Source organism: Sphingomonas sp. BAUL-RG-20F-R05-02, from assembly GCF_022662305.1.
Lineage (GTDB): Bacteria > Pseudomonadota > Alphaproteobacteria > Sphingomonadales > Sphingomonadaceae > Sphingomonas.
Genome location: NZ_JAKNQH010000006.1, coordinates 57,672 through 115,342 on the forward strand (window position 1 = coordinate 57,672; position 57,671 = coordinate 115,342).

The window sequence follows — 57,671 nt, forward strand, 5'->3', positions numbered from 1 at the left end:
GGACGGCAAGCCCGGCCTGCTCGCGCGCTATTATAACCCGGTCGAGACCCCGCCCAAGCAGTTCGCACCAGGCACGTTCCGCGACGTCACCAAGGCGATGCGGTTCTCGACCAAGCCGATCGTCACGCGGCGCGAAGCGGACGTGTCCGGCGGCAATCTCGACCTCGCCAAAGTTTCCGACCACCATCGCACCGTTTGGACCGGGTTCCTCGTGCCGCCCGCAAGCGGTGCGTACCGGCTGGGCATGAATGGCTCGGGCAGCCTGATGTTCGACGGCAAGCCGCTTGTCGAAGCCGCGGGCTCGTATGGCAGTCTCGCCACCTTCAAGGATGTGACGCTGGAAGCGGGCCGACGCTACCCGATCACCGTCACCACCGACGCGCATATCGGCGGCGGGGCGAACCTGGTGTGGAAGCGTATTTCTGCCAATCCTGACGCGGACCTGCGCGCCGCCGCCGCCGATGCCGACGTGCTGGTGGCCGCGGTCGGCCTTACCTCCGATCTCGAGGCGGAGGAAACGCCGGTGAAGGTGCCGGGCTTCGAAGGTGGCGACAAGACCACGCTCGATCTGCCGCCCGACCAGCAGGCGATGCTCGAAGCCGCGAAGGCGACCGGCAAGCCGCTGGTGGTGGTGGCGATGAACGGCAGCCCGATCAATCTGTCGTGGGCGAAGGACAATGCCGCCGCGATCGTGGAGGCGTGGTATCCGGGCGAAGCCGGCGGTCTCGCGATCGGCAACGTCCTGTCGGGCAAGGTCAATCCGGGCGGGCGCCTGCCGCTGACCTTCTACAAGAGCCTCGCCGATCTGCCGCCGTTCGGGGATTACGACATGACCGGGCGGACCTACCGCTACTTCACCGGAACCCCGGTTTATCCGTTCGGCTATGGTCTCAGCTACACCAGCTTCGCGTATGCGCCGCTCGCGCTGACGCCGGCGGCGGGCGGTGCCGAACAGGGCCTCGCCGTCGCCACCGAGGTGACCAACACCGGCAAGCGCGCAGGCGACGAAGTGGTGCAACTGTACCTCAGCTTCCCGGATGTGCCGGGTGCGCCCAAGGTCGCGCTGCGCGGGTACCAGCGCGTCACGCTGGCCCCTGGCGAGAAGCGGCAGGTGACGTTCACCCTCTCCCCGCGCGATCTCAGCGCGGTGAGCACGGATGGCACCCGCATGGTAATGGCCGGGCAATACCGCGTGCATATCGGCGGCGGCCAGCCGGGCACGGACGTGCCGGTACGCTCCGCGACGTTCAAGGCGGCGCAGTCCGCGCCACTGCCGCTGTAAGGGACTGTCGATGCTGCGCACCATCCTCGCTGGCGTAAGCCTGCTCGCCCTCGCCGGTCCGGCGTTCGCCGCACCAAGCCCGAGCGGGCTGATCGGCGATCATGCCGTGCTCCAGCGCGGCAAGCCGATCGTGGTGCGCGGCACCGCCACACCGGACGAGACGGTGACGGTGGTGCTCGCCGGCCGGTCCGCACAAGCGCGCGCCGGGCGGGACGGCAGCTTTACCGCCACCCTGCCCGCGCTACCGGCGGGCGGCCCATACGACCTGTCGCTGATCGCGCCGAGCGGCACGACGCAGGTGCACGACGTGCTGGTCGGGGACGTGTTCCTGTGTTCGGGACAGAGCAACATGGAGTTGCCGGTCGAACGTGCGCAGGACGCCGGCAGCGCGATCCACGGCCCGGCCGATGACCAGCTTCGCCTCGTCACCATCGCCAAGGTGACCGCACCGGTCGCGCAGGACCATTTCGCGCAGGCGCCGGCCTGGGCGGTGGCGGGGCCGCAGAACATCGGCGGCTTCTCGGCGGCGTGTTTCTACATGGTTCGCGAACTGCGCGGGACGGCGAAGGTGCCGATCGGCGCGATCCATTCGAACTGGGGCGGCTCGTCGATTTCGGCGTGGATGGGCGATGATGCGCAGCGCGCCGCCGGGCGCGGCGCGCAGGCCGATCTGCTCAAGCTCTACGCGCGCGATCCCGCCGCCGCGATGCGGACCGCCGCCGCGACGTGGGAAACGTGGTGGCGCACGCAAAGCGGCGATGCGCCCGGCCACGAACCATGGCAGCCGGATGCCGCGCTCGACTGGCAGGCGGTGCCGCGCACCGATTTCTACGAGAATTGGGGCGTGCCCGCGCTGCAAAGCTACCTCGGCATGTTGTGGTATCAGAAGACGGTTGATCTCACGCCCGAACAGGCGCGACAGGTCGCCACCATCGCGATCGGCCCGGCCGACGATGCCGACCGGGTGTGGATCAACGGCAAGCCGGTCGGTGGGCGTGGCGGCTGGGACGCGCGGGTCTATACCGTGCCGGCGGGAACGCTGGTGGCGGGTCGTAACGTCATCACCATCAACATCGAGAATGCGTATGCGACTGGCGGGCTGCCCGGCCCGGCCGAGGTGATGAAGCTGGGCTTCGGCGACGGCAGCAGCGTACCGATTGGCGACGGCTGGCGCTATGCGATCGCCAAGAAGGCCAGTGGCACCTCCCCGCGCGTGCCGTGGGATGACATCACCGGCGCGGGCACGATCTACAACGCGATGATCGCGCCACTTGGCAGCATCGGGCTGGCGGGCGTGGCTTGGTATCAGGGCGAGTCCGACACCGACATCCCCGGTTACGACACGCGGCTTAAGGCGATGATGGCGGAGTGGCGTCGCCAGTTCGCCGCCCCCGACCTGCCGTTCGCGATCGTATCGCTGGCCGGGTTCGGCAAGCCTGCCATCGCACCCGGCGAAAGCGGCTGGGCACGCGTCCGCGACGATCAGCGGCGGGTCGCGGAGGGCGACGGCCATGCCGCGCTCGCTATGGCGATCGACCTTGGCGATCCGCTCGACATCCATCCCGGCGAGAAGCACGAGATCGGCCGCCGCCTTGCCCGTGCGATGGCCAGCATCGCCTATGGAGCGACGCCGCCGCCTTCCGGCCCGCAGGCGGTGAGCGTCACGCGCGACGCCGCCGGGGGCGCGACTGTGACGTTCACGGGCGTGACAGGTGCGCTCCACACCCGCAGCGCCGCGCAGGCGACCGGGTTCGAACTCTGCGGCGACGCGGTGGGCACGTGCCGCTATGCCGCCGCCACCGCGAACGGCGCGCGCGTGACGCTGGCGGACGACGGCAAACCCGTGACGCGCGTGCGCTACGCCTGGGCGGATTTCCCGGTCGTCAACCTCGTCGATGATGCCGCGCTGCCGGCCGGGCCGTTCGAGATGGCGGCGCGGTAACGCAGCGGTTAGGACTCCTGCCGCCATAGCTGCTCATGCAGCCGCGTCAGGGCATCCGCATCCGCGCTACTGGTGAACGCGGCGCAGGCGCGCGACAATGCATCCTGCGCCTCTGTCCGGCACCGGGCGGTGGATTGCGGCTCGATCGCGCTGAGCGTGGCGAGCGCTTTCTGAAGCCGAATGCCGACCTCGATCAGCGCGGCGCCATCGCGCGCGATCGGCCGGAACAGGTCCTCGATTAGATCAGGAAAGGCGATGCGCGGCACGATCACGCCCGCCGTGTCGGCGGTCTTCTCTTTCGGTTCGTGTCGTAACATGGTGGCCAGAACGCGCGTGCCCGCCTCGATCACTGCGATCGCGGTGCCGGGATCGTTCACCGCCGGCGACAATGCGCGCGATGCGATCTCCCCCAGGACCACAAGCGCGAAGCGTGGATCATGGTCGAATGCACGGTCATGCTGGATCGTGAACGCCTCCCGCACCTGCTCCACCTGTTGATCGTCCAGCGACGCCTTTGTCCACACGAGCGGATGCGCGGGATCGGCGAGCATCCCCGGCAAGCTCAGCACATGAACGCTCGCCCCTGCCGCGTCGGCGACGTCGGAAAGCTCGGCGAGGTCGACATGGGTGATGCGCCCGATTTCCGTGTGGTGGACCAACACCGCATCGTCTGGCCGGGCGGTGTCGAATGCGGCGAAACTCAGCCGCTGCGTCATACCGCGCACGGACTGCGCCGCCGCCTTCTCGACACGCGCGATCGTGTCCGCCATCCGGCCGAAGCGGGTGACATGCTCGATCCAGCGCAAAAAGGTGATGACGATCAGGCCGATGACGAAGATCGTGCCGCCGAACAGGATCACGCGCCCGGTCTCACCGTAGATCCCGGTCGACAGTGCGATGATGCCGACGATAGCAAACAGGAAACTGCCCAGGAATGTCGCCAATGCGTTCTGCGACGTGCTGTCATCGACGAGCAACTGCACCGCGCGCGGCGTGATCGTACTGGTCGCACCCGAATACGCCTGCACCATCGCGGTGAGCGAAAAGGTCGTCACCGCCAGCATGCTGGAGGCGAGCAGGTTGAGGATTGAATCGACGGATTTCGAGCCGATCTTCGCCGCGAGATCATAAGAGATCAGATGCCCGGCGAACGCGCTGGCGAGCGCAAGCGCGACCGCGAAGACGCAGAACAGGCCCGCGCGGAACCACATCCGCCGGGTCAGCAGCTGAAGTGCCCATTGCCAACGCCTCATCGATGAGCCTCCCTGACCGCGGGTGAACCGGCGGCAATAGCCGCTCTCCCTGAACAAAAACGGCGGTGGCTGCTACCCCCTGAAGGCGTGCCGAGCGGAAAAGGCCGCACGCAGGAGAGGTGGACCGCGCGTTACGGCGCGGGTCGGTCGATGATCCGAAACTGGCCGCTGCAATGAAGCATGCTCATCAGGTACAACATGCCATCGAAGTAGCGCTGCTCACCGGTGGGCAGCTTCATGTCCCACAAAGCACGCAAGAACGCCTTCGAGTTCGCTCCCGGTGTCGCGGCAAAACCGCCGACGGCAGCCGCCGCCAGCATACCCGGCGAATGCCGCGTCGACAGCGGCTCGCCATCGAGCGTGTAGCGATCGGCGAAGCGGTCGAGCCCCTGCCCGACCAGGAACGCCTGTACGCGGTCGCTCAGGATGCGTTCGCGGGCATCCTTGCCCCACCAGGCGTAATCGACCGACCAGTTGCCGACCGTGCGCCAACTGTCATAGCCGAACGGGTCCGGCTTGCCGTCGCGCGTCAGCATAGTCGATCCGTCGAAATGGCTGCGATCGGGGGCAAGCCCGGTCCTCGGCCCGGTCACTACCGAGAACAGGTTGCGGCTGGCATCCGCCGCGCGCGCCCAGAAGGCACGATCCTCCACTGGCCCCCAACGCGCCCACAATTCGTAGAAGGCCGGCAGGTGATAGGACGCGTCGGTACCATCGACGTTGGTTTCCGCGACGAAGCGCACCATCGCATGGGGCTCGTCCACCATCGGCCCGACCGTGACGGTGCGCGGGCGATGACTGGGGTGATAAGGCGGCCACGGCGTGCCGGCCTTCGCGGCGTCGGCGGCGCCGGCGCGGTTGTTGAGGCTCGGCCACGGCGCATCGGGTTCGACGAACGGCGCATCGCCGGGGTGGATGCGGAACGGCGACGTACCCGTCAGCACCGGATGATGCCGCATCCCGCGCAGGATCGTGTCGGCCTGCGCCTGATAATCGTAGATGCCGTGCCCGCCCGGCCAACGCCGCGCCGCGAACAGCAGCGCCATCGCATAATATTCCTCACCATCGGGCGCAGCACCGGTCGAGCGCGGCGAGCCGTCCGTCGCCATCGACCAGGCGAAATAGCCGACCGACGGGTTCTTCGGATCGGTGATGAGCATGTACGTCTTCGACCAGTTCCACAGCGCGTCGAACTCGCGTTTGTGGCCGAGCTGCACGGCAATCATCATGCCGTAGCTCATGCCCTCGGTGCGCGCGTCGTTGTTCGCCCAGTCGGTGATGTAGGCGAGCGGGCCGTTCGCGTTCGCGCCGGTTTCGAAATAGACACGCTCCTCCTGCCCATCGCCGTGGAAGAACTGCTGGAACGCCGCCTCGACCTTGGCTTCGGCTTCGCCCGGCCGCGTGCCGAGTTGTTCGGCGAACAGGTCGCGATAGCGGCGGGTCTGGAACGCGCCGGTGCCGTTTCCGGGGAAGTGCGCGATCTGGCCCGGCGCCTGCTCGCGGTAGCCGCTATCGGCTGTACCCGGCGGCGGCGCGGAGGCGGCAAGTTGCGACGCCGCTGCGGGACCGGCGGCGATCAGCGCGAGCGCTGCGGTTAGAATCGGGCGAAATTTGGCCATTGTTCATCCGCTCGGACGCCCCCGGTCTGCCGGGCGGCTTTCATGATACCGCAACCATAGCGGATCGATGCGTCTGGGGAAGCCCAGAGGTTGTCTGCGAAATCGGCTATCCTCTTGCCTGCTAACGTATATGATAGCGGTAACGGCCCGGAGATGGTCGCCCCTAGGAGAAGCCTGTGCGCCTGACCTTGCTCGCCCTGTTCGCCTGTACCGCGCTGATCGCGAATGCCCCCGCACCGCAAGATCCGGAGCCGGTTGTCGAACCCGCGCCGGTTTCGATACCGCTGTGGGCGAAGGGACCGCCGGGTCACGACACCCGCCCGATCACCCCGGAAATCGGCCGTGATTACTGGGTGCGCAACATCCGCAATCCGTCGCTGCTCGCGTTTCCGGCGCTACCGGCGCACAATACCGGCACCGCGATTGTGATCTTCCCCGGCGGCGGCCACAAGCTGCTGGTCTGGACGAACGAGGGCACCAAGGCCGCGGTCGCGCTCAACCGCATGGGCATTTCGGCGTTCGTCCTGAAATACCGGCTCGCTCGCGAACCCGGCTCGCCCTACACGATCGAGGGCGATGCCGCCGACGATGCGCGCCGTGCCGTCCGCTGGGTGCGTGCCCATGCCGCCGACTACGGGATCGACCCCGCGCGGGTCGGCGTAATGGGGTTCTCGGCCGGCGGCGAGCTTGTCTCGCTGATCGCCGACAATCCCGAACCCGCCGGTCGGCCGAAGACCGACGCGATCGACGCACTGTCGGCGCGGCCCGATTTCCAGGTGCTGGTGTTCCCCGGCCCGCTCGGCATTCCGGCCAAGAACGCGGCCGGCGCACCACCCGCGTTCATCACCGCCGGCAGCCTGGATCCATGCTGCGCCGCTCCGGCGGTCGCGCTGTACGAACAGCTTCGCAAGGCGGGCACGCCGGCGGAGTTGCACATGTACGCGGACAGTACACACGCCTTCAATCTGGACGAATCCAACCGGATCTCGATCCTGCACTGGCCCGACCGGCTGAACGACTGGCTCGCCGATAGCGGCCTGCTGGAGCCGCATCACACGGCGCCAAAGCAATAGGAGGAACGTCAGCCCTCTTCGTCCGCCTCTGCCGCGATCCGCACCAGCGCACTGCGCAACGCGGCGACCTTGCTGGGTGGGAACAGCGCCTCGAAGCGGCGCTCGTGCGCGCGAATGATCGCCTCCGCGGCATCGCGTTGGACCAGACCCTGCGGCGTCAACGAAAGGGCTTGCGAACGACCATCGACCGGGCGTTTCTCGATCAGACCCTTGGCAAGCAGGTCGGCGATCAGCGGCACCATGTTGGCACGCTTGATCGCCAGCACGCGACCGATCTCACTTTGCGTGCAGCCCGTATTCTCGCCGATGAGGATCAGGATCGTCGCCTCGACCGGACGAAGCGGAATCGCCGCCAGCGCGGTGCCAAGCGCACTCATCATCACACCCGACGCACGGCGCAGCACATAGCCGAGCCGATCGGCGATCACATCGCGAAACCCGGTCTCGATCTGGTCTTCTTTCATCCCATGCGCGTATCGCTATCGCGTTCAAAAAGCTATTGCTATGGTACATAGCGGTGTCACGATCAGCGATACCGACTCATAATCAAAAGGAGAGGATGCATGAAGATCGCGACGTTGACCGCCGCCGCTTTGACACTCGCCGCCGGCGTGGCCTGGGGGCAGGCCGCACCCGCGCCGGAGGCGATGCACGCGGCGCAGGCCGCCTATGATGCCAAACCCGATACGCACGGCACCGGCCCGTACCCGGCCGTGAAGCTGACTGATCCCGGCCTGCCCGATCATGTGCTGTACCGCCCCGCCGATCCCGCCGCGATGGGCGCGCAGAAACTCGGCGTGCTGGTGTGGGGCAACGGCGGGTGCAGCGACGATGGCGCCAGCGCACGGTTGCACCTCGCGGAGATCGCCTCGCACGGGTATCTCGTGATCGCACCCGGCACCGTCTTGTCCGGCCCCGGCGCGCCGCCGCATGTCGATACGCCCCCGCCGCCCGGCCCACTTGGCGTGAAGGCCACGTCGGCGCAGGTTTCCGCCGGTCTCGACTGGGCGCTCGCCGAAAACGCGCGCAAGGGCAGCCCGCTCTACCAGCGGATCGATCCGAAGCTGCTCGCCGTGTCCGGGCATAGCTGCGGCGGGTTGCAGGCGCTTCAGGTTGCCGCCGATCCCCGCATCCGCGCGGTCATCATCCACAACAGCGGCGTTTTCAAGGACAACACCAACCCGATCCGCGGCATCACCATCGCCAAGTCGGAACTGAAGAAACTGCACACGCCGGTGCTCTACATCATGGGCGGGCCGACCGACATCGCCTGGCCGAACGGCAACGACGACTTCGACAAGATCGACACCGTTCCCGTCGCGCTCGCCAGCCTGAACGTCGGGCATGGCGGCACCTTCCACGATGATAACGGCGGCCGCGTCACGCAGGTCGATGTTGCATGGCTGGCGTGGCAACTCCGCCACGATGCCGCTGCCGCGCGCTGGTTCAAGGGCAAGGATTGCCGGCTGTGCACCGACAGCCAGTGGACGCTGCGCAAGAAGCGGATCGACTGAGGTAACGCTTCGGGTCGCTCAGCCGGCGACCCGGACCCAGTCGCCGGCCCAGCTTCGGGTCAGCGGAGGGAGGCCGGCGCGTTGGCCGGCGCCGTCGATATAGTCGGCGATCGCCTGCGCCTGCGTGCCCGTCGCCGGCTCCGGCCGGCCGGGCGGTGCGAACCAGATCGGCCGGAACGCCGTCTCCACCACTGTACCGGCATCGAAGCGGCATCGCCCGATCATGCCGTTCACCGCCTCCGGATGGAATGGCGCCAGCGTGTAGGCCGGGTCCGGTTGGAAGCCGAACATCCGTTTGCGCCGCTCCGCCCATTCGGCGCGGGCGGGATGGTCCTGCGCCGGGCTAAGCGCATTGGTGACGACAACGCCGTTGCCAAGTCCGTGGAAGATCGGCCGGCCCCGATACATCTCAATCCCCCGCACGATGTGCGCGTGATGCCCGAGAACGATATCCGCGCCCGCGTCGATCGCGGCATGGGATACCGGTCGCTCGTAGGGCGCAAGCGCGGCGGGGCGGTGCGTGATCCCCTTGTGCAGCGCCACCACCACCACGTCGGCGCTGCGCCGTGCATCGGCAATCTGCCGCGCCATCTTGTCGAGCGAGGCCGGGTCCGCCTCGATCAGATCCGCCTGCGGGCGGGTCGGTCCGCCATCGGCGGCGCGGACGACGAACGGGTTGGAGCCCGCGCGCATATCGCTCGCCCAACTGATCTCCGGCCCGACGCAATTGTAGCTGAGCAGCGTTACGCTCACGCCATCCGGCGCCAGCACCGCCGGCCGCCCTGCCTGCGCGAGGTCGACGCCAGCGCCGGCATGAGCGATGCCCAGCCGGTCAAGTTCGGCGATCGTGTCGACGATGCCCTCGCGCCCGCAATCCGCGATGTGGTTGCCGGCGAGCGACACCATGCAGATCCCCGCCCGCGCCAGCGCGGCAAGGTGCGCCGGGTCGGCACCGGGCGCGGGCACGTCGCCGACCATCTCCTGCCCGCGCGTGGTATGCGGCACTTCGAGATGCCCGATCGCAAGATCGGCGGCACGGGTGATCGGCGCCACGCCCGCGAGCCAATGGTCGGGCTCCGGCACGTCGAGGATCAGGTCGCCGAGAAAGACGATCTCGATCATGCGACCACCCCGTCCCGACGCAATGCCGCGATCGCCGCCGGATCGAGGCCGAGTGCGGCGAGCACCGCATCGCCATGCTCCCCGAGCAGCGGCACCCGCGCGCCGACACGCGCCGCGTTGGCGAACCCGGCGACCACGTCGAGCGGGCGTTCGTCCCCCGGCACCTCGACCTGTTCGAGCGTTCCACGCTGGCGAATGTGCGGATCACCCGCGATCTCGCCGACATCCCGCAATCGGACCGCCGCGACGCCGGCCGCAACGAGATCGCGCTCCAGCGTCGCCGCGTCGAAGCCGGCCAGCGTTTCGATCAGCCATGCCCGTAAGTCCGCGTAGTGCGCGGTGCGCGCCGAATGCGTGGCGAAGCGTGGATCGTCGATCATCGCCGCATGGCCGAGCACCCGGAACAGCGCGGCGACCTGCGTCTGTTCGTTGGCGCCCAGCGCGATCCAGCCGTTGCCGGTCGGGTAGAACTCCGACGTCGCGACGAGACGGAAGCCGCGGTTTCCCGTCCCCATCGGCACCGTTCCCGTCGCCGAATGCACCGCCACCGACGTGTTGACGAGCTTCAACGCCGCATCAAGCATCGCGATATCGAGGTGCGCGCCCCCGCCACCCACATCGCGCGTACGGAGCGCCGCCAGCAGCGCGATGACGGCGATGTAACCGGTGAAGGAATCGATAATCGGGATGCCGATCTTGAGCGGTCCGTCCGCGGTCGCGTTCATCGCCGCGATACCCGAAGCAGCCTGCGCGATGTGATCGTACGCGCCATAGTGCGCCATCGGCCCATCCTGCCCGAAGCCGCTGATCGACACGACGATCAGGTCCGGGTCGGCGGCGCGCAGATCGTCGGGCGCGAGGCCAAGCCGGGCCATCACGCCGGGCCGGAAGTTCTCCACCACCACATCGGCGGTGGCGATGAGATCGCGCGCGATGCGCTGCCCGGCGGCACTCTTGAGATCGAGTGCGAGCGACTGCTTGCCCGCGTTGATCGCGGCGAACGGGATGCTGAGCAACGGCGCACCGCCATGTTCGGTATAATGGCGAAAGCCGTCGCCACGCCCCGGCGGCTCGATCTTCACGATCTCCGCGCCGAGCTGCGCCAGCATGTTGGTGCAGGTCGGCCCGGAAATGGCGTGCGTGAAGTCGATCACTTTCAGGCCGAGTAGCGCGCTCATGCGCCAGCACCTTGCGTGCTGGAGAACACACCGCTTGCCGTCAGGCTGTCGATCTCGTCTTGCGCGAAACCGATCTCCGCCAGGATGGCGTCACGATCGTGGCCGGGCAGCGGCGCCGCGCGGTGTGGGCCGGGCGTCACCCCGCTAATCGTGAACGGCGTTCCGATCTGCTCCACCATGCCGCCGCCGGCGACGTCGAGTTCCACATGCATCCCGCGTGCGGCAGCGTTGGGGTGGCGCAGCGCTTCGCCCGGCGCGAGGACCGGCATCGCCTGCGTGTCCGCCCGTTCGAACAGCGCCAGCCAGTCGGCGCGCGGTCGGCTTGCGAACAGCGTGACGAGGTCGGCATGGATCGCCGGATATGCCGCAGCGTCAAACTGGCGCGCGGTAAGATCGGGCCTTCCGATCGCCTCACAGAAGCGCGCCCAATAGCGTGGTTCCATGTCGGTGGTGCACAGATAGGCTGCGTCGGCGCAGCGCCACACCCCGCCCTTCGGATGCCATGCGCCGTCGGGCGCACCGACATCGCCGGGATCATCGGCACGGCCGAGGCCGACCATCAGCAAGGGCATCGCCGCGTCGATCATCGCCACGTCGACATGCGACCCGCACCCGCTCGCCGCGCGCGCCGCCAGGGCAAGCAGGATCGCGATCGTCGCGTGCGCGCCCGCCATCAAATCGGCGACCTGAACCCCGGGCAGCGTCGGCACCGGCTGACCGTTCAGCCGCGACAACACCCCCGCCGCCGCCAGCGCGGCAGGATCATGCCCCGCGCGGTGCGCGAGCGGGCCATGCTGCCCGGCGAAACTGACCGAGGCATAGACCAGCCGCGGGTTGATCGCCGCCACCGCGTCGTAGCCGAGCCCGAGCCGCGCCATCGTACCGGGCCGGAAATCCTCCACCAGCACGTCCGCCGACGCGATCAACGGGTCGAGCACGCGTCGCGCGTCCGGGTGGCCGGGGTTGAGCGTGATGCTGCGCTTGTTGCGCGTATAGGTCGGCCGGGCGCGATCGCGCCGCATCGCCGCCGCGTCGGCGCTCGCGCCGAACATCGCCTCGGCCTTGGCAAGTTCACGGGGATGTTCGATGCGGATCACATCGGCCCCCATGTCACCCGCGATCCAGCCGAAATAGGTGCCCGGCAGATAGCGCGAGAACTCCAGCACACGCATCCCGGTGAGCGGACCGCTCACGCCGCTCCGCCCAGCCGCGCCGCCGCACGCGCGCGCGCCGGCCCCTCGATGAATGCCACGACACGCGTGTTCAGCCGCTCGAGATCGTCCGGCCCGAGCGCGAAATTGTCGACGCCGAGTTCCAGCACCGGGATCCCGGCATCAACCAGTGCGCGCACGGTGAACGGATCGGCATCGGACAGCGCGACGGCACCGTCGATCTGGTGCGACTGCGCCTCGTGCACATGCCACGGCCCCGACCAGCTCGGCATCCGCAGTTCATCCCCCATCGTCAGAAACCGCGCGGCGAGCGCCCGCATGGGATCGCGTCCGCCATCAAAGTTGCGGATATACCCGTCCGCCGCGAGCGCGAGGTACATCGACCACACGAACACCGCGCCATGGCTCTCCTCCCAGCGCTGGTAGAACGCGGTATCGCTCCACAGGCCACGACCGACCCACATCAGGCGAACGCGCTCCTCGTTCGTCGCGCCCTGCCCGGCAGCGACGCGTGCCGCCACCTCGTCGTGAAACGCGCGCGCCGCATCGCGCGCCCACACGCTGCCACGGTGCCACTGCGGCACCATCGTGGCGGGCATGCTGTCGACAATGCTGATCGGCGCCGGCACCGCCCGCGCGATCAGGTCGCGGGTCGCGCGGTAATAACTCTCCTGTTCGTTCACCAGCGTCATCACCTCGCGGAAGCGCGCTTCGTCAAAGCTGCGACCGGTCGCCTGCTCGATCTCGGCGACGACGGCGCGTAGTTCCGCGACGAGCAGGTCGAGCCGCTCCGGTTCGAGTGCAACCTCCCAATCATCGTGCATCACCTCCCACCAGCGCGTCTCGATCTCCGGTCGCGGATCGACGGTGCGTTCGTAGACGAAGCGGGCGGCGGCATGCTCGACCGCCATCGCTTCGAAAATGGCGGGTGTCGGATCGGACGAGGCGATGGCGTGAACGAAATCGGGTGATGGCAAGCCGCCCCAGGGCGCTTGCTCCGCATCGTCATCGAACGCCGCCGCCAGCGCCTGCGTGCTGTACGCCTCCACGTCAGCGGGATAGCCGTGATCGGCAAGCAGGCCACGATAGCGCCTGGACTGTCGCTTCGCCGCGACGATCGACGCCCACCACTGGTTGACCACGAACGGCAGGTCGAATGCGCGGAGAATCTCCTGCGGGGCGTTGGCGTTTACCACCGCGAACGGCGCACCGTCCGCCACCGCGGCGCGGATGCCCGCAAACCACTCGCGTTGATAGGTGCCGAAATCCGCCGCGACGTTCAGCGCCTTGCGACTGCGCTCCGGTGCGGTGCGTGGCGCTGTGGATGTGGATCGTTCGGGAGCCGCTTCGGGCGGGGCCGGACGCACGAACGGCGCGATCTGCAATCCGCCCGCCTGCGCGCGCAGCGGCTTGACCAGCCATGGTGCCACTTCATCGCCGTCTAGCGCGAGGTTGATGATCGTGTCGGCGCCGACAACCCGCGCATCGGCGATAGCCTCTCCCGCCAGCGTTGCGATCCCGCGTGCCGTCAGGGGAGCAAGTCGGTCAGGCTGGCTGAAATCTTCCAGCGTTCGGGCGGGTGGTACGCGGAACCGCGCCAAGCCCCAATCATGGCTTTCGCCGACGATCACCGCGCCGTCCCGCTCGATCTCGGCGTAGGCGCGGTCGTCTTCGGGTGCGCTGCCCGTTACCCAGATCCTGCGGGCGGCTACCATCGGCGCGGCGGGCGCGGCGAGGATCGCGTCCAGGTGCGCGATCAGGACGTCCGGCGGCAGCACCGCCGATGCGCCGACGATGCGGAGGAAGTCGGTTCCGCCCAGGGTCGGCGACGCGGCGCTGCGCTGCGCGTGGACCATAAGAGCGCACTCCCGCAACTGCGCTTCGACGACATGCCCGGCAGCGATCGTGTCGTCGGTCGGTGTCGCCCCGCCCTGTTCGGCCAGCCATGCGCCAAGCTGCGCTAGCCGACCGCGATTATACGCCCGGGAACTCTCGCGCGGCTGATGCAGCAGATCCAGCATCGCGAACCGCTTCGGCCCCGCCGCGCCGAGCCGCCGGAGTTCCCGCAAGGCGGCGAACAGTTGCGGCTGTTCGCTGTCAGCGCGGGTGATGAGAATGGGTGTTTCGGCCTGAGCGGGATCGAGCAGCCATTCGAGCAGCCGGTGCATGCGTCTGCGGGCCGTCGCAGGCCCGATCAGCGCGTCAGCACGCGGGGTCGCCACATCCGGCGGCGCCACCCGCACCGGTGCGAACCCCGCCGCGCGCAGGAATGCATCGGGCGCATCGCTGCCGATCGTGCGGATCACCCGCTGGCCGTCCGCCGCGAGTGCGCGCGCGACCGCATCGGGATCACGATAGGCCGCCGCGATCGCGGCCAGTGCGTTCGCGGCACCCGCCATCAGATCGCCCCGTCGAGCGCCAGCGCGGCGATACGCGCGTCGTCATAGCCGAGCAGATCGCGGAACACCTCGGCATTATGCTCGCCGATATGAACCGGCAGCACCTCGTCGAAGCCCGTCCGCGCCGACGAAAAGGTGATCGGCACGCCGACGCTGCGCAGGTCGACCGTGGAAGGGTAAGACGGGTGCGCGAGCGGCATCGTCTCGCCGCGTTCGACCACGCGCGGGTCGATCAGCGCCTCCTCGGGGTGGCGGACCGGCGCGACCGGCACGCCTTCCGCTTGCAACGCCGCCACGACATGCGCCACCGTATGCTGCGAGGACCAACCGGTGATCTCCGCCTCCAGCACGGTCGCGTTGGCGACGCGCAGGTCACGCCCGGCGAAGCGCGGGTCCTTGCCCAGTTCCGGCCGCTCCATCGCGCGGAACAGCCCCTGCGCGAGCTTCTCGTGTACGCCGACGATGGCGACATAGCCGTCGGCGCAGGCAAACACGCCGAACGGCGACAGCCGCTGCACGGTAAGCCCGGTCCGCGCCGGCATGCCGGCGGCGGCCAGCGCCGACCAGTTCTCGATCGCGACGAACGAGGTGAGCGCACCCAGCATCGACACGTCGATATGCTGCCCCTCGCCGGTGCGGTGGCGCTGCTCCAGCGCAGACAGGATGCCGATCACCGCAAACACCGGCGCGAGCATGTCGGCGACCGGGATGCCCATCCGCACCGGCGGCGCATCGGGATCGCCGCTGGTATACATCGCGCCCGACAGCGCCTGGATGATGACATCCATCGCCTTGCCGTCCGGACGATCCGCCCCGAAACCCGACAGCGAACAATAGATGATGTCGGGCTTGGCTGCCTTGGCGACATCGTAGCCCACGCCGAGCCTGTCGGCGGTGCCGGCGGCGAAGTTCTCCACCACGATATCGGCGTGGGCGCACAGGTCGGCGAATACGCCGCGCGCAGCCTCGGACTTCAGGTTGAGCGACACGCCGCGTTTGCCGCGTGCGCGGGCGAGGTGCGAAATCGAAATATCGTCGTCATGCGTGCGCTCGACGGTGATGCCGTCGCGCCCGACATAGGGGCTGTTGTCCCGCGCGAGATCGCCGCCGTGCGGGTCTTCGACTTTGATGACTTCGGCGCCGAGCCCGGCCAGCAGCAACGTCGCATAAGGCCCGGCGAGCGCACGGGTCAGGTCGATCACGCGCAGGCCTTCGAGCGGGCGGGATTGGGTGTTGGTCATTTCGGTTCCTGTCGCGTGTTGGGTGCGGCCGGTGGGCAAACGGGTTCGCTGCCGTACGGCGATGATCGGATAAGCCGCTGGGCTTCCTGGAAGATTGGTGTGCCATCGACACCGAAGCCGATGAGCGATGCGGCGGTGGCGGCGGAGTCGCGGTCGTACAGCGCGTCGAAGCGCGCCTGATCGGCGGCTGACACGGCCACGAACGCGACATGGTGCTGCTCGCCATAGGCGCGGCCGATCTGCTCGGCGCTGGTGATCTGTTGGTTGAGCGCGTCCTCCCACACCGTTTCGCTGCGGGCGAGGATCTGCTGGAGATCACGCGGCAGCGCGTTCCAGCGCGCGGCGTTCATCGCACGTGCCGGATAGGCGCCACGGCTGACCCGCAGCGTCGCGAAATGCGACGCGACCTCGGCGAAGTTCAGGCTTTTCAAGGTATCCGCCGGTGCGATCACGCCGTCGATCACGCCCTTGGCAAGCGCGGGATAGACCGACCCCATCGGCATATCCACCGGATCGGCACCGAGCGCGCGCAGCACAGCCGTGTTCTCGGCGGGCGAGCGGATGCGCAGGCCGCCCAGATCGGCAAGGCTGTGGATCGCGCGCGTGCGGGTGAGGATACCGGGCAGATTGCCGCCCTGCACCGCCAGCACGTGCAGGCCCTTCAGTTCGTCGCGCAGCACCGGGAAGGTCGCGAGCAGGCACTTATACACGCCGACCTGCTGCGCGATCGAGCCGACATGCCCGTAGAAGCCGACCTGTGCGCGTTGCGCGTGTGCGTTGCCGAGCGTGTAGATCGGCGTGATCAGCCCGACATCAGCAACGCCGTGGCGGATCTCCTCCATGCTCTGGTCGCTCGACAGCAGCGCGCCGCTCCACAGCGGGTGGATCTTGATACGACCATGCGACGCCGCCTCCACCCACTTCATCCACGTGATATCCGCTTTGCTGAACGGATGGCTCGGCGGGTACGGGCTGGCATAGGTGAGCGTCGTCACGTTGGGGTCCGGCCGCGTGCAGCCGGCGAGCAGCATCGCCGCTGCCATGCACAGGAGCGTGAGGTACTTCATCCCATCCTCCCCGGCAGCCACAGCGCCAGCATCGGCACCGCGATCAGCAGCGCGAGGTGGAGGAAATCGACAAGCAGGAACGGCACGATGCCGCGGAAGATCGTTGCCAAGGGAATGTCCTTGGCGATGCCCTGAATGACATAGACGTTGAGGCCGAGCGGGGGGTGGACGAAACCGATCTCCATGGTCCGCACGAGGAATATGCCGAACCAGATCGGGCTCATGTGCAGTTCGTGGATGATCGGCAGGAAGATTGGCGTGGTCAGCAGCATCAACGCGATGCCATCGAGGAACGATCCCAGCACCAGCAGCGCCACCGCCATCGCCACGATCGTGAGCACCGGAGAGGCATGGAAGCTGCCGACCGCGCCCGCCAGCGCACCCGCCACCCCGGTTACGCTGACGAACGTCGCGAACAGCAGCGCACCGATAATGACGAGGTAGATCATGCCGGTCGTGCGCAAGGTCGCGTCGAGCGCGCCCGTCACCGCCGCGCGGGTGAGCTTGCCACGCCACCAGCACAGCAGCAGCGCCGCGACCGAGCCGACCGAAGCCGCCTCGGTGGGCGTGAACCAGCCGATGAACAACCCGCCGATCACGAACAGGATCAGCGCGGCGATGTCGATCACCCGCACCAGTCCGGCCATCCGCACGCTCCAAGGCACGCGCGCGGTGCGCGGGCCGAGCGCGGGATTGATCCGACACATTACCGAAATCGCGATGACGTAGAACAGCGCCTGCGTCAGCCCGGGGATGATCGAGGCTGCGAACAGTTTGCCGATCGATTGTTCCGCGACGATGCCAAACACGATCAGCGCGCCCGAGGGCGGCACCAGCGAGCCGAGCGTACCGCCCGCCGCCAGCGCACCCGTTGCGAACGATGGCGCGTAATTCGCCTTGCGCATCTCCGGCAGCGCCACCGACGTGACCGTGGCGACGGTCGCAAGGCTTGACCCGCTGATCGCGCCGAACCCGGCGCACCCGCCGATCGAGGCGATAGCGAGGCCGCCGCGTCGATGCCCGACGAACCGTGCGGCGGTATCAAAGAAGTCGCGACTGGCGCCGGCCGCGAAGCACAGATGCGCCATCAACACGAACAACGGCAGCACGCCCAATTCATAGCGGCTGATTGTCGAGAAACTGACCACGCCCGCCTTGATAAGCGCCGCCTCCGGCGAGATCAGGAGCGACAGCCCACCCACCGCGATCACGATCAGGCTCACCCCGATCGGCAGGCCCAGCGCGAGAACGCCCAGCAGGCAGACGATGCCGATCACGCCGGCGACTTCGGGGATCATCGTCATGTCCGCCGCCGCACGGCCTGGCCGGTGAAGATCGCCGCCGCCAGCACCGCGCCCGCGATCCAGATCGCGCGCAGCCAGCGCACCGGCAGGTTCAGCACTTCGGTAACCTCATGCCCGTTCCAAAGATCGCTCGCCAGCCACACCGAGCCGGCGATCAGCACCACGAAAACCACCGCACTGATCAGATCGGCCGCGCGATCGAGCGCGCCCGCCACGCCCACGCCGACCTGCTCCAGCAGGATACGAACGCGCGCATGGCCGCGGTCGATCGTGGCGATGACGATCGCAGAGGTCGCGGCGATCACCACGCAAGCCTCGAAAATCTCGATCGCGCCGAGAAAGGTGAAGCCAAGGTGCCGTCCCGCGACCGCAAGCGCGTCCGTCGCCATCGCCAGCAACAACGCGACCGCGCCGACGCCGAGCGCGCCCCGCCGTATGTGGGCGGTGGCGGATCGCGCGTTCGGCACAGGCTCAGGGCCGATCGGCGTCGTCGCATCCGTCAGGATCTGATCGGTATCGTTCATAACCGCGTGTAACGCTCCGCCATGCGCCAGTCGCGCGCCAATCGCGGCGTGTCATAAACACGCTTTGTTTGACCAACTTGATTGACTAAGGCCGGTATATGCCTGCTCCAACCCCACCCAAAGCCGTCAACGAAGAACATCTCGAACTTGGCCGGCTCGGCAATTTCATCGGTTTTCGGCTGCGGCGTATCCAAAACCAGTTGTCCGGCGCATTCAGTACGCAAAGCGTCGCGATCGGGCTGCGCCCGGGTGAGTTCTCCGCGCTCGCCATCATTTCCGCCAATCCCGGTCTCTCGCAGGCAAAACTTTCGCGTGAGGTCGGGCTCGACAAATCGGCGGCGGTCGCCGTCGTCGACGATCTCGAACGGCTCGGCATGGCGGAACGCCGTCGCTCGCCCGACGACCGGCGGCGCCATGCGCTGTACACCACCGACGTCGGTGAGGCTGCGCTGGTCAAACTGTTCGCCCGGCTGGCCGATGTCGAACAGGACGTGCTCAACGTGCTCGGCCCGCACGATCTTCAGGTGCTGAGCGGCCTGCTCGACCGGGTCTACGATTCCGTCTTCCGCAAGTGATCGCCGCCGCAGGGCGGGGGCACGCGCCGCGCCCCCGCCTTTCAGACATACAGACCGCCGTACCGTCATAGCGAGACGGTTGCCGAGATCGAGATGATCCGCCCGATCGGATTGGACACGGTCGGGTCGAACCCACCGCCGCCGTTCGGGCTTTCCGGGATATTGACGAACGGCGGATCGACATTGAACAGGTTCGATACGTCCACCGCCAGCGTCAGCTTGTTCTTGTCGCTGAGCGTGCCGTCGAAGCGGTGCGCGACGTGCAGGTCGAAGGTGGAGTAATCCTTCACCGTCTGCGTCGGCGTGACGCGGTTGTTCTTGTACGAATTGGTGTAGTTCCAGAACACCACCGCGCTGGTGCCGTTGTTGTCATACCCGACCGAGCTGCGCGAGCGGAAGCGCGGCGGGTTGAAAATCGTGTTCACGCTGTCGAGGAACGGCGCGACGGTCGACACAGCGGTACGGTAGCGCGTGAAATACGTGCCGTTGGTGGCGATGTTGAAGTGGCTGAGCCGATATGACAGCTGGAAGTCCAGCCCTTCCGCCAGCGTCTTGCCGGCGTTGACGTTCTGCCCGTACACGAACAGCGTCGGGTTGTTGGGCAGCACGCCGAACACAGGGTAGCCCTGCTGCACGAATTGCTGGATCAAAGCCGCCGCCGGCGCGCCTTGGACGATACGATCGGCATATTGCGATGCCGATGCGCCGCCCTGCAGGATCGACAGGTCGGACAGGATGGCGTTGATCTGGCCGGTATAGTCGATGTTGAAATAGTTCACGCTCGCCCGGAAGTTCGGCAGCGCCGGCAGAACGAGATCGGCTCCGAGCGACCAGGTGCGCGCGTGTTCGGGCGTCAGCGGGTTGCCGTTGGCGAAGCCGGACAGCGTCGCGCCCGTCACCACACCGTTCGGTGTGTTGTAGTTCTGGATGAACAACGCATCGACCGCACCCTTGATCTGCGTGAGGATCGGTGCACGGAACGACGTGCCGTAGCTGCCGTGCAGCTTCAGCCCGCGTACCGGCTCCCAGTTGATGCCGATCTTCGGGTTGCTGGTGTGGCCGACATCCGAATAGTCGCTGTACCGCCCGGCAAGCGACAGATCGAGCGCATGGAAACCGGGGATGGCATTGTCGTCGCCGAAGATCGGCACGCGCAGTTCGCCGAACACCGACTTGATATTGCGCGCGGCATAGGTGCGCGAGGAATTGACCGCATTCGCCGGCCCGCTGTCGAGGCCGGTATAGATGCTCTCCCGCACATATTCGCCACCAAGCGCCGCGCGCACGTTGCCGCCGGGCAGGTGGAACAGCGAGCCCGAAACGCTGACTTCGCCCTCATGCTCCTCGTTCACGCCGGGTGCGCCGAACACCTGGTTGAAAACACTATTGAGCACGCCCGCGCTGTTGCCACCGAACGGGTTGATCGCGGTCGCCGGGTTGGCGCTGGCAAGCGCGGCGGCAAGCGCGCCGTTGTTCACGCCCTGCGTCGAGGTGCTGAGGCTTTCGTCGCGGCCATAGGTGTAGCTCGCGTCGAGCTGCCAGTCGCCAAACATTTTCCAGTTGAGGCCCGCCGTGCCCTCCAGCACCTTGGAGAAGCCGCGCGTGCTGTTGACCGGCCCCTGCCCGCCGAAATTGGTCTGCACCGTCTCCGACGTCGCCACCACGCCGGGCGGCAGGATGAAATACGGGTTGGTGCTGGGCAGCACCACCGTCGCGGTGGTGAGCGCCGGATTGAACTGGAAATCGCGGCGCGTGTAGAGCAGGTCACCGGTCAGGGTGATGCGCGAGCCGATCTCCTGCGTGACCGATCCCATCACGCTGTCGCGCCGCTGCGCCGGGATGAGATCCTGCGTCTTCAGCGTGTCGCACTTATTGACCGACCCCGCGACCAGGCCGGGCAGCGCGTAATTGGTGCCGTTGATCGCGATGTTGGCCGGGTTGCACTGGGTGCCGCGGTAATCGCCACCACCGCGCGCGCGCAGGTCCGCGCCGTAGAAGTCGCGATCGCGGCCGTTGAGCGCGCCGTGGCCGCTATGTTCGTACGACAACGTCAGGTTGCCGGTTCCCCAGCTGTGTCCGCCAATGATGCCGATGTTGTATTGGTTGTAGCCCTGATCGGCGGCGAGGCCATATTGCGCACGCGCCTCCAGCCCGTTGAAGCGCCGCCGCGTGATGAGGTTGACCACGCCCGCCACCGCGTCCGACCCGTAGATCGCCGAGGCGCCGTCCGCGACCACTTCGACCCGCTCGACCGCGATGGTCGGGATCGCGCTCGGATCGGGCAGACCGCCCGACGAACCCGACTGCACGATGCGGTGGCCGTTGAGCAGTGTCAGCGTGGCATATGGGCCGATGCCGCGAATGTTGAAGCCCGAGCTGTAGGTGATGTTGCCGGCACCGCCCGAGGTGCTGCGGCTGCCTTCGCTCACGCCCTGGTTGATCACCTGCGGCAGGTTCTGCACCAACTGCGTGGTATTGGTCGCGCCCGAGGAGAGCAGATCCGCACGCGTCTGTTCGATCAGCGACGAACCAACCGGCGCGACACCGCGAATACGGCTGCCGGTGACGACCACGTCCGCAGGCGCCTGCGTGGTCGTGGCGTCCGGCGGCAGCGCGGTGCCGCTGGTGCTGAGCTGCGCACGCGCCGCATCGGTTTCGTCGGGCACCTGCGTGGCGGGGGCATTCTGGCCCGGCTCCGGCGTGACCGCCTGCGCATAGGCCGCGCCCGTCCAGATCAACGCCGCAACCGCGACACCCGATCGCGCCAGACCTCGCATCATGTTCGTCTTCATTTTGCCTCTCCCATGCTCTTTTCGGTGCCGGCCTCGAAACGGACCGGTGTCTTGAATGGAATGTCGATGCGTGATGCCGCGCCGTAGATCGTCCAGCGTTTGGCGAGCCCGTCCTTGATCGCGGCGAGGTTGCGCTGGCGCGGGTCGGCGCCGGCGAGGGCGACGCGCAGACGGTGATGCGCCGGCACCACGTAAGACCGTGGCGACAGGTCGAACACCAACGTCGCCGGCTGCCCCGGCACCAGCGGCTCCGCGTCGCGCGTCAGCCCGGAATGGTATGGCAGGTCGAGGTCGTCGTAGGGCGGCTTGCTCAACTTGCGGTGGCTCGCCGCCAGTCGGCCCTGTGCCAGCACGACCGATTTGCCGCTGGGATCGACGTCTTCGAGATAGGCGAAGATGTTGGCTTGGCGGCCATCGGCCGCAGCGCGGATCGACACCACCGAATAGCCCTCGACCGTCGCCGGCTCGGCCAGCGCGGGACTGGTGAACACCGCCGCGCGCGCATCCGGCGTCTCGGGCCAGAACGGGAAATAGGCGTCGGTGGAGATATTGTAGTCGATCGGGTAATCGAGCGTGCGGCTGCCGCCCGGTTTGTCGGCAAGCATACCGCTGCGAACACCACCATCAGGCTGCAAGAATAGACTGGTACGCTTCACGCCGACACCCGGCAGCGTGTTGGAGCGGATCAGTTCGCCGCCGCTGCCATCCTGCCGCCACCACGCATATTTCGGCTCGGTATCGATGCCGTTCCGCTCGCCTTTCAGATAACGGTCGAAGAAGCGTTTCTGGATGGTGTTGATGTCAAACTGCTTGGGCGGTTCGCAGTGGCTGCCCGGACCGATGATCATCTTGGCGGGCAGGTTCGCCGCGGCGCGGATGATCTGCTCGGTCGGCTCGTCGTTCCAGTTGCCCCACAGGTACCACGCCATTCCGGGCCGGGTGAGCGCCGCCTTGTGGGTATACGGGCCGACCTCTTCCCAAAATCGCGTACCGGTCAGCGCCGACATGCTGTCGCGGTACGGAATGCCGTACCACAAAGGCGCCATCGGCGTGTTGCCGGCGTGCTGAGCGACCGCCTGCTTCAGCAGCACGCCGCCGGTGTCGCCGTCCACTGGCGCGCTGGCGAGGTCGATCGCGGTCGATTCCTCCGGCCGCGTGTTGAACTGGCCGGTGATGCCGCCACGCGACACGAACTCGTATTTGTCCCAATCGGTCGCGGCGGCGAACACCGCCTTCACCGCCGGCGGCGCCGCGCCCGCCACCAGCATCGCGGTGCCGCCGAGGTACGAACAGCCGATCAGACCGACGTCACCGCTCGAATACGGCTGACGGGCCAGCCACTGGACGATTTCCGCCCCATCCTTGGCCTCGGTCTGGTCGAGAAAGCCGCGACGCGCGCCGAACGATGCACCCTTGCCGCGAATGTCGGCGGTGGCGACGACATAGCCTGCATGGACCAGGTTGCGCAGCCCGAACTCGCGCGAGTCGAGCAGCTCGACCAGCTTGCCCTTGTCGTAATAGCGCGCGCGGTACGGCGTGAAGGCGAACACCACCGGCGCCTTGGCGGTGTCCGCCACACCGGCCTTGGCGGGCCGGTACACGTTCACCGCGAGGCGAACCCCATCGCGCATCGGCAGGTAGAAGGAGCGGCGCGCCACCAGCGGATCACCGCCGCCCGGCTGCTGCGCGACGCCGGCGGTCGAGCACATCAAGGACATCAGGGTGATGGCGGTGGTAGCGCCACACCGCCTGTTCAGTCGCGTCATCAACCAACCTCTCCTGCTGACGATCTGCGCGTCAATCAGGAATGGTGCTACTTACAACTGTTGTAGTTTACAACGTATTATTTGCGCGGCCGCACGATTTTTGCGGGGTCTGCCCGACGGTATAGCCGCTGCTGCCGCACGCGGCGAAAATCGCATATTACCGTGGCGCTCCCCTCGCTTCCCGTGCGACACATTGCCGCTATGCCCCATATCGAACGCCCGCGTCGCCAGATCCTGTCCGTCAGCACCCTGGTCGCGGTAGCAGCGCCGGCAGCCGCGCTCGCGCAGACGCTGCCTACCCTGCCGATCCCGGACTATCGTCCGCCTGTGGCCAGCCACGAACAATCCGCAAACAATATCCACATCTGGAGCCGACCAGCTCCAGTTCCGGTGGTACTCGCGGTGTCTCCCACCGGGTCGGACAGCGCCGACGGATCGCCCGCGCGGCCATTTGCGACGATCGCGCGGGCACAGGCGGCGGTGCGGCGGCTCAACGCGGATCATGACGTCACGGTACGCCTTGGCGACGGCATCTATCGGCTCGATGCACCTTTGCGCTTCACCGCCGCGGATGGCGGGCAGAACGGCTTCACCGTGCGCTGGGAGGCGGCCGCCGGTGCGCATCCGGTGCTGTCCGGCGGCACGCCCGTCGGCGGCTGGGCGCTTGCCGATGTGAAACGCGGCATCTGGACGGCCGCGATACCGCGCGGCGCCGATCCCCGCCAGTTGTGGGTCGACGGGCACATGGCGGCACGCGCGAGCGTCCGCGCGCCGCGCAGCGCCTTCACCTTCCACGAATGGGGGCTGGACATCACCGATCCGGCGTGGCGCTTCCTCGCGGACCTGCCCGATCAACACCGCGCCGAGGTCGAGAGCACCGGTTGGTTCACCGATCGCCACGCCATGGTCGATCGCATCGAGGGTACGCGCATCATCATGCAGCAGCCCGGCTGGCGCAACAATCTGATCGGCTTCGATACGGCCGCGCGCTCGGTGTGGGGCGACAACGCCGCGCTGTTCTTCGTCAACGCCCTTCCCTTCCTGCGCGAGGGCGGCCAGTGGTTCGCCGATCCGGCGGCGGGCAAGCTCTATTACAAGCCGCTTCCCGGGCAGGACATGCATCATGTCGCGGTGGTGCTTCCCAGACTGGAATCGCTGATGTCGATCAGCGGCAGCTATGATGTGCCGGTGCGCGATCTCCAGTTCCGCGGAATCAGCTTCCGCCACACCAGCTGGCTGCAACCCTCGGGGCCGGAGGGCTATGCCAGCCAGCAGAGCGGCGCCTATCTCGCCGGGGACGTGCCGGGCTATCCCGCCGATCCGGTCCGCGACTGTTCGTGGGGATGCTGGCCGTTCGAGGCGATGCGCAACCACTTCCGTCAACAGCCCGCCGCCGTGCAGGTCGCCGCCGCCAGCCGCATCGTGTTCGATGGCGACGAGTTCACCCAACTCGGCCAGATCGCTCTCGGCATCGGCAACAATGCCGACGCGAACGACAGCGGCATCGGCCTTGGCGCGGCGGCGGTCGAGGTGCGCCGCTCGCGCTTCACCGACCTTGCCGGTGGCGCGATCATGGTCGGCGGGGTCACACCCGACGCGCACCACCCGTCCCGCCCGGAAATGGCGATCCGCCACATCCAGATCCGCGACAACGTGATCCACACCGTTTCGCAAGCCTACCGCGAGCAGGCCGCGATCCTCGTCACCTACGCGACCGGCACGATCATCGCGCATAACGATGTGTCGGGCGCGCCCTATGACGGGATCGATATCGGCTGGGGTTGGGGCACCAACGATCCCGGCGGCAGCCCGGTCTACTACGCCGTAAGTCGTGGCTATTACGACGCACCGGGCAACCGCACCTACGACACGCCGACCACGCTGCGCGACACTGTCGTCACCGGCAACCGCGTGCATGACGTGAAGCAATGGTTTCCCGACGGCGGCGCGATCTACCACCTGTCGGCGGACCCGGGCGCGCTGCTGGCCGACAACTACGTGTATGACGTTCCGGGGGGCATCGCCTTCTATCTCGACGAAGGATCGCGCTACGTGACGATCCGCAACAACGTCGTCAGCAACGTGGGCGTGTGGCTCAACCTCAACTCACAGGATTTCGCCCTGCCGAGCCGCACCGCGCTCGACAATCTGGCGCAGGGCAACTGGTTCGACTCGGGCAAGCGCACCGGCACCTGGACCGACTATCTGAACAACCGCGCGATCGACAACGTCGCCGTCGCCAAGGGTCAATGGCCGGCTGAAGTCCGCAAGGTGATGGACGACGCCGGCGTCACGCGCCCGTAGCCGCCACCGGCAAACCGCGAACTGTTATGATAAATATCTTGCGACACATGGATGATAGCGATACCATTAGCCCTACTAACGCGGTGAGACATTCGCCGCCGGAAGCCGAGTGAAACGGCTCCGCACGCGAGGGGGGAGAGTCTGAACAATCGCGAACCGCGCTACGTTTCCGGAACATCCGCAACGCCCCGGCTCGTGGCAACATCGCAGCCTCAGCAAAGTCCGGTTGCAAGCGCGGCAGCCACGCGGAATAGCATCGTAGCACCCCGCCGGCACCCTTGAATATCGCCTGCCGACCCCGACACGATCACACTGCACAAGCCGCCAACCATGAAGCGGCACGCATGGGAGAGAGAAGCATGAGCCGCAAAGACGCGCTGTTCGACCGCCGCCAGGCGCTGTTCGCCTCCGCTGTAGCCACCGCCGGATTGGCCGCTCCCCGCGCTGCTTCCGCCGCTGCCCGCGCGACTGCCAACACGTCCGCAGGAACCTGTTCCACCCCGCCCGACGCGGTTGCGAAAACGCAATATGGCCCGGTGCGCGGCTATGTCTCGAACGGCGTCTTCACCTTCAAAGGCGTGCCGTACGGCGACGACACCGGCGGCGAGAACCGCTGGTTGCCGGCCAAGCCGCCGAAACGCTGGAACGAACCGTACAACGCCCTCGCCTATGGCGCCAACTGCCCGCAGACGCTGCATAATTTTCGCGCTGTCGAGCATACCTTCCTACAGCAGTGGACGGACGGTTTCCTCGGCGAGGACATGCTGAAGCTCAACGTCTGGACGCCGTCGCTCAGCGGCAGCCGCCCGGTGATGGTGTACTTCCATGGCGGCGGCTACAGCTTCGGTTCGTCCTACGAACTCGCCTCGCACGATGGCGCGCAGATGGCGCGGCACCACGATGTCGTACAGGTATCGATCAACCATCGCCTCAACGTACTCGGCTTCCTTGATCTGACCGAGGTCGGCGGCAGCGCCTATGACGGATCCGTCAACGTCAGCATGACCGACTGCATCGCGGCGCTGCGCTGGGTGCAGGAGAATATCGCGAACTTCGGTGGCGATCCCAGCAAGATCATGATCTACGGCCAGTCCGGCGGCGGTTCCAAGGTGACGACCTTGCTCGGCATGCCGGCCGGCAAGGGGCTGATCCACCGTGCGGCCGTCCAGTCCGGCGGCGGCGGCGCGATCCCTTCCGCCGAACAGTCGCGCGACTTCTCGCGACGGCTAATGCGCGAACTCGGAACCAAGGATATCGCTGCGCTCCAGAAGGCGGAGTGGGAGACGTTGTTCGATGCCGGCAACAAAGTCGCCACCGAAATCAACGGGCCGATGCGCGGCATGCCCGGGCCGTCCGCGACGCCTCGCGTCGGCTGGGGTCCGACCCTCGATGGCAAGATCATCGACGTGCGCTCCTTCGCCGATGTTGCCCCCGAAATCTCGCGCGACGTGCCGGTGATGATCGGCAACGTCAGCGAAGAAGGCATGCGCTTCGGCTCGAACCCGAGCGAGGCGGAATGGCGCGCAGACCTCACCAAGCAGATGGGCGCGACCAAGGCCGATGCGCTGATCGCCGCGATGAAACAGGCCCACCCGGAAAAGGCGATCCGCACCTTGTCCTACGGCGTTCAGGGGCTCGCCGGGCGTAACCGCGTGCAGGCGATGGTCGCGCTCAAATATGCCCAGCGGGCAGCGCCGGTGTACCAGTATCTGTTCCAGTGGCAGTCGCCGCAACTGGATGGCGTGGCGGGTGCCTGGCACACCGCCGACCTCGCCTTCTGTTTCGACAACACCGCCCGCTGCGATCAGGGCACCGGCAACACGCCCGATGCCCAGCGACTGGCGCGCACGATGGCGACCGCCTGGGCGACGTTCGCGCGAACCGGCAACCCCAGCCAGCCCGGCCTCGCCTGGACGCCGAGCGACCCGACCCGCTGCCAGACGATGGTGTTCGATAGCCAGTGCCGGATGGTCGACGATCCCGAGGGCACCCCGCGGCGCATTCTGCTCGGCTGACCGACACCTCCCCGACCAGACACAGGAACGGAAACGCATGCGGTTCTTCCATCATCTTCTCGGCTTGGCCCTCGCCGGTGCGACCTGCGCCGTCTCCATTCCCGCCGTCGCGCAGGATGCACGGATGGTGCCGATGGCAGCGCCCGCCGAACCCGGCGCGATCGCGCTGAACACCGGCGGCGTGGCCGGATCGACCGCGCCCGAGGCGTGGTTCAGCCAGTATGGCGTCGCGATGACGCGCAACGTCAGCAGCGCCACGCTTACCCCGTTCCTGCCCGATCCTGCCAAGGCGACCGGCGCAGCGGTGATCGTCGCGCCGGGCGGCGGTTTCCTGATGCTGTCGATGGAGAATGAGGGCTGGCGCGTCGCCAAGGCGTTCGCGGCGCGCGGCATCGCCGCCTTCGTGCTGAAATATCGCCTGAAGCCGACACCGGGGCCGATGCCGCAGTTCGAACAGGCGGTGACGGAAATGTTCGCCAGCGCCGGCCGCCCCGACTCACGGCTGAAGCCCGAGGACGCGGTTGCCGGCCTGTCGAACCAGATCGCCGATGCGCGGGCGGCGTTCGCGCTGGTGCGGTCGCGCGCGGCGCAGTGGCACGTCGATCCGACGCGGATCGGCATGATCGGCTTCTCGGCGGGCGCGATGACGACGATGGCGGTCGCACTCTCCGCGCCGGACACGAAGCCCGCCTTCATCGCGCCGATCTATGGGTCGATGGAGGCGGTCAAGGTGCCAGCCGACGCACCGCCGATGTTCGCGGTGCTGGCGAGCGACGACCCGTTGTTCGCGCACAAGGGGTTCGGCCTGATCGACTCGTGGCAGCAGGCGGACCGCCCGGTCGAGTTCCACCTCTACGAACATGGCGGCCACGGCTTCGGGCTCGGCAAGGCGGGCACCACCAGCACCGGCTGGTTCGAGGCAATGATGCGCTGGCTCGACACCAACGGCTTGCTCGCCAAACGGTAATCGCGTGCTCTCAAGGAGATATCTGATGGTTTCGAGACAAAGAGAGAGCTTCCGGCTTCCGCTGCTTGCCGCGATTGCCGCCGCCGCGCTGTGTGGGGGCGGCGCAGCCACGGCTCAGACCACCACGCCCGACCGGCTCGCACCCTATTTCCAGCCGGTCACGACGGGGGCGAAGGCGCCGGATGCGGACGGCTTTCTCCAGCGCTGGCTGCTGCTCGAACCGATCGTCAAGCCAAACCGCAGCAATTCGGGCTTCACCGGCAGCTACGTGCGCACCGCGCTCACCACCAAATATTTCCCGGGCCAGATGACGGCGGTGCCGCGTGACGGCGACACGGTCACGGTGGCCACGCCGCTGCGCTGGCATGCGCTCGACGCGGTGCCGTTCGACGTGAAGCTGTTCAACTTCGCGCAAGCCCTGGGCAAGCCGACCTATGGCGTGATCTTCCAGGCGGTCACCGTCATCACCAGCCCGCGTGAGCGCAGGAACGTCCGGCTCGCGGTCGGCTCCAACGCTGCGTCGATGTGGTGGCTGAACGGCAAGGAAGCGGTCACGCTGTCGGGCGACCGGCGCATGGTGATGGACGACGTGCTTTCGCCCCGCATCACCTTGAACAAGGGCCGCAACGTCCTGCGCGGCGCGGTCATCAACGGGCCGGGCCTGAGCGATTTCTGCGTCCGCTTCGTCGATGAGGACGGCAAGCCGATCCGCGACATCACCGTGGACGTGAAGTGATGCGCATCCGCCATCCCCAACCCGCACCGAAGGCAGGAACCGCCATGAAGCATTTCGCCACCGTCGCGCTTGGCCTTGCGGCGTTGATTACCGGCACCGGCGGCGCGCACGCGCAACTGGCCGGCGAACCCTTCATCCACGATCCCTCCACCATCACGCTGTCGGACGGGAAATACTACACGTTCGGCACGGGTCGCGGCGGGCTGGTGTCCGAAGACGGCTGGACCTGGCACAGCGGTGGCGAGCGGCCCGGTGGCGGCGTCGCGCCCGATGTCGTCAAGATCGGCGATCGCTACTACGTCGCCTATGCGGTCGGCGGCGGCGGCATGAACGGCGGCCACGCCAGCGACGTCAAGGTGATGTGGACCAAGTCGCTCGACCCCAAGTCGCCCCAATTCGGCTACCACGATGTCGGCACGGTCGCGTCGAGCGACGGTGTCGAGGATGCCGACGCGATCGATCCCGCTTTCCTCTACACCGGGGGCCACCTGTGGCTCAGTTACGGCACCTATTTCGGCTTCATCCGCATCGTCGAGCTTGACCCCAAGACCGGCGGCCGTCTGCCCGGCAACCAGCCGGTCGACGTCGCGATCGACATGGAGGCGACCGACCTGCTGTTCCGCGACGGCTGGTATTATCTGCTCGGCACGCACGGCACCTGCTGTGATGGCCCCAATTCCTCCTACAACATTCGTGTCGGCCGCGCGCGCTCACCGACCGGACCGTACCTCGACAACATGGGCGTGCCGCTGCTGAAGGGCGGCGGCAAGCTGGTGATCGACGGGCGCGGGCGGGTGTTCGGCCCTGGGCATTTCGGCCTGATCGACCTTGGCGGCGGCACCGAGAAGTTCTCGATGCATTACGAAGCCGACATGGATCGCAGCGGTCGTAGCGTGTTGGCGATCCAGCCGCTGCTGTGGCGCGACGGCTGGCCGATGGCGGGTGAGAACCTCAAAGCGGGCACCTATGAGATCGCGTCGGAGCGGAGCGGCAACGCGCTTCAGCTCGACGTGGATTTCGTGCGTATCCCCTTCGACTTCCGGCGCTCGTTCTTCGCCAAACCGGGCGAGCCGATCGTACCGATCCCGGACCAGACGCTTGCACAGGATTCGGCCGGCTGGCCGAGCGGCCGTGTCGCGGTCGATATGGGCGAATACATGATCCGCCCGCACCAGCAGTGGACGATCACCCCGGTCGCCGATGCAGGCGGCTACATGGGCGCACCCTATTACAAGATCCTGATCGCCGGCACGACCCGCGCACTCGCCGCCACGCCGGACAATGAGGTCGAGGCGGTGCCCGCCTTCACCGGTGCGCCTGCGCAATTGTGGCGGATCGACCAGTTGACCGACGGCAGCTACCGCATCTCGCCGAAGCTCCGCCCGACAGACGGCGGCGACCTTGCGCTGATGGCGATCGGTGCAAGCACCCCGACGCTCGCCGCCTTCGATCCGACGAGCGACAAGGGCCGCTGGACGTTCAAGACCCCCTGATCCGTCACCCGCTCACCCCGTTCCGCTCGCAAGGACTTCCCACGATGCCCTCGATCCGCTCCCGCTTCCGCCATTGGCCGCTCGCGCTGCTGCTCACCGCCGCCATGCCGGTCGCGGTCGCGGCGCAGGTCGCCACCAACCCGCCGCCCGCCGTGCCCAATGCGCGGCCGGTGACGATCGAGCACATCAAAGTCCACGCGCCATCGATCGAAGGCAATCTCGAAGGGGAGTCGGCGGATCGCGACGTTCTGGTGGTGCTGCCGCCGAGCTACGCCGCGTCGCCGAAGCGACGGTATCCGGTGGTGTACGCGCTGCACGGCTATTCGATCGGCGCGGAGCAGTGGAGCAAGGAAATCCACCTGACCGAGGCCAGCGCCGGTGCGTTCGCCAAGGGCAGCAAGGAGATGATCCTCGTCCTCCCGGATTCGAAGACCATCCATAACGGCTCGATGTATTCGAGTTCGATGACGACCGGCGACTTCGAGACGTTCGTGTCGCGCGACCTGATCCGCTATATCGACGCGCACTATCGCACCATCGCCAACCGGGACAGTCGCGGTCTCGCCGGACATTCGATGGGCGGCTACGGCACCGCGCGGATCGGCATGAAGCACCCGGACATGTACGGCGCGATCTATATGATGAGCCCGTGCTGCCTCTCCGCGCGGACCGCCGGCACGATCGACCCGGCGGCGGCGGCGACGCTGGAGGCGTTGAAGTCGCCCGCCGACTCCGCGACGCTCCCGTTCATGCTGCGCGCGCAGCTTGCCTCCGCCGCGGCGTGGTCGCCCGACCCGAAGGCGCCGCCGCTCTATCTCGATCTGCCCACCAAGAACGGCGTCGTGCAGCCCGATGTCCTCGCGAAATGGGCAGCGAACGCGCCGCTCGCCTTCGTCGATCAGTATATCGGCAACCTCAAGCAATACCGCGCCATCGCCATCGACGTCGGCGATCAGGACGGGCTCAAGGTCGATGCCGCCAAGCTGCATCAGGTGATGACAGATTACGGGATCGCCAACAGCTTCACCATCTACCCCGGCACGCATACCAGCAACGTCGCGACGCGCGTTCAGGAGAATGTGCTGCCATTCTTCAGTGCCAATCTGAAGTTCGAGCGGTAAGACGGCAGGATGACGAATACGGTTAAGCTTTGCGCGCGGACACGGCGTGCGCTGATCGCGGGCATTTGCGTGCTGGTCGCACCATGGAGCGTGATGGCGGCGCAAGGCCCGACCTGGACCGCCGATAACGGCAACGGCACCTACACCAACCCGTTATTCTACGATGAATTTTCCGATCCGGACATGATCCGGGTCGGCGACGATTTCTACCTCACCGGCACGACCATGCATGCGATGCCGGGCCTGCCGATCCTCCATTCGAAGGACATGGTGAACTGGGATTTCGTCGGCTACGCGCTCGACACGCTCGATCTCGGCCCGGCGTACCGGCTGGAGGGCGGCAAGAGCATTTACGGACAGGGCATATGGGCGCCGAGCTTCCGCTATCACGACGGCACCTTCTACATCTTCAGCAACGTCAACCACGCCACCACGCAGATGTTCACCGCACGCTCGCCCAAGGGGCCGTGGACGCGCACGCCGATGAAGCGGACCTTTCACGACCTGTCGGTGCTGTTCGACGATGACGGCAAGGTCTACGTCGTATGGGGCTATCAGGAACTGCATCTCGCGCAACTCGACGCCAGCCTGACCGACATCGTGCCGGGCAGCGAGCGGATCATTACCCAAAAGGGCACCGGCCTCGGCGAGGGATCGCATTTCTACAAGTTCGGCAAGACCTATTACATCACCACCGCCGAATATGCCGGCAGCTTCCGCATGCCCGCCGCGCGCGCGCCCTCGCCGCTCGGTCCGTGGGAGATCAATCCGTCGATCAGCGAGCATGAGGATTTCGGCGAGCGCAAGGGCTATCACCTCGCCGGCGGCAAGGATGTCGCGCACATCCTCCCGCCGGATCCTAGTGACCGCGACCACCTGTCGATGCATCAGGGCGGCATCATCCAGACACCGAAAGGCGACTGGTGGGGCTGGTCGATGTTCGAGGGCAATTCGGTCGGCCGGCTGACCGCGCTGTCGCCGGTGACGTGGAAGGATGGCTGGCCGTATTTCGGATTGCCCGGCAATCTTGGGCGTTCGCCCCGCACCTGGGTCAAGCCGATCGCCTCCAGCGCGCCGCCACACGCGCCTTACGTGCGCAGCGACAGCTTCGACGGCAAGCTCAACGCGGTGTGGCAGTGGAACCACGTGCCGGATCCCACGCACTGGTCATTGAGCGAACGGCCGGGCGCGCTACGCCTGCACACCCTGCCCGCGGCCGATTTCCTCGCGGCCCGCAACACCCTCACCCAGCGCGCGATCGGCCCGCAATCCACCGTCACGGCGGAACTCGACGCGAGCGGCCTTGTCGACGGCGATGTCGCCGGGCTCGCCCTCCTCGACCGCCCCTATGCATGGCTGGGGGTGGAGCGCAGCGCGAGCGGCCTTTCGATCGTGCGGTTCGACGAAAATGGCGCCCGCGTGGCAGTCGCTCCGCTGCGCGGTAGCCACCTGTGGCTGCGCGCCGCGTGCGACTTCGACAGCGAGCAGGCCCGCTTCAGCTATTCGAGCGACGGCCAGCACTTCACCGATCTCGGGCCGGACTTCACGATGGTCTATCAGTTGATGACCTTTCAGGGTGTCCGCTACAGCCTGTTCGCATACAATCAGCGCGGCGTTGCCGGCGGCCATGCGGACTTCGCCAGATTCGACGTTCACGAAGCCAGACCGGAAAGCCGCCCGGCCATTCCGTATGGTAAGGACATTACGCTGCGCCCGATTGGCGAAACGCACACGCCGGCATTGTTGCAGCCGCGTTTCAGCGTTCAGGATCGCACGCTTGGCCGGATCGCGCTGGTACAGGGTAGCCGCGCGTTGACGGTCGCCGCAGATGGCGGTGTATCGCTGGCGCCGGTTGGACCTGGCCCCGCGCAGACGTTCCAGTGGATGGAGAGCATGAGCGGCGGCGCGGTGCTGATGTCGCTCCAGACCAACCGCTATCTTCACGTCGATGCCGCCACCGGAACGCTGCGCGCCGACAGCCCCGGGCCGACCGCCGACAATGCCGACCTATCCCGCTTCACGGTGCGATGACGCCGCGCGAGCTGCTGGGCGCAGCGCTCCGCCACCACCAGAGCGGGCAGCTCGACGCGGCGGAGCAAGGCTATCGTGCCGTGCTGGCGATCGAGCCGCGCCATGCCGATGCTCTGCATCTGCTCGGCGTGATCGCGCATCAACGCGGCGATAACGACAACGCGCGGCGGCTTATTGCGGACGCGATCGCCCAAAACGACCGCGTCGCGGCGTTTCACAACAACCTCGGCAACGTGCTGGTCCAGCTCGGCCGGCATAGTGAGGCGGGCACCGCCTACGCCCGCGCGGTGCAGCTTCAGCCCGCCCATGCCGAGGCGCACGCCGGGCTGGCCGGCGCGCTCGCCCACCAGGGAGAATTGCCCGCCGCGCTCGCCGCGATCGACCGCGCCATCACGCTGCGGCCGCACGATGCCGGCAAACACGTCAACCGTGGCAATATCCTCGCCGCGATGGGCAGCGGCGAAGCGGCGATCGCAAGCTATCGCCGGGCGATCGAACTGGACGCAAAGCTGCCCGCCGCGCACAACAATCTCGGCCTTGCGCTTGCCAAACGCGAGGACTTCAGTGGGGCGGTGCACTGCTACCGGCACGCGATTACGATCGCTCCCGACCATGCGGACGCCTATCTCAACCTTGGGAACGCCTTGCAAGAAATCGGAGATGCCGCCGGCGCGGCGGATGCCTACCGCGCCATGTTGTCCCGCTGGCCTGACCGCGCGGATGCACGGCTGGCGCTGGCGATGACGGCGATTCCGATGATGCCGCGCACCGCCGACGCGGCAGCGGCAACGCCCGGTGCGTTCGCCGCCGCGCTGGACGATCTCGCCGCATGGGCGAGCCGCGCGCCGACCGGCCTGCATGCGGTCGCTGGAACCAGCCAGCCTTTCTACCTCGCCTACCGCAACGGCGACGTGACCGCGCCGCTACGCCAATATGGCGATCTGGTCGCCACCCCAGCGCCCGCGTCCCCACGCCACGCGTCGCCCGGTGACGGTCGCATCCGCCTAGCGATCGTCAGCGCGCAGGTGCGCGATCATCCGGTGTGGCGGATCATCCTCAAGGGCCTGCTCACGCATCTCGACCGCAGCCGGTTCGCGGTGACGCTCTATCACCTCGGCACAATGTCCGACGCGCAGACGAAATGGGCGGCGAACACTGTCGATCACTTCGTCACCGGCGCCCGCCCGGCGACGGCCTGGCAGGCGGTGATCGCGCAAGACCAACCCGACATCATCCTGTACCCGGAAGTCGGCATGGACGCGGTGACCGGCGCGCTTGCGGCCAAGCGCCTCGCCCCGGTGCAGGCCGCCTTCTGGGGCCATCCGATCACCACCGGGCTGCCGACCATCGACCTGTTCTTCAGCGGCGCGGCGCTGGAAGCCGCCGATGCCGACCAACACTATCGCGAGCGGCTGGTCCGGCTGCCGCGCACTGGCGTCTGTCTCGACTGGCACGCCGGACCTGCCGAGCCGTGGCGCGGGCCGCCCCGTTCGCCGGGTACCGTCCGCTTCGCAATCTGCCAGCAGCCGATCAAGTTCGATCCCGCCGATGACGCGCTGCTGGCGCGGATCGCGCGCGACGCCGGCGCTTGCGAGTTCTGGTTCGTCATGCCGCACCGCCAGCGATGGGCCGGCGAGCAGCTCATCGAGCGCCTCCGCGCCAGCTTCGCGCAAGCCGGTCTGGACCCGGATAGCTACATTAAAACGACCGAGTGGATGACCGCGCCGGCCTTCAACGGCTTTCTCGACGCGATGCATGTTTATCTCGATTGCCCCGCCTTTTCCGGCTTCACCACCGCGTTGCAGGCGCTCCAGCGCGGCCTGCCGATCGTCACGCTGGAGGGCCGCTTCCTGCGCCAGCGCCTTGCCGCCGGGTTGCTGCGCGACCTCGGCGTGCCCGAGGGGATCGCAACCTCCCCCGACGAGTATGTCGCGCGCGCCACCGGCTGGGCGGCCCAAGCGCGCGACGCCGCCGGCTGGGCAGACGCCCGCGAAACGCTGCGTGGGGTGGCGGCAGGTGTGGTCCCCGACCCCGCGCCGATCCGCCAAGTCGAGGCAGCGCTGCTCGCCTGCCTCGACACCCGCCCGGCCTGACGCTGCTCGCTCAGCGCGTCAGCAGCGCCGCGTCGGCCCATGTCACCGGCAGTGCCGCCGCACCGGCCGTGTCCGCCCGTGCGACCAGCTCGATGATCTTCACCCCCGTGACATCGGCGGTGATCGGCTGCCCCGCCTGCCCCCATTTCACCGCACGGCTGGTGGCGAGTGGCTTGCCGTCGCCATAGACCGTGAACGTCGCCGCGCGATCCGTGTCGCGCGCGGAATCGTTGACACCGACGGTGGCGGTGAACCGGCGATACCCGGCGTTGCGAACCTCCAGCCGGGAGTTCGCCAGCACGCCGATCCCGGTCGCGAACAGCTTGCCGTCGATCTCCAGTGCCTCGCCATACGGCGCGCTGTCCGGCTGTGCACCGCCCCAGCCCGCGTAGATCGGCCGCTCGCCGCTACCGCGCGTGCCCTGCCAGCCGCTTGCCGACCGGTGGATCGTCGGGTCCGGCACGGGCTGCACCACGCCGTCCACCGCCGGGTTTACGTTGCCCGGCTGCTCGGACAGGTAGAGGCCGTTGTCGAGACCATGCGTCCCGTGCGCGCGGAACAGCAACGTCTGGTGACCATCGAGGTGCAGCTTCACGGTATCGCGGAAGCTACGCCGCGCACCCGTCCACAGATCAACCAACGCAATGTCGGTCGCGTTCCTGAACTTCATGTGCGCGGCGGTCAGGTCGACGTCGATGGGCACGCCGCCACGGTTGAACACCGCCACCGCCTTGTCGCCGTTGCTCAACGTCTTGACGAAGATCTGCAACTCGTCGCTGTCGAACGCGACCACCGCCTGATTTCCGGCCGGGTCCTGATCGACCGCGATCACCTCGGCATTGCCGAACACGTCGAGCAACGCCTTGGGTGCGGTGCGCAGATCCATGCCGATCATCAGCGGCGCGTTGATCATCGCCCACATCGACAGGTGTGATCGCGCCTCGGTCAGGTGCGCCGCGTCGAAATCGCCCTTGCCGATGTACAGCATGTCCGGGTCGTTCCACGATCCCGGATGCGCATACAGCGCCCGCTTCGCCGCACTGTCGAAATTGGTGAGCATCCGCCCCCAGGTCGGGTTGATATCGTCGCTCGTACGCGAGATGTTGCCGAAATCCTTGCCCCAGCTGCGCACGTTGGCCGCGCCCCAGATGCACAGCGACAGCAGGTAATCGCCGTCCGGATTGTCGCGCACCAGCGCGGCGTTGATCTGCCGGAACAGCGACTGCACCGCCGGGATGTTCGATCGCGCGACAAATTCCATGTTCAGGATCGGCGGCAATGCGCGGTATTTGCCCGATACCACCTTCTCGCTGTCCGCCCCAAAGGCGCGCAGGCCACAGCCGTCCACCTTGATGAAGTCGAACCCCCATTTGGCGAAGTACAGTCCGATATCCTGATCGATATGGCCGTAAAGCCCAACCTCCCGCTCGGCGACCGTGCCCTTGGGCAGATCGGTATCATCGGGCGAATAGGCCTGCGAACAGGTGTTGCGGCCAAGATCGGAGTAGATCCCCGCCTTCAGCCCCATCGCGTGCAGCCGGTCGGTGACCGGCCGGAAGGATGGATCGGCACCCGCCTTAACGGTTGAGGGCCAGCGTGCCGAACGGATCAGGAGCTGGCCATCGGTCACCCGGCGTTGCGCCCACCAGCCGTCGTCGATGTTGACGTAGCGATAGCCCTTCGCCGCCAAACCGTTCCGAACGAGCGCCTGCGCCGAACCGAGAATCTTGTCCTCGTCGATGTCCGTCGCGAAGGCGTTCCAGCTGCTCCACCCCATCGGCGGGGTCTGCGCGCGGCCCGCCGAATACGCACTCCACCGGCTCGTCGGCGCGAGCGGGTCGTCCTTCGCCTGCGCGGTCGTTGCGGTGGCGACCGCCAACAGTGCGATGATCGCGCCGCTTACCGTCTTCATGATATCACGTCTCCCCTTCATCGGCGGACTCCGCGCGCTTACGCAAACGATGGCACGATCAGCCCCGTCGAGCCTCTATCAAGTCCAGCGCCGCGTGTATCGCCCTGATGACGCGATCTCGACCTTGTAGCGTTCGGCACCATGCCGGATGGCGACGCTCATTCCCGCCGGTCCCTGGATCGTCAACGCCGAAGGCCGACCGCCCCGCCACGCCAGATCGACGCGCAACCCGCCGCGCGCGCGAAAGCCCGCGATCGACCCTTCCGGCCAGGCGGACGGCAGCGCCGGCAGCAGGTGGAGTTCGCCGCCCCAGGATTGCAGCACCATCTCCAGGATAGCGGCACTGCCGCCGAAGTTGCCGTCGATCTGGAACGGCGGGTGCGCGTCGAACATGTTCGGATAGGTGCGCTTGGGTCCGAGCAGACCCGTCAGCACGGCATGGGCATGGTCGCCCTCCCCCATTCGCGCCCACAAACACGCCCGCCACGCGGTCGCCCAGCCAGTGGAGAGATCGCCGCGCCGGCGCAGGCTCACCTTGGCGGCCTCGATCAGGGCTGGCGTGTCGCGCACGTTGATTTGCCCGCTCGGATAGACGGCGTAGAGGTGGGAAACATGGCGGTGGTGCGGCTCGGGCGCTTCAAGGTCCCAGTCCTCCAGCCATTCCTGTAGCTGCCCGGCCTTGCCGATCCGGTCCGGCGCGATCCGCGCGCGCGTGGCCTCGACCTGCTGCAACCACGCATCGTCCCGCTCGAGCCGGCGCCCGGCGACAAGCGTGTTGGCGAACAGGTCGCGGATGATCTGCCGGTCCATGGCCGGGCCGATGCACAGCGACGATCCGAACGGATGCATGTTCTCCGGCGACAGCGACGGCGACGTCACCAGCCCACGTCCCTTCGGGTCTTCGATCAGCGTGTCGAGGAAGAAATGCGTCGCCCCGCGCAGCAGCGGGTACACCCGCGCGAGCAGCGCCGTCTCGCGCACATGATCCCAATGGTCGAACAGCGCGTTGCACAGCCATGCACCGCCGCACGGCCACAACCCCCACAGTGGCCCGTCGATCGGCGCGGTCGCGCGCCACAGATCGGTGTTGTGGTGCGCCACCCAGCCGCGCGCGCCGTACATGTCGCGCGCGGTCTGCGCACCGGTGACCGACAGATCCTCGACCATGCGCAGCAACGGTTCGGTGAGCAGGCCCAGCGCGGCGGGATCGGCCGCCCAATAGTTCATCTCGGTATTGATGTTGATCGTATATTTGCTGCCCCACGGCGGGCTGGTACCCTCGTTCCAGATCCCTTGCAGGTTGGCCGGCTGCGTTCCCGGCCGCGACGACGCGATCAGCAGATAGCGGCTATAGTGCAGGTACAGCGCGGCAAGGCCGGCATCGCTGCCGCTTTCGCCGCCCGCGATCCGCTCGTTAGTGGGCAGCGCCGCCGCCGCACTGGTACCGAGGTCGATCTTCAGCGCACCGAACAACGCACCGTGATCGGCGATGTGGCGCGCGCGCAGGGCCGCATAAGTCTGTTGTTCCGCCGCCTTGCCTGCCGCCCGCGCCTTGGCGATCGCATCGCCGCCGGTGTCGCGGAAATTCACAAAGCTGGTCGCGGCACTGATCAGCAGCGTGACCGCCTTGGCCCCGCGCACGTGCAAGCCGTCCGCGCCCGCGACGATCCTGCCATCGCCCAACGCAACGACGCGAAGCGCATAGTGCAACCCGGCAGGAATGCCGCTGGAGGCGACGTTGCGCCCGGTGATGAGAATCGCACCGGCGCCGTCCGCCGCGATCGTGACGTCCGGCGGCAACGCGCCCGCATCCACACGCAGCAGCCAGTCGGTCGCGACGACGCCCTGCGGCAGTGTCCCCTCGGCGAACTGCTCGCGCGGCGTTGCCACCACACGCGGTGCACGATACGCCAGATCGAAGTCGAGCCGTCCGCCCGCCGCCTCCAGCCGGACGACCACCACCTGATCCGGGTGCGACGCGAACACCTCGCGCGTGTACCGCGCCGCCCCTTCGGCGAAGCGCGTAGCGGCGATTCCCGAAGCGAGGTCCAGTGCGCGGCGATACTCGGTCGGCTCGCGCGCCCCGGCAAAGTTCAGCAACAGATCGCCGAGCGAGCCATACGGCATCTGCGCGATCGGCTTGCCCATCATCTTGGCGGAGGCGAGGTCGGTGGCCTCCTTGTAGCGCCCCGCCGCCAGCAGCGCGCGCACCTCCGGCAGCGCCGCCAGCGCCTCCGGATTATCGGCGCGGTAGGGCGAGCCGGCCCAGAGCGTGTCCTCGTTGAGCTGCAAACGCTCCTGCCCGACCCGGCCGAACACCATGGCGCCAAGCCGCCCGTTGCCGACCGGCAGCGCCTCGGTCCACGCGCCCGCCGGTTGCCGGTACCACAGCCGCTCGTCGGCCCGACGCTCCGCCGCGCGCGCCGCCAGCAGCGCCGGCGTCATCACCGCGAGGCCCGCCGCCAGCGCTTCGCGCCGGTTGATGTCGAACGGTGCGTCGATCGCTGCCAACGTCGTCTCCTGAACCGGCTTCACCCGTTTTGCCGGCTTACGGCTTTTCGGTGGTCGCCGCCATCGCCGCGCGCGCCGCGAGGATATAGGCGGACGTCGTGCTGACGGTATATTCGTTCTCGAACCACAGGAACGGCCAGTCGGTCTTTACCTCCGGAAAGTCCGGTTTGACGATCAACATGCCCGGCTCCAACCCGCCCGGGATGAAGCTGTAGTCGGCGCGGTTGTGACCGTAGCCGATCAGTTTCGACGCGGTGCCGACGGTGGAGACGAACGACAGATTGTTCGCGGGATGCCGCCCCAGCACATAATCGATCGCGTTCAGCGTGTATTCGGTGCCGACCAGTTCCGGGAATGCCTGATGCAGCAGATACATGGTCGTGCCGAAGCTGACGACCTGGTTGGACCCGGCCCACGACCCCTCGCTGATCGGTACGCCGAACGGGTTGTTGACGACGGTGCTGTCCACCTTCGCCTTCATCGCCCGCACCAGCGGCGCAAGCTGCTGGCGGTAATCCGCGTCCATGAACGGGATCGCCCGGACCGCCGCGCCGCCGACCCATTCGAAATGCTGGCGGATCACCGGCAGCAACTGCCGCAGCCGCGTGGCATAGGTGCGATCGCCCTTGCTGGTGATGAGCAGTTCGACCGTGGCGACCACATTGGCGTTCTCGGCCGAGCGCGGCGATGTGGAATCGTCACGGCCGTCGCCGCCCTTGATCGTCCCGTTCTGCTGCTTCGCCCATAGCGCCTTGGCCGCGGCAAGTGCCTCCGCCGCCAGTGCCGGGTTGCTTGCGGAAAGCGCGCGGCTGGAACTCGCCAACGCACCCGCGATCGACAGGTCGTTCGCCGGAAGGTCGGTGGTGAACGCCCAGCGATCATCGGGCTTGCCGGACGCGCCGTCCTTGCGCTCGTCCGGCTTCAGCGCCGGGTCGTAGAGCAGGCCGTCGGTCTGCGAGCCGGAGTCCCCCAGATGCGCATATTGCCGTAGCGTCGGATCGACGATGCCGACGATGGCATGACCGAACGTCTTGTACTGGGCGAGCAGTTGCAGCGTGCCGTGGGTGATCTGCTGCACCGCATCCTCGACGCCATCGGGCTTGCGGATCTCGACCGCGCGCGCGGCTTCGTCGACGCTGGTCTCGTCCCAGTCGAGCCCGAACAGTTCGCGCGCCCACACCAGATCGCGGATGACCGACGCATTCTCGGGCGTCTGGATGTCATAGTCGCCGGCATCCTGCCAGCCGCCCACCGCCAGCCCGGGAATATGCTCCCCCGCCTTGAACGGAGAATCCAGGTTGGGGCCCATCTTGTAGCCGTCGAAATGCACATGGTTGGCCGGTGCCTGCCGGGCATCATCAAGGTGCGAGGGTGCCGACCACACGCGGTACTGCTCGCGAATGCCCATATGGTCCATCTGTTCGGCAAGGAAGGTGTCGAGTGAAGCCTGCCAGATGTGGCCGTAGGCGTCGGCAGCGATCCGGAACGGGTTGGTCGTGGCGCCTGCATAGGAGATGGCATAGACGCCCGGCTCACGCACGCTGGAGAAATCGAACGCGGCGTAATTGTAGCGCGTCCAGCGTCCGCGCGGGATCAGCGTGGCGCGCAGCACCGGTTCCTTGCGGCCGTCGGCGGTGAGCTTGACCAATTCCGCTTCCTTGGGCGCGTTGAAATTGGGGTCGAGCTCGATCATCGCAACCTTGCGGCGATCCGGCGTATAGCCCGCTTGATTGAACGACACGACCGGCTGACGCACCCAGTTCTTCTCGACATTGGGGCGGACGTGCCACACGATCGCATTCTCGCGCGCGCCGGCGGGCACCAGCGATCGCACGACGAACCAGCCGTTCTGCGCGCGATTGCGGGCATCGTAGATCGCGAGCGGCGCCTTGTCGGAGGTGATGGTGACTCGCGTCAGCGGGTCCTCCGGCGCGAGCGTGAGCGACTTGCCGCCCGATGCCATCGGCAACGGATCGCCGGACCCGTCCTTCGCCATCGGGCCGGTGGGATGGCGCGGGAACAGGCCGGGCGCCGTGTCCATCAGATACGTCTTGCCGAAATACGCCGACGGCAAGAAATCCAGGTTGAAGCCGACCTTGCCCGCCAGACTGGCGGGCAGCGGCTGATCAAGATCGACGGCGATGCGGAAACCCTCGCCCTCGGCCGTGACCTTCACGTTGTAGGCGAGGTTCTGCGCCTTGTAGGCGGAGCGCACCACCACCTGGTTCGGCTCGCTGCCAAGCGTGCGGCTGATGAAGGCGGGTACCGGCGCCCATTGCTCGGGCGTCTTGTCGAGGCGAATGGCGCCATCGGTGGCGATCCGGTCGCCATGCAGCACGATCTGGATGCCGGCATTCTTCTCGTCAAAGAAGATCGGGCTGAACTGGTTCTGGTCGATGATGACGCTCAGGCCCTGCGTCTCCAGGGTCTGCGCCGGGGTCACCGCCAAAGTTTGCGCCTGTACCGCGCACGCACAGTTCAGCATGCTCGCAGACGCGAGCAGCGCGATGATCGATCGCTTCACAGGTTCCCTCTCCGCTTATTGGTAGCGCTATCTTTATCGAAGCTGTCATCTACCAGAGCTTGGGTCAACCCAGAAAAACGCCGTCACTGCCAGCATTTGCGCCTCGAGCGGGGTTATAGAACCCCGCCCGTTGATGGCGCTACCAAACTGCCGAGCCCGTTGTGGCGAGCCCAGCAGCGGGGCAGCGCTTCAATCCTGTGCGGCGTCCGGGAAGTCTGTCGCAAGGCTTTCGGCGCGCTGGCTTTCGATCTCGTCGATACGCTCCCGAAGCTTCGCGGTTGCGGCATCGATGCCGAACTTTCCAAGCACGAAATGGCGTGGCGCTTCCGCGCGCTCGGTAAGGTCGATGATCGCCTGCGCCGCACGGACCGGGTCGCCCGGTTGATTTCCGCTGTAGCCGCTGGTCGTCTTCATCCGCGCAGCGGCGGTGTCGGCGTAATCCGCGATACGGCTTTCGGTCTGCTTCAGCGAGCGGCCCGCCCAATCGGTGCGGAACGGCCCCGGTTCGACACAGGTCACCTTGATCCCGAGTCGCCCGACCTCGGCCGCAAGCGCGTCCGACAGCCCCTCGACCGCATGCTTGGTCGCGGCGTAATAGCCGGAGGCGGCAAAGCCGATCAGGCCGCCGACCGAAGTGATGTTGATGACATGGCCGGAACGCTGCTCGCGCATGATCGGCAGCACGGCGCGTGTCAGCGCGAACAGGCCGAAGACGTTGACGTCGAATTGCGCGCGGATCTCGGCGTCTTCCCCCTCCTCGACCGAGCTTTGGTAGCCGTAGCCCGCGTTGTTGACGACAATGTCGATGCGGCCGAAATGTGCCTTGGCGGTGGCGACGGCGCTATCAATCTGATCCTGCCGGGCAACGTCGAGATCGAGCGCCAGCCCGCGATCACCCGCATGCTCCACCAGATCCGCCACGCGGTCCGCTCCACGCGCGGTAACGACAGCACGATGACCGCGATCGAGCACCAGTTTGGCAAGTTCGCGGCCGAACCCGGTCGAACAACCGGTGATGAACCATACGGGGGTTTCATGGGGCATGGCAGACTCCGTTTCGAAATGTCACCGTTGAAACGGCCGAAACGCACCGCGGGTCCGCCATCCGCGACCGAACACCCAGTCTCGCCAAGCCGTTGGTCTGGCGACGGCTCTATTTGTCGGTAAACCGTTTCACCTTCACCGGCAGATCCTTGCCCTTGGTGCGACGCGACGGAACCTGCACCGGGTGCTTCTTCTTCCATTCGGCAAAGGTCATCGGCCCGTCGGGCGTGTCGATCATCAGGTCGTCGGTGCTCATGTCGGCGGCTCCAGGTCATGGCGGATGGCGTCCGGCGGACGCGCGGGGGTGTCGCACGATACCCGAACCACGATCAAGACGCCTCTGAGATGTGCGCCGCGAAGCGTGGATCGGAAAGCATTTTCCCGGTCCGCATGGTGATTCCGTTTTGGAAAACTGCGGTGATGCCCCATGTGGCGCAAGCTCCCGTTCAGGTCGGGTCTGCCACCGATACCGTTGTGATCGTTCAGGAAATGCAATGTTCTGTTTAGCGCGTGTCCAGCCAGGACGCTTGTTCGCCACAGCATCCGCCGTCGCGCTTGCGCTGGCCGCACAGCCCGCGCTCGCCCGACGCGCGGCGGAGCGCCCGGTGTCGGAAATGCTGTTCAACGCATCCAGCGGCAAGCTGCTCTACGCCGAGCAGCCCGACGTGGTGCGTCACCCCGCATCACTCACCAAGATGATGACGCTGTACCTGCTGTTCGACGCGCTCGACGCCGGCAAGGTTCGGCTCGACGATGCGGTGCCGGTTTCGCGTAACGCCGCGCGACAGCCCCCGTCGCGGCTGGGTGTTCCTGCCGGCCGATCGGTATCGGTGCGCACGGCGATCTCGGCGATGGCGGTGCGGTCCTCCAACGACATGGCGGTCGCGATTGCGGAGAAGCTTGCCGGCAGCGAGGCCCGCTTCGCCATGTTGATGACCGCGAAGGCGAGGCAGCTCGGCATGAGGAACACCAGCTTCGCGAATGCAAGCGGGCTGACCAATCCCGGCAACCTCACCACCGCGCGTGACATGACGAGGCTCGCGGTGGCGCTGCTGAAGAACCACCCGCGCCAGTATCCGGTCTTCTCCGCGCGCTCGATCACTTGGCAGTCGCATCGGCTCGCCAGCCACGATCACCTGCTTGGCAAGATCAGCGGCGTGGACGGGATCAAGACCGGCTATACCGTGGACTCAGGCTACAACATCGTCACCTCGGCGGACCGGGGTGGCGTGCGGATCATCGCGGTCGTTCTCGGCGACACGTCCGTGCAGGCGCGGGACCTGCGCGTGGCCAACCTCGTCGAACTGGGGTTCACGTCGCCTCCGACCGGGCGCCGGCGGCGGCGCTGATGCGGTCCGGATTAGCCGCCGCACCGGGCTTGCTGGCCAGGCACGCCGGTGGCACACAGCGGCGATGGAACGCGAGAGAACGTCCATGTTCGGGAGGATGCCAGTCGACGATCCGGTGACGGATCGGCGCATGGTACTGACACGCCTCGCGCAGACCTACGACCGCGCGCTGAGCAGGTTCTTCGAACGGCGCGTGAGCGTGAAGGCCGACGTACCCGATCTGGTGCAGGACGTGTACCTGCGCCTCAGCCGTATGCCGGACCCGGCCGGCATCGAAAAGCCCGAGCATTTCCTCTTCGTGACCGCCGCGAACGTGCTGAAGGATCGCGCGCGGCGCGGTGCGGTGCGCGGCGGCGGGCTGCATGACGAGATCGACGACGAGATCGCCGGTTCGGAGATTTCGCCGGATCGCGTCTTGGAAAGTAGGGAGGCGGCGCATCGCTTGCAGGCGGTGTTGCTGGAGCTTCCCGAGCGAACGCGCGACGTGTTCGTGCTGCGCGTGCTGGAGGGATTGAAGATGGCGGATGTCGCCCGCGCGATCGGCATTTCCACGCGCGCTGCCGAAAAGCATCAGGCCAAGGCGCTCGCCCACGTCACCGACGCCCTGGAGGATTGGCGCCATCGCTGAGGAGCTATCGCAGGCGGCGGCCGATTGGCACGCGCGGCTGCCGCAGGCCGGCGCTAGTGAGCGCGCCGCGTTCGTGGCTTGGCGCGCCGCCAGCCCAGCCCATGCCGCCGCGTACGACCGAGTGCAGGCCGCGCTTGAGGGCGCGCAGGGACTGGCGGAGGAAGGCCCCCTGCTTGCGCTTCGTCAGCAGACGCTCGCGCGCACGATGCTGGCGGGCCGATCGCCGCGCCCGCGGTGGGGGATGATGGCGGCGGGCGCGCTGGTGCTGGTGGGCGCGCCGCTTGCCGCCTTCGGTATCCGGGCGTGGACCACGCCCGCGCCGCAGGTCGTTACACGAACCTTCCGCACCGGCATCGGTCAGCAGGCAAACGTGACGCTGCCGGACGGATCGATGGTGACGCTCGACACCGACAGCGCACTCACCGTCTGGTACGGGGGTAAGGCGCGCGCCGCCAGCCTTAGCGGACAAGGCTGGTTCCGGATCAGGCCGGACGATGCTCCGTTCCGGATCAGCGCCGGCGGACGAGACTTCACTACGCGCGCGGGCACCTTCGATGTGCGGACCGACCCCGGCCGCGTTCGGGCTTTCGCGAACACAGGGCATCTCACGCTCGAAAGTGACGATTCAGCGGTCGCGCTGGCGCCCGGCAAGTTGCTGGCGGTGCAGGGCAGCGATGTCGTCATTCGCACGCTCGACGATCCGGTTGCCTTCACCGGCTGGCGCAGCGGACACCTGCAATTCGCCGACACGCCCCTGTCGGAGGCGGTGGGCGAGTTCAACCGGTATCGTACCCACCCGATCCGGCTGGCGGATGCGCGCGCCGGGGCGCTGCGGATTTCCGGGGCGTTTCGCACTACCGGCGCGTCCGCCTTCGTCGGCGCGCTCGCCACCGGCTTTCCGGTGCGCGTCGAACAGGACGCGCGCGATGGCATCGTCATCTCCGCGCGCTAAGCCTACAAAAAATATCGCCGCTCGGTTCGGAGTTCTGACGGCGCTGCGTCTTTGCTGTCGGGAGCCCCGCGCGTGACGGGGCCGCTGCGAGGGAGGCGTGGATCATGGATAGCGTTTGCGTTCGCCGCGTGCCTGATCGCGATGCCCATCCACGCTGCGTCGCACCCTTCCCCGCTGTTCGACATCCCCGCCGGCGATCTGGCCGATGCGCTGGTGGTGTTCGCCCGGCAGAGCGGGCGGCAGATCCTGTTCGCGCCCGCGCAGGTGCGTGGACGCCGGGCACCGCCCGTGCATAAGCGGATCGACCCGGATCGCGCGCTGGCGCGGTTGCTCGCCGGCAGCGGGTTTCGCGCGCGGTCGGCCCCGGGTGGCGCGTATCTGCTCGAGGCCGTCCCGATGCCGACGCGGCCACACCGCCCCGCCGCGCCCATGCCAGCGACCGCGCCGGTGGATGTTGCGCAGATCGCCGACATCGTCGTGGTCGGCACCCCCGGCGGCGGCAGCACGCGGCAGGCGGCGGCGTTCGCGGTTACGTCGGTGCCGCGCACCGCGATCGACCAGCTGGGCGCACCCGCCACCGCCGACGTGCTGCGGCTGGTGCCGGGGCTGACGATCGAGACATCGGGCGGCAAGAACGGTGCGAACATCTTCGTGCGCGGCTATCCGTCGGGTGGGGATGCCGAATACGTCACCTTCCAGACCGAGGGGGTGCCGTATTTCCCGCCCGCCACCCTGTCGTTCCTGGAGAACTCGCAGCTCTACCGCATCGACGAGAGCGTGCAGCGGGTCGAAGCGGTGCGCGGCGGCACCGGCGCGCTGCTCGCCTCCGGACAGCCCGGCGCAACCGTCAACGTGATCCAGCGCGAGGGCGGCGACCGGCTCGCCGGGCTGATCAAGACGAGCGTGATCGACGATGGCGAGGTACGCGCCGATGCCTACCTGTCCGGGCCGATCGGCCCGCGCACGCATGTCATGGTCGGCGGCTATGTTTCGCGCGGGGACGGTATCCGCTCGCCCGGATTCGCGGCGGATCGTGGCGGGCAGATCACCGCCAATCTGCGGCAGGATCTCACACGCGGATCGGTGTTGCTGTTCGCGCGCTATCTCGATGATCGCAGCCAATGGTTGCTGCCGATCCCGGTCAAGCAGACCGGGCGCAGCATCGGCGCGTATCCGGGGTTCGACCCCGGCACCGGTACGCTCGCCGGGCCGGATACCCGCACCGGCACCCGGAACGACGGCGCGCGCTACGATCTCGACGACGGGCGCGGCGCGCGTATCGTCAACCTCGGCGGCAATGTCGAACTGCGGCTCGGCGACACGGTGACGCTGCGCGACAAGGCGAGCTGGCTGACGGGCGATGCCGACACCACCGGCCTCGTCTCCGACAATGTGCCGCCGGAAAGCGCCGCCGCCTATGCCGCGCGGATGGGCGGAACGATCGCCAGCCTCGTCACCGTGGCGGACGGCCGCGCGGTATCGCCGTCGCAGGCGGTGGTGCGTGCCGGCATCTGGACGGTGGACAAGCGTATCGACGCTTTGGTCAACGACGCGACGCTGGAATGGGCGACGGGGCCGAGCAAGGCGACGGTCGGCGTCTACGCCACCAGCTACGGATCGCGCGACCATTGGGACATCGGCAACACGCTGCTGCTCACCGCGACACCACAGGCGCGGCGGCTCGATATGACGCTGGCGGGTGGCGCGGTGGTAACGCGCGACGGCTTCGCGAGCGGATCGAGCTTCCTGGTCGATGCGCGCTATCGTGGGCGCGATCTCGCCTTCTACGGTGTCGAGGAAGTCAAACTCGGCAAATGGCTGCGGCTCGATGGCGGCGTGCGGCACCAGCGCCACAGCGTCAACGGCAGCGCGCGCGACACGACGGCGGCGGGCGCAGGCGGCCCCGATGGCGATCCGCGCACCCTGTACGACAATGCCAACGTGGTATTCACCGATACCCGCACGCCGGTGCGCTATCGCGGCGGGGCGTGGTCATGGACGCTCGCTGCCAATGCGGATGCCACCGCCCGTTTCGGAGCGTTCGCGCGGTTCAGCCGGGGCACCAGCTTTCCGTTCTTCGACAATCTGCGCGACGGCATCACGCTCGCGCCGCAGATCGACACCATCGAGGGCGGGGTGAAGCTGACCGGTCCGCTCAGCCTGTATGCGACGCTGTTCCGCAACACTTTCCACGGGCTTGCCACCACCGTGATCGCCAGTGGCGCGCCAATCGCCTCGGTCGGCGGTGCGCGCGCGACCGGCGTGGAGCTGGACGGGACGTGGCGGGTGGCGCCGCCGCTGTCGGTGGCGTTCACCGGCACTTGGCTGGATGCGCGCTACCGGCGGTTCTTCACCGACGCTGGCCGCACCGATCTCAGCGGCAACCGCGTGCAGCGCCAGCCGGTGTGGCAATGGCGCGTCACGCCGACGTGGGATTTCGCGGTGGCGAGGCGCAAGGCGAGCCTGTTCACCACGCTCGCCTATATGGGCGATCGCTGGTCCGACGTGCAGAACCAGCAGTTGCTGCCGGGTTTCCTCAAATGGGATGCCGGCGCGACGCTCGACGTGTCGCCACGGTGGCGGGTGCAGGCCAGCGCCGACAATCTCACCAATGCGATCGGCCTGACCGAGGGCAATCCGCGCACGCTAGGGCAACAGGCGCCGGGCGCGATCTTCGCGCGGCCGATCCCGGGGCGTTCGGTCAACCTCTCCACCAGTTACCGGTTCTGAACGTGAGCCACCCGCACCCACCCTAATCATCCGGGCCTGCGTACATCCCGCCCGAATGTCCCGCGCCGGCACCCGCCCGGCGCGCCGGCTGCATGCGCCACGCAGCGCACCGCCGCCCCCAAAACAAAAAGACCATCAGGAGGACTTCCCCAATGATCCGTACCCACACCCTCACCCTCGCGCTGCTCGCCGGCACCGCGCTCGGCGCGGCGCCGGCGTTCGCGCAGGATACCACACCGACCAGCCCGATCGCGCCGCCCGCCACTGCGGATGCTGCGCCGATGCAGGACATCGTCGTCACCGGCAACGTCAACCGCGAGGGGCTTCGCAAGCTCGACGCGAGCTATTCGATCTCCACCGCCAGCGCCGAGCAGATCCGCGAAGTGCAGCCGACCTCGACCGCCGATCTGCTCAAGATCGTGCCGGGCCTGTGGGTGGAAAGCTCAGGCGGCAATGCCGGCGCGAACGTCTTCATCCGCGGATTCCCGTCCACCGGCGACGCGCCGTTCCTCACGCTCGAACTGAACGGTTCGCCGCTGGTCGCGCCGTCCGCGCTGTCGTTCATGGAGAACAGCTCGCTGTTCCGCCTCGACGATACGATCGAGCGGGTCGAGGTGCTGCGCGGCGGCCCCAGCCCGATCTTCTCGAACGGCCAGCCGGGCGCGACCACCAACTTCATCCTCAAGGAAGGCACGCAGGACCCGCACCTGTCGCTGCGCGCGACCTACGGGACCGAGGGCACCTATCGCGGCGACGTCGTGGCGCAGGGCCCGATCGACGCCAACACCACCTATATGCTTGGCGGGTTCTACCGCTATTCGGACGGGTTCCGCCACACCGGTTTCCAGGGTGATCTCGGCGGGCAGTTCACCGGCAGCATCACGCACAAGTTCGATGCCGGCAAGCTCACCGTCTACGGCCGCTACCTCGATGATCAGAACGCGTTCTACACGCCGATGCCGCTGGTCGAGAACAACGGCAAGTTCAGCACCTTCGCCGGCTTTGACGCACGCACCGACACTTTGGTCGGCAAGGAGATCGAGCATACGTTGATCGAGACCGGACCCGCCATCAACGGTGGTGCCACGCAGAAGAAGGCGGTCGACCTGTCACGCGGGCGCGGCGCGCGGCTCTACACGTTCGGCTCGAACTTCAGCTACGACGTGGGCGGCGGCTTCACCGTGCAGAACAACGTCAACTTCACCAAGGGCACGTCCGAGACGAACGCGCTGTTCACCGGATCGAACCCGCAGACGGTGGCGGATTATCTCGCCTCGGCGGGCGGCCCCGGCACGGTGACCTATGCCGGCACCGGCCAGGCACTGACCGGCGGCCAGCAGACCATCCAGGCCGGCATCTGGACGGTGCAGAAGCATATCCAGAGCTTCACCGACGAACTGAAGCTGTCCAAGGAGCTGTTTCAGGGCAACACGCTGACGCTGGGCGGCTATTACGCGCACGTCCTCGATCACGATACGTGGAACCTCGGCAACAACATCCTGCTCGCGCTCGAACCGCAGGCGCGCGTGCTCAACGCAAGCCTCGCCAACGGCACGATCCTGACCCGCAACGGCTTCACCAGCGGCAACAGCTACGACGTCAACGCACGCTACAAGAGCACCAACATCGCCGGCTATGTCAGCGACGAATGGAAGCTGGGCGCGCTGCGGCTCGACGGCGGCGTGCGCGTGGAGCGGGTGAAACTGCGCGATACGTTCGAGAACAGCTCGACCGGCGATCTCGATAACAACGCGCTCACCGCGTACAACAACGGCGCGACCTATTTGAACGGCACCTACACCACGGTGCGCTACAGCAAGACGCAGGTGTCGTGGACGGCGGGCGCGGACTATGCGTTCACCGGCAACCTCAACGGCTTCCTGCGGGCCAACCGGGGCGCGCTGCTGCCGCAGTTCGACGATCTGCGCGGCAACGCCACCACGATCCAGAACATCAAGCCGCAGACCGCCGACCAGTATGAGGCGGGCCTGAAGACCTCGACCCGGCTGTACGACGTGTACCTGACCGGCTTCTACAACCGCTTCCACAACCTGATCTTCCAGGACATCCGCAATATCAACGGCGTCGAGCAGAACGTCGTGCTGTTCGGCGGGTCGCGCGCCTATGGCCTGGAGTTCGAGGGTGCGGTGCGCCCGGTCGATGGCTTCCAGCTCGCCGTGCGCGGCGTGGTGCAGGACGGCAAGTTCAAGGATTTCGGGCCGAACTCGGGCAACGACGTCAACCGGCAGCCCAAGTTCCAGATCGCCGCGATCCCGTCGTACACGTTCCGCAGCGCGTTCGGTCAGGCGCGGCTGTTCGGCACGTTCACGCATATCGGCAACCGCTTTGCCGATATCGAGAACCAGCAGCGGCTCGGCAGCTACGAGACGCTCGATCTCGGCGCGTCGATCGACGTGAACGACCGCTTCTCGATTCAGGCGACCGTCGACAACGTGACCGATACGCTCGCGTTGACCGAGGGTAACGTCCGCACCGTTGGTGCCGCCAACGGCAACGGCTTCTTCCTCGGCCGGACGATCTTCGGCCGCCACGGCACGATCACCGCCGCGGTGAAGTTCTAAGTCTCTGTATCGCCGGCCGGGTCACCCACCCGGTCGGCACCTTTTATTCTATGAGGTTGTCATGATGCTCCGCCCATCGCTCGCGCTGGCGCTTGCCCTGCTCGCGCCAGTCGCTGCGACCGCGCGTCCGCAGCTTCCGGCGGACACCGCCCGCGCCGCGCAGACGCCCGAGGATATCTACGGCCCGCTGTACCGCGCGGTCGAACTCGCGCGCGTGTTTCCGGACAGCAAGACCTTCGCCGACATGGTGCCGCAAGGTACGCCCGCCGCGATCATGGCGGCATACCGCGCCGACGCGCCGAAGGATCGTGCAGCGCTTGCCGCCTTCGTCTCCCGCCATTTCCGCAAGATAGGCGAAACTGCCCCGAACAAGCTCACCATGCGCGAGCATATCCGCGCGCTATGGCCGATCCTCGCCAAGCCGCCGATGGCGGTGGTGCCCGGCTCCTCCGCACTGCAACTGCCGTATGCCTATGTGGTGGCGGGCGGGCGCTATCAGGAGATGTATTACTGGGACAGCTACTTCACCATGCTGGGCCTCAAGGCGGATGGCGAGAAGCCACTGATCGAGTCGATGCTCGCCAATTTCACCGCGCTGATCTCGAAGTACGGCCATATCCCCAACGGCACCCGCAGCTATTACCTGTCGCGTTCGCAGCCGCCGTTCCTCGCGCTGATGATGGACCTCTCCGACACGCATGACCCCGCCACCGATGCCGCACGCCTCGCCGCGCTGAAGGCGGAATATGCTTATTGGATGACGGGCGCGGGCTGTCTCGATGCGAGCGGCGCGTGCGAGCATGTCGTGCGGATGCCCGACGGCAGCCTGCTCAACCGCTATTGGGATGCCCGCGACACCCCGCGCGACGAATCCTATACCGAGGATGTCGCCACCTCCGCCACCGCCGGTCGCAACCCCGGTCAGGTCAATCGCGATCTGCGCGCGGGTGCGGAAAGCGGGTGGGACTATAGCTCGCGCTGGCTGGCCGACGGCAAGACACTCGCCACCATCCACACCACCGATATCGTGCCGGTCGATCTCAACAGCCTGTTGTGGAACCTCGAAACGTCGATCGCACGGCGCTGCACCGCTGTCGGCGATGCCGCGTGCGCGCGCGATTATACCGCGCGCGCCGCGAAGCGCTTGAGCGCGATCAACCGCTATCTGTGGTCGGCGACGGACAAGCGCTTCGTCGATTGGGATCGCACTTCCGCCAAGCCGACCCCGTCGATTAGCGCGGCGATGCTCTATCCACTGTTCGTCGGCCTCGCCACGCAGCAGCAGGCCGACACCACCGCCACGCTCACCGCGGCCAAGCTGGTCGCGCCGGGCGGACTGCGTACCACCACGCTCAGCACCGGCCAGCAATGGGACCAGCCCAACGGCTGGGCGCCGCTGCTGTGGGTCGGCGTGGCGGGGCTGGACCGCTACGGCAAGACCGCACTTGCCGAGGATCTCGCGCGGCGCTGGGTGCGCACCGTATCGACCTATTGCAATCGCACCGGGCGGATGATCGAGAAGTACGATGTCGAGACCGGCGCGGCAGGTGGCGGCGGCGAGTATCCGGTGCAGGACGGCTTCGGCTGGACCAACGGCGTCACGCAGGCGCTGCTCGATCGCTATCCCGCGCTCGATCCCGAGCGTGGCGACGCACACCCCTGACGAGGTCGCACGCGCCTCCCCTTGAGAATGGCGCGAGGATCGGGATAGGATGGCGCATGACCAACCCGCCCTCCTCGCAGGCCGAAGCCATGATCCGGCGGGTCTCCCCCGAAGGCAGAGCGCTCGCCAAACGTGACCGCGAACGCCGGCAGCGCGCCACGCTGCGGCTGGCCGGGCGCATGGTGATGGCCGGCCTCGGCATCGCGATCATCGCCGCCGCGATCGATCTCGCCGTTTTCCCGATCGGCGTGGTGGGCTGGCTGGTCGCGGTCGCTGCCTTCCTGTTCGCCTGCATCGTGATCGGGCTGTTGTCGCGCGCGAGGCCGGTCGTACTGGCGGCCTCCCCGCTCGGCACCTTGCCCGAGGATACGCAGCACTGGCTCGAACACCAGCGCGGGCTGTTGCCGCGCGCGGTGCTGCCGACACTGGACTCCATCGGGTTGCGCCTGCGCGACATGGCGCCGCGCCTCGCGACCCTCGACGCCGACACGCCGGCCGCCGACGCGGTGCGCCGCCTGCTCGCCACCGATCTGCCGGCGCTGGTGCAGGGCTACGAAGCGGTGCCGCCCGGGATGCGCGGGCGCGCGAGCAACGGCGGTGTCAGCGCCGACGCGCATCTGCTGAGCGGCCTCGCCCTGATCGACGGCGAAATCGACCGAATGACCGAACAACTCGCGCGCGGCGCGTTCGACGAACTCGCGACGCAGAGCCGCTTTCTCGAACTGAAATACGACGGCGCGGGTCCGATCGGCTAGGCGTTGACCGATAGCACCAGCGTCGGATCAGGGATTTCGGTCGGCGCATGGCCTGCGATCGGCAGGACGGCGGTGCCGATCGCGAAGAACTCGATGACGTGGCTCGACCAGCCGTGGCTCCCCTCGTGCAGATCGGCGCCAACCACGCCCTCCGCACCGGCCTGCGTCGCTTCGAGCTGCATTCGCTCCATCGCGATCTCACGCGCTTCGTACAGCGCCACGCTGAAATTGGTCAGCTCGACGTTCTGGCCGATACTGCCCAGCGACGAGATCGGTCCGCGCCGCGCGACGTGATAGACGCAACTGCCCATCACCATCTCCAGCGGACGATAGCCCGCCTGCAACAGCGTCCAGAAATCCTGCCCCGACAGCGCAGAGGTGAACGGCGCACCGCCCGGCCCCTTGAAGCCCTGATGCCCCTTGGCGTGGACGATGCCAGTGCCGATCGCGACGAACTCCAGCACCTTGGTGTCCCATTCGAGCCGCTTCACCGTCAGCCGCACGCCGACGATGCCGTCCGCGCCCATGTTGGCGGCCTCCTGCCGCATCCGCTCCATGGCAAGCGCGCGCGCCTCGTACATGGCGGTGCTGAGCACATCGAGTTCGACGCTGCTCGTCCAGCCGGCGAACTGAAAGCCGAGATGGTAGATGCACGAGCCGACGCACAGCCCGACCGGCTCGAACCCGGCCTTGCGCACCAGCAGGAACTCGTTGACCGAAAAGTCGGAGGTGAACACACCACCCGGATGCCCCTGCCGACGAAGCCCCGCTAGGCGAGTGAGCGCATGTTCGGGAATGCCAGTCTCATCGGCCATCAGATTCCACCTTCCTCGTCCATCACGTCGTTCTGATATGCCGAATGGCGCGCGCCGCCGGGCTCACGCAGCGGCGAGGCATCGTCGCGCATGTCGATCACCATCTCGACCGGGTGTGGCACGCCCGCGCCCGGCTTGGCGTCGACCACCGTGCCGATCACAATATGCCGGCCGAGATAGGCGGGCGGCTGCTTGTCGCGTTCGCGGCGGATCAACTGGCCGAAGTGGGTATGCGCGAGCACGCCGTTGCCCTGCTCCGCCACCTTCTCGCGCAGATCGCGGTGCGCCTCGCGGCGGATGCCTTCCCAGAAGTTGGTCAGCGTCATGATCGGGATGCTCTGGAACGAGCGCAACTTCGTCTGGATGTCGGACAGCGCCGTCCAGTCGCCACCGCCCCAGCCCGAATTGCCGTACGGGTTGCCGAGCCAGTCGAACCGCGCGCCGACCGCGATGCCGACCGGTACGATATCCGCCTCCAGCAGCCGCACGAATTCAAGCGCGGGCACCGTCGCGATCACCGGATGCGGGCTGGGTGCGAGCCCTTCGATATGGACCGCCGTGCCGATCAGGGTGAAGTCCATGCTCGCGCCGATCCGGTGTCGCAGCGTCCGCATCCGCACGTCGACCACGGCGTTGGCGCCCGCTGCCCGCGCCTCCTGCTCGATCCGTGCGAGCGCCTCGTGCCAGCCTTGCGCATGGCCCTCGGTCCAGCTCTGCCCATAGTGGAACCAGCAGGTGCCGGACACCGTCGCCACCGGCCGGATGCCGTGCGTGCGCGCGAGCAACAGTTCGGCGGGCGTCATCGTGGCGACCCACGCACCCGATCCCGCCGCCGCACCCGCCAGCCGCTCCGCCACGAATTGCGGCAGCCCGCCCGCATCGAGCGCGACCTGCCAGGCCTCGACCCGCTCGGCATGCTGCGCGGGCGACAGCGTATCCTGGTGGGGACTCGTCATGGGTTGCAACCGGTCATGAGGACGAGAGGTCGCACAGCCATCGGGCAAGCGCCAGTCCCGCATCGACCGGTGCGATGCGGCGCAGAAAAATTCTCCCACCCCCGTGCGGATCGCAGGCGAGCGCGCCGTCTGGTCATCGGGCGGCGCATCTTGGTCGATGTGCCGGGGATGGGAAGACGACACGATGTTCAAGACTTTTGGCGCGGTCGACGCGCTGACGGCGACGACGACCGACCGCGAGGATGCGCGGCGCGACTGGACGGTGCTGCTGCCGTTCTTCAACGAACGCGATTTTCTGGAAGGCACGCTCGCCAGCCTCGCACGGCAGACCGAGCCGCCACTGGTGATCCTGATCGACAACGGCAGCACCGACGGCAGCGGAGCGGTCGCGCGGAGCGCCTGCGTGCGCCTCCGCCTCGCCCACGTTTTGCTGCGTGAAACCACGCCGGGCAAGGTCGCCGCGCTGGCAAGCGGGTTCTCGCTGGTCAGCACGCCCTATGTGGCGACCTGCGATGCCGACACCTGGTATCCCGAAACCTATCTCGCCACCGCGCGCGCCGTGCTGGAGCGCGATGATCGCGTCGCCGCCGGCGCCTATTTCGTCGCGGCCGACGCCGGCAAGTGGCGGCGGCTCGGCAAGGCGCTGCACATCATCGCCGCCGCCGCG

Annotated in this window: 41 protein-coding genes (2 of these 41 cut by a window edge); 21 read left to right on the top strand and 20 right to left on the bottom strand. The window is 67.4% G+C overall.

Annotated elements, in window-relative coordinates; all coding sequences use genetic code 11:
• Both L8F97_RS14245 and L8F97_RS14250 read left to right on the top strand, forming a co-directional pair.
• Positions 1-1,282, top strand: partial view of a glycoside hydrolase family 3 C-terminal domain-containing protein gene (locus L8F97_RS14245; RefSeq protein ID WP_242151394.1) — the 3' portion only. It extends 1,403 nt beyond the left edge of the window; 1,282 of the gene's 2,685 nt are visible here — the last part of the coding sequence; its start codon lies beyond the left edge, outside the window; the stop codon is at positions 1,280-1,282.
• 10 nt (positions 1,283-1,292) lie between these two features.
• On the top strand, positions 1,293-3,224 hold the full coding sequence (locus L8F97_RS14250) for a sialate O-acetylesterase (protein ID WP_242151397.1): 1,932 nt from the start codon (positions 1,293-1,295) through the stop codon (positions 3,222-3,224).
• A gap of 8 nt (positions 3,225-3,232) precedes the next feature.
• Here the strand turns inward: L8F97_RS14250 and L8F97_RS14255 are convergent, their stop codons facing one another.
• Both L8F97_RS14255 and L8F97_RS14260 read right to left on the bottom strand, forming a co-directional pair.
• Positions 3,233-4,477 (bottom strand): DUF2254 domain-containing protein, encoded by a 1,245-nt coding sequence (locus tag L8F97_RS14255; protein WP_242151399.1) that lies wholly within the window; start codon positions 4,475-4,477, stop codon positions 3,233-3,235.
• A 131-nt stretch (positions 4,478-4,608) separates the two neighbouring features.
• Entirely contained in the window at positions 4,609-6,096 is a 1,488-nt protein-coding gene (locus L8F97_RS14260; protein WP_242151402.1) for a glycosyl hydrolase family 8, read from the bottom strand.
• Positions 6,097-6,272: 176 nt separating this feature from the next.
• Here L8F97_RS14260 and L8F97_RS14265 point away from each other — a divergent pair, with 176 nt between their 5' ends.
• Entirely contained in the window at positions 6,273-7,169 is an 897-nt protein-coding gene (locus L8F97_RS14265) for an alpha/beta hydrolase (protein WP_242151405.1), read from the top strand.
• An 8-nt stretch (positions 7,170-7,177) separates the two neighbouring features.
• Here the strand turns inward: L8F97_RS14265 and L8F97_RS14270 are convergent, their stop codons facing one another.
• Complete coding sequence (locus L8F97_RS14270) at positions 7,178-7,633, bottom strand: MarR family winged helix-turn-helix transcriptional regulator (RefSeq protein WP_242151408.1); 456 nt, start codon at positions 7,631-7,633, stop codon at positions 7,178-7,180.
• Between the two features lie 99 nt (positions 7,634-7,732).
• Between L8F97_RS14270 and L8F97_RS14275 the strand changes: the two genes are divergently transcribed.
• Complete coding sequence (locus tag L8F97_RS14275; protein ID WP_242151410.1) at positions 7,733-8,683, top strand: hypothetical protein; 951 nt, start codon at positions 7,733-7,735, stop codon at positions 8,681-8,683.
• 18 nt (positions 8,684-8,701) lie between these two features.
• On the opposite strand, the gene L8F97_RS14280 is transcribed toward L8F97_RS14275, so the two are convergent.
• The 8 genes from L8F97_RS14280 to L8F97_RS14315 are packed head-to-tail and all read right to left on the bottom strand — an operon-like array spanning position 8,702 to position 18,690.
• Positions 8,702-9,805 carry a CapA family protein gene (locus tag L8F97_RS14280; protein WP_242151413.1) on the bottom strand — a complete coding sequence of 368 codons (1,104 nt, stop codon included), beginning with the start codon at positions 9,803-9,805 and terminating at the stop codon, positions 8,702-8,704.
• Positions 9,802-10,983, bottom strand: a complete 1,182-nt coding sequence (locus tag L8F97_RS14285; protein ID WP_242151416.1) for a CaiB/BaiF CoA transferase family protein — start codon at positions 10,981-10,983, stop codon at positions 9,802-9,804. The genes L8F97_RS14280 and L8F97_RS14285 overlap by 4 nt, the downstream gene beginning before the upstream one ends.
• Positions 10,980-12,176, bottom strand: coding sequence for a CaiB/BaiF CoA transferase family protein (locus tag L8F97_RS14290; RefSeq protein ID WP_242151420.1), 1,197 nt, complete (start codon positions 12,174-12,176; stop codon positions 10,980-10,982). The genes L8F97_RS14285 and L8F97_RS14290 overlap by 4 nt, the downstream gene beginning before the upstream one ends.
• The gene (locus L8F97_RS14295) at positions 12,173-14,554 is read right to left on the bottom strand and encodes a 2-hydroxyacyl-CoA dehydratase family protein (RefSeq protein ID WP_242151422.1); all 2,382 of its coding nucleotides are present in this window, start codon (positions 14,552-14,554) and stop codon (positions 12,173-12,175) included. Before L8F97_RS14295 ends, L8F97_RS14290 begins: the two co-directional genes overlap by 4 nt.
• Complete coding sequence (locus L8F97_RS14300) at positions 14,554-15,795, bottom strand: CaiB/BaiF CoA transferase family protein (RefSeq protein WP_242151425.1); 1,242 nt, start codon at positions 15,793-15,795, stop codon at positions 14,554-14,556. Before L8F97_RS14300 ends, L8F97_RS14295 begins: the two co-directional genes overlap by 1 nt.
• Positions 15,792-16,862, bottom strand: a complete 1,071-nt coding sequence (dctP, locus tag L8F97_RS14305; protein ID WP_242151428.1) for a TRAP transporter substrate-binding protein DctP — start codon at positions 16,860-16,862, stop codon at positions 15,792-15,794. Before dctP ends, L8F97_RS14300 begins: the two co-directional genes overlap by 4 nt.
• Entirely contained in the window at positions 16,859-18,166 is a 1,308-nt protein-coding gene (locus L8F97_RS14310) for a TRAP transporter large permease (protein WP_242151431.1), read from the bottom strand. The genes dctP and L8F97_RS14310 overlap by 4 nt, the downstream gene beginning before the upstream one ends.
• Positions 18,163-18,690, bottom strand: coding sequence for a TRAP transporter small permease subunit (locus L8F97_RS14315; RefSeq protein WP_242151434.1), 528 nt, complete (start codon positions 18,688-18,690; stop codon positions 18,163-18,165). The genes L8F97_RS14310 and L8F97_RS14315 overlap by 4 nt, the downstream gene beginning before the upstream one ends.
• 98 nt (positions 18,691-18,788) lie before the next feature.
• Between L8F97_RS14315 and L8F97_RS14320 the strand changes: the two genes are divergently transcribed.
• Positions 18,789-19,265, top strand: a complete 477-nt coding sequence (locus L8F97_RS14320) for a MarR family winged helix-turn-helix transcriptional regulator (protein ID WP_242151438.1) — start codon at positions 18,789-18,791, stop codon at positions 19,263-19,265.
• 65 nt (positions 19,266-19,330) lie between these two features.
• Here L8F97_RS14320 and L8F97_RS14325 read toward each other — a convergent pair whose 3' ends face one another.
• Both L8F97_RS14325 and L8F97_RS14330 read right to left on the bottom strand, forming a co-directional pair.
• Complete coding sequence (locus L8F97_RS14325) at positions 19,331-22,057, bottom strand: TonB-dependent receptor plug domain-containing protein (protein WP_242151441.1); 2,727 nt, start codon at positions 22,055-22,057, stop codon at positions 19,331-19,333.
• On the bottom strand, positions 22,054-23,823 hold the full coding sequence (locus L8F97_RS14330) for a CocE/NonD family hydrolase (protein WP_242151444.1): 1,770 nt from the start codon (positions 23,821-23,823) through the stop codon (positions 22,054-22,056). The genes L8F97_RS14325 and L8F97_RS14330 overlap by 4 nt, the downstream gene beginning before the upstream one ends.
• Before the next feature lie 201 nt (positions 23,824-24,024).
• Between L8F97_RS14330 and L8F97_RS14335 the strand changes: the two genes are divergently transcribed.
• The 8 genes from L8F97_RS14335 to L8F97_RS14370 all read left to right on the top strand — a co-directional run bounded on the left by L8F97_RS14335 (position 24,025) and on the right by L8F97_RS14370 (position 36,583).
• A complete protein-coding gene (locus L8F97_RS14335) occupies positions 24,025-26,127 on the top strand; it encodes a right-handed parallel beta-helix repeat-containing protein (RefSeq protein ID WP_242151447.1) in 2,103 nt (700 codons plus the stop codon).
• Between the two features lie 359 nt (positions 26,128-26,486).
• The gene (locus L8F97_RS14340; protein WP_242151450.1) at positions 26,487-28,142 is read left to right on the top strand and encodes a carboxylesterase/lipase family protein; all 1,656 of its coding nucleotides are present in this window, start codon (positions 26,487-26,489) and stop codon (positions 28,140-28,142) included.
• A gap of 37 nt (positions 28,143-28,179) precedes the next feature.
• On the top strand, positions 28,180-29,109 hold the full coding sequence (locus L8F97_RS14345; protein ID WP_242151453.1) for an alpha/beta hydrolase: 930 nt from the start codon (positions 28,180-28,182) through the stop codon (positions 29,107-29,109).
• A 25-nt stretch (positions 29,110-29,134) separates the two neighbouring features.
• Positions 29,135-29,845, top strand: coding sequence for an acetylxylan esterase (locus L8F97_RS14350; RefSeq protein ID WP_242151457.1), 711 nt, complete (start codon positions 29,135-29,137; stop codon positions 29,843-29,845).
• Between the two features lie 44 nt (positions 29,846-29,889).
• The gene (locus L8F97_RS14355; protein ID WP_242151458.1) at positions 29,890-31,338 is read left to right on the top strand and encodes a family 43 glycosylhydrolase; all 1,449 of its coding nucleotides are present in this window, start codon (positions 29,890-29,892) and stop codon (positions 31,336-31,338) included.
• Between the two features lie 44 nt (positions 31,339-31,382).
• On the top strand, positions 31,383-32,459 hold the full coding sequence (locus tag L8F97_RS14360) for an alpha/beta hydrolase (RefSeq protein WP_242151461.1): 1,077 nt from the start codon (positions 31,383-31,385) through the stop codon (positions 32,457-32,459).
• A 9-nt stretch (positions 32,460-32,468) separates the two neighbouring features.
• Positions 32,469-34,490 carry a glycoside hydrolase 43 family protein gene (locus tag L8F97_RS14365; protein WP_242151469.1) on the top strand — a complete coding sequence of 674 codons (2,022 nt, stop codon included), beginning with the start codon at positions 32,469-32,471 and terminating at the stop codon, positions 34,488-34,490.
• Positions 34,487-36,583, top strand: coding sequence for a tetratricopeptide repeat protein (locus L8F97_RS14370; protein ID WP_242151478.1), 2,097 nt, complete (start codon positions 34,487-34,489; stop codon positions 36,581-36,583). The genes L8F97_RS14365 and L8F97_RS14370 overlap by 4 nt, the downstream gene beginning before the upstream one ends.
• 10 nt (positions 36,584-36,593) lie before the next feature.
• On the opposite strand, the gene L8F97_RS14375 is transcribed toward L8F97_RS14370, so the two are convergent.
• The 5 genes from L8F97_RS14375 to L8F97_RS14395 form a co-directional block, all read right to left on the bottom strand.
• The gene (locus tag L8F97_RS14375; protein ID WP_242151484.1) at positions 36,594-38,495 is read right to left on the bottom strand and encodes an NPCBM/NEW2 domain-containing protein; all 1,902 of its coding nucleotides are present in this window, start codon (positions 38,493-38,495) and stop codon (positions 36,594-36,596) included.
• Positions 38,496-38,573: 78 nt separating this feature from the next.
• A complete protein-coding gene (locus L8F97_RS14380) occupies positions 38,574-41,006 on the bottom strand; it encodes a glycosyl hydrolase family 95 catalytic domain-containing protein (protein ID WP_242151488.1) in 2,433 nt (810 codons plus the stop codon).
• Between the two features lie 37 nt (positions 41,007-41,043).
• Positions 41,044-43,530 (bottom strand): glycoside hydrolase family 9 protein, encoded by a 2,487-nt coding sequence (locus L8F97_RS14385; protein ID WP_242151491.1) that lies wholly within the window; start codon positions 43,528-43,530, stop codon positions 41,044-41,046.
• A gap of 189 nt (positions 43,531-43,719) precedes the next feature.
• Entirely contained in the window at positions 43,720-44,574 is an 855-nt protein-coding gene (locus L8F97_RS14390; protein ID WP_242151492.1) for an oxidoreductase, read from the bottom strand.
• Between the two features lie 109 nt (positions 44,575-44,683).
• Entirely contained in the window at positions 44,684-44,830 is a 147-nt protein-coding gene (locus L8F97_RS14395; protein WP_242151496.1) for a hypothetical protein, read from the bottom strand.
• A gap of 271 nt (positions 44,831-45,101) precedes the next feature.
• Here L8F97_RS14395 and L8F97_RS14400 point away from each other — a divergent pair, with 271 nt between their 5' ends.
• From L8F97_RS14400 to L8F97_RS14430, 7 genes are all read left to right on the top strand, one after another.
• Positions 45,102-45,923, top strand: coding sequence for a D-alanyl-D-alanine carboxypeptidase family protein (locus L8F97_RS14400; protein ID WP_242151499.1), 822 nt, complete (start codon positions 45,102-45,104; stop codon positions 45,921-45,923).
• A 130-nt stretch (positions 45,924-46,053) separates the two neighbouring features.
• On the top strand, positions 46,054-46,551 hold the full coding sequence (locus tag L8F97_RS14405) for an RNA polymerase sigma factor (RefSeq protein WP_242151503.1): 498 nt from the start codon (positions 46,054-46,056) through the stop codon (positions 46,549-46,551).
• Positions 46,448-47,503: a FecR family protein gene (locus L8F97_RS14410; protein ID WP_277924986.1), complete on the top strand. Its 1,056-nt coding sequence runs from the start codon at positions 46,448-46,450 to the stop codon at positions 47,501-47,503. The genes L8F97_RS14405 and L8F97_RS14410 overlap by 104 nt, the downstream gene beginning before the upstream one ends.
• Positions 47,504-47,644: 141 nt before the next feature.
• Positions 47,645-50,233, top strand: a complete 2,589-nt coding sequence (locus L8F97_RS14415) for a TonB-dependent siderophore receptor (RefSeq protein ID WP_242151509.1) — start codon at positions 47,645-47,647, stop codon at positions 50,231-50,233.
• 152 nt (positions 50,234-50,385) lie between these two features.
• Positions 50,386-52,815, top strand: coding sequence for a TonB-dependent receptor (locus L8F97_RS14420; protein ID WP_242151512.1), 2,430 nt, complete (start codon positions 50,386-50,388; stop codon positions 52,813-52,815).
• A 61-nt stretch (positions 52,816-52,876) separates the two neighbouring features.
• Positions 52,877-54,478: an alpha,alpha-trehalase TreF gene (gene treF, locus L8F97_RS14425; protein ID WP_242151515.1), complete on the top strand. Its 1,602-nt coding sequence runs from the start codon at positions 52,877-52,879 to the stop codon at positions 54,476-54,478.
• Between the two features lie 56 nt (positions 54,479-54,534).
• Entirely contained in the window at positions 54,535-55,233 is a 699-nt protein-coding gene (locus tag L8F97_RS14430; protein ID WP_242151517.1) for a hypothetical protein, read from the top strand.
• Here L8F97_RS14430 and L8F97_RS14435 read toward each other — a convergent pair.
• Positions 55,230-56,048 (bottom strand): heavy metal-binding domain-containing protein, encoded by an 819-nt coding sequence (locus tag L8F97_RS14435; RefSeq protein WP_242151519.1) that lies wholly within the window; start codon positions 56,046-56,048, stop codon positions 55,230-55,232. The genes L8F97_RS14430 and L8F97_RS14435 overlap by 4 nt on opposite strands.
• Positions 56,048-57,004 (bottom strand): heavy metal-binding domain-containing protein, encoded by a 957-nt coding sequence (locus L8F97_RS14440; protein ID WP_242151522.1) that lies wholly within the window; start codon positions 57,002-57,004, stop codon positions 56,048-56,050. Before L8F97_RS14440 ends, L8F97_RS14435 begins: the two co-directional genes overlap by 1 nt.
• 184 nt (positions 57,005-57,188) lie before the next feature.
• Between L8F97_RS14440 and L8F97_RS14445 the strand changes: the two genes are divergently transcribed.
• Positions 57,189-57,671, top strand: the 5' portion of a protein-coding gene (locus L8F97_RS14445; RefSeq protein WP_242151525.1) for a glycosyltransferase family 2 protein. Its footprint extends 378 nt past the window's final position; the window shows 483 of its 861 coding nt (coding positions 1-483); its start codon is at positions 57,189-57,191; the stop codon falls past the right edge of the window.

Bases quoted from the DNA above. Each gene is read 5' to 3' on its own strand.
- L8F97_RS14250 (WP_242151397.1), top strand. From the start codon at position 1,293: ATGCTGCGCACCATCCTCGCTGGCGTAAGCCTGCTCGCCCTCGCCGGT.
- L8F97_RS14255 (WP_242151399.1), bottom strand. From the start codon at position 4,477: ATGAGGCGTTGGCAATGGGCACTTCAGCTGCTGACCCGGCGGATGTGG.
- L8F97_RS14260 (WP_242151402.1), bottom strand. From the start codon at position 6,096: ATGGCCAAATTTCGCCCGATTCTAACCGCAGCGCTCGCGCTGATCGCC.
- L8F97_RS14270 (WP_242151408.1), bottom strand. From the start codon at position 7,633: ATGAAAGAAGACCAGATCGAGACCGGGTTTCGCGATGTGATCGCCGAT.
- L8F97_RS14275 (WP_242151410.1), top strand. From the start codon at position 7,733: ATGAAGATCGCGACGTTGACCGCCGCCGCTTTGACACTCGCCGCCGGC.
- L8F97_RS14280 (WP_242151413.1), bottom strand. From the start codon at position 9,805: ATGATCGAGATCGTCTTTCTCGGCGACCTGATCCTCGACGTGCCGGAG.
- L8F97_RS14285 (WP_242151416.1), bottom strand. From the start codon at position 10,983: ATGAGCGCGCTACTCGGCCTGAAAGTGATCGACTTCACGCACGCCATT.
- L8F97_RS14295 (WP_242151422.1), bottom strand. From the start codon at position 14,554: ATGGCGGGTGCCGCGAACGCACTGGCCGCGATCGCGGCGGCCTATCGT.
- L8F97_RS14300 (WP_242151425.1), bottom strand. From the start codon at position 15,795: ATGACCAACACCCAATCCCGCCCGCTCGAAGGCCTGCGCGTGATCGAC.
- dctP (WP_242151428.1), bottom strand. From the start codon at position 16,862: ATGAAGTACCTCACGCTCCTGTGCATGGCAGCGGCGATGCTGCTCGCC.
- L8F97_RS14310 (WP_242151431.1), bottom strand. From the start codon at position 18,166: ATGACGATGATCCCCGAAGTCGCCGGCGTGATCGGCATCGTCTGCCTG.
- L8F97_RS14315 (WP_242151434.1), bottom strand. From the start codon at position 18,690: ATGAACGATACCGATCAGATCCTGACGGATGCGACGACGCCGATCGGC.
- L8F97_RS14320 (WP_242151438.1), top strand. From the start codon at position 18,789: ATGCCTGCTCCAACCCCACCCAAAGCCGTCAACGAAGAACATCTCGAA.
- L8F97_RS14325 (WP_242151441.1), bottom strand. From the start codon at position 22,057: ATGAAGACGAACATGATGCGAGGTCTGGCGCGATCGGGTGTCGCGGTT.
- L8F97_RS14330 (WP_242151444.1), bottom strand. From the start codon at position 23,823: ATGACGCGACTGAACAGGCGGTGTGGCGCTACCACCGCCATCACCCTG.
- L8F97_RS14335 (WP_242151447.1), top strand. From the start codon at position 24,025: ATGCCCCATATCGAACGCCCGCGTCGCCAGATCCTGTCCGTCAGCACC.
- L8F97_RS14340 (WP_242151450.1), top strand. From the start codon at position 26,487: ATGAGCCGCAAAGACGCGCTGTTCGACCGCCGCCAGGCGCTGTTCGCC.
- L8F97_RS14345 (WP_242151453.1), top strand. From the start codon at position 28,180: ATGCGGTTCTTCCATCATCTTCTCGGCTTGGCCCTCGCCGGTGCGACC.
- L8F97_RS14350 (WP_242151457.1), top strand. From the start codon at position 29,135: ATGGTTTCGAGACAAAGAGAGAGCTTCCGGCTTCCGCTGCTTGCCGCG.
- L8F97_RS14355 (WP_242151458.1), top strand. From the start codon at position 29,890: ATGAAGCATTTCGCCACCGTCGCGCTTGGCCTTGCGGCGTTGATTACC.
- L8F97_RS14360 (WP_242151461.1), top strand. From the start codon at position 31,383: ATGCCCTCGATCCGCTCCCGCTTCCGCCATTGGCCGCTCGCGCTGCTG.
- L8F97_RS14365 (WP_242151469.1), top strand. From the start codon at position 32,469: ATGACGAATACGGTTAAGCTTTGCGCGCGGACACGGCGTGCGCTGATC.
- L8F97_RS14370 (WP_242151478.1), top strand. From the start codon at position 34,487: ATGACGCCGCGCGAGCTGCTGGGCGCAGCGCTCCGCCACCACCAGAGC.
- L8F97_RS14375 (WP_242151484.1), bottom strand. From the start codon at position 38,495: ATGAAGACGGTAAGCGGCGCGATCATCGCACTGTTGGCGGTCGCCACC.
- L8F97_RS14390 (WP_242151492.1), bottom strand. From the start codon at position 44,574: ATGCCCCATGAAACCCCCGTATGGTTCATCACCGGTTGTTCGACCGGG.
- L8F97_RS14395 (WP_242151496.1), bottom strand. From the start codon at position 44,830: ATGAGCACCGACGACCTGATGATCGACACGCCCGACGGGCCGATGACC.
- L8F97_RS14405 (WP_242151503.1), top strand. From the start codon at position 46,054: ATGGTACTGACACGCCTCGCGCAGACCTACGACCGCGCGCTGAGCAGG.
- L8F97_RS14410 (WP_277924986.1), top strand. From the start codon at position 46,448: ATGTCGCCCGCGCGATCGGCATTTCCACGCGCGCTGCCGAAAAGCATC.
- L8F97_RS14415 (WP_242151509.1), top strand. From the start codon at position 47,645: ATGCCCATCCACGCTGCGTCGCACCCTTCCCCGCTGTTCGACATCCCC.
- L8F97_RS14420 (WP_242151512.1), top strand. From the start codon at position 50,386: ATGATCCGTACCCACACCCTCACCCTCGCGCTGCTCGCCGGCACCGCG.
- treF (WP_242151515.1), top strand. From the start codon at position 52,877: ATGATGCTCCGCCCATCGCTCGCGCTGGCGCTTGCCCTGCTCGCGCCA.
- L8F97_RS14430 (WP_242151517.1), top strand. From the start codon at position 54,535: ATGACCAACCCGCCCTCCTCGCAGGCCGAAGCCATGATCCGGCGGGTC.
- L8F97_RS14435 (WP_242151519.1), bottom strand. From the start codon at position 56,048: ATGGCCGATGAGACTGGCATTCCCGAACATGCGCTCACTCGCCTAGCG.
- L8F97_RS14440 (WP_242151522.1), bottom strand. From the start codon at position 57,004: ATGACGAGTCCCCACCAGGATACGCTGTCGCCCGCGCAGCATGCCGAG.